Annotated in this window: 50 protein-coding genes; 30 read left to right on the top strand and 20 right to left on the bottom strand. The window is 64.6% G+C overall.

The window, feature by feature from the left end:
* Window positions 1–66: 66 nt before the first annotated feature.
* From DOM54_RS08075 to DOM54_RS08045, 7 genes are all read left to right on the top strand, one after another.
* Window positions 67–759 (top strand): response regulator, encoded by a 693-nt coding sequence (locus tag DOM54_RS08075; RefSeq protein ID WP_110715823.1) that lies wholly within the window; start codon window positions 67–69, stop codon window positions 757–759.
* Window positions 759–2,165 (top strand): sensor histidine kinase, encoded by a 1,407-nt coding sequence (locus DOM54_RS08070; RefSeq protein WP_110715822.1) that lies wholly within the window; start codon window positions 759–761, stop codon window positions 2,163–2,165. Before DOM54_RS08075 ends, DOM54_RS08070 begins: the two co-directional genes overlap by 1 nt.
* A complete protein-coding gene (locus DOM54_RS08065; RefSeq protein WP_110715821.1) occupies window positions 2,162–3,217 on the top strand; it encodes an ABC transporter substrate-binding protein in 1,056 nt (351 codons plus the stop codon). The genes DOM54_RS08070 and DOM54_RS08065 overlap by 4 nt, the downstream gene beginning before the upstream one ends.
* 130 nt (window positions 3,218–3,347) lie before the next feature.
* Entirely contained in the window at window positions 3,348–4,655 is a 1,308-nt protein-coding gene (gene shiA / locus DOM54_RS08060; protein ID WP_110715820.1) for a shikimate transporter, read from the top strand.
* A 212-nt stretch (window positions 4,656–4,867) separates the two neighbouring features.
* Window positions 4,868–5,104, top strand: a complete 237-nt coding sequence (locus DOM54_RS08055) for a hypothetical protein (RefSeq protein ID WP_110597482.1) — start codon at window positions 4,868–4,870, stop codon at window positions 5,102–5,104.
* A 2-nt stretch (window positions 5,105–5,106) separates the two neighbouring features.
* Complete coding sequence (locus tag DOM54_RS08050; RefSeq protein WP_110715819.1) at window positions 5,107–6,606, top strand: sodium:solute symporter family protein; 1,500 nt, start codon at window positions 5,107–5,109, stop codon at window positions 6,604–6,606.
* 117 nt (window positions 6,607–6,723) lie between these two features.
* Window positions 6,724–7,665 carry an AEC family transporter gene (locus tag DOM54_RS08045; RefSeq protein ID WP_110715818.1) on the top strand — a complete coding sequence of 314 codons (942 nt, stop codon included), beginning with the start codon at window positions 6,724–6,726 and terminating at the stop codon, window positions 7,663–7,665.
* Window positions 7,666–7,680: 15 nt separating this feature from the next.
* Here DOM54_RS08045 and DOM54_RS08040 read toward each other — a convergent pair whose 3' ends face one another.
* Complete coding sequence (locus DOM54_RS08040) at window positions 7,681–8,496, bottom strand: sugar phosphate isomerase/epimerase family protein (protein WP_110715817.1); 816 nt, start codon at window positions 8,494–8,496, stop codon at window positions 7,681–7,683.
* 104 nt (window positions 8,497–8,600) lie between these two features.
* Between DOM54_RS08040 and DOM54_RS08035 the strand changes: the two genes are divergently transcribed.
* The 3 genes from DOM54_RS08035 (at window position 8,601) to msrQ (ending at window position 11,809) form a co-directional block, all read left to right on the top strand.
* Window positions 8,601–9,983 carry an SLC13 family permease gene (locus DOM54_RS08035; RefSeq protein WP_110715816.1) on the top strand — a complete coding sequence of 461 codons (1,383 nt, stop codon included), beginning with the start codon at window positions 8,601–8,603 and terminating at the stop codon, window positions 9,981–9,983.
* A 168-nt stretch (window positions 9,984–10,151) separates the two neighbouring features.
* Window positions 10,152–11,171, top strand: a complete 1,020-nt coding sequence (gene msrP, locus DOM54_RS08030; protein ID WP_110715815.1) for a protein-methionine-sulfoxide reductase catalytic subunit MsrP — start codon at window positions 10,152–10,154, stop codon at window positions 11,169–11,171.
* Complete coding sequence (msrQ, locus tag DOM54_RS08025; RefSeq protein ID WP_110715814.1) at window positions 11,171–11,809, top strand: protein-methionine-sulfoxide reductase heme-binding subunit MsrQ; 639 nt, start codon at window positions 11,171–11,173, stop codon at window positions 11,807–11,809. The genes msrP and msrQ overlap by 1 nt, the downstream gene beginning before the upstream one ends.
* Before the next feature lie 28 nt (window positions 11,810–11,837).
* On the opposite strand, the gene DOM54_RS08020 is transcribed toward msrQ, so the two are convergent.
* Complete coding sequence (locus DOM54_RS08020) at window positions 11,838–13,109, bottom strand: NAD(P)/FAD-dependent oxidoreductase (RefSeq protein ID WP_240613812.1); 1,272 nt, start codon at window positions 13,107–13,109, stop codon at window positions 11,838–11,840.
* 240 nt (window positions 13,110–13,349) lie between these two features.
* On the opposite strand from DOM54_RS08020, the gene DOM54_RS08015 reads away from it, so the two are divergent.
* The 9 genes from DOM54_RS08015 (at window position 13,350) to DOM54_RS07975 (ending at window position 21,487) form a co-directional block, all read left to right on the top strand.
* Entirely contained in the window at window positions 13,350–14,336 is a 987-nt protein-coding gene (locus DOM54_RS08015) for a 2-hydroxyacid dehydrogenase (protein WP_110715813.1), read from the top strand.
* A 164-nt stretch (window positions 14,337–14,500) separates the two neighbouring features.
* A complete protein-coding gene (locus tag DOM54_RS08010) occupies window positions 14,501–15,547 on the top strand; it encodes a LacI family DNA-binding transcriptional regulator (RefSeq protein ID WP_110715812.1) in 1,047 nt (348 codons plus the stop codon).
* Window positions 15,544–16,545, top strand: a complete 1,002-nt coding sequence (locus tag DOM54_RS08005) for a TRAP transporter substrate-binding protein (RefSeq protein WP_110715811.1) — start codon at window positions 15,544–15,546, stop codon at window positions 16,543–16,545. The genes DOM54_RS08010 and DOM54_RS08005 overlap by 4 nt, the downstream gene beginning before the upstream one ends.
* Window positions 16,546–16,555: 10 nt before the next feature.
* Window positions 16,556–17,134 carry a TRAP transporter small permease gene (locus DOM54_RS08000; RefSeq protein ID WP_110715810.1) on the top strand — a complete coding sequence of 193 codons (579 nt, stop codon included), beginning with the start codon at window positions 16,556–16,558 and terminating at the stop codon, window positions 17,132–17,134.
* A complete protein-coding gene (locus tag DOM54_RS07995) occupies window positions 17,131–18,438 on the top strand; it encodes a TRAP transporter large permease (RefSeq protein WP_110715809.1) in 1,308 nt (435 codons plus the stop codon). Before DOM54_RS08000 ends, DOM54_RS07995 begins: the two co-directional genes overlap by 4 nt.
* A gap of 225 nt (window positions 18,439–18,663) precedes the next feature.
* Complete coding sequence (locus tag DOM54_RS07990) at window positions 18,664–19,344, top strand: HAD family hydrolase (protein ID WP_110715808.1); 681 nt, start codon at window positions 18,664–18,666, stop codon at window positions 19,342–19,344.
* A 165-nt stretch (window positions 19,345–19,509) separates the two neighbouring features.
* Window positions 19,510–19,884, top strand: a complete 375-nt coding sequence (locus DOM54_RS07985) for a translation initiation factor Sui1 (RefSeq protein ID WP_110715807.1) — start codon at window positions 19,510–19,512, stop codon at window positions 19,882–19,884.
* Window positions 19,885–19,987: 103 nt separating this feature from the next.
* Entirely contained in the window at window positions 19,988–20,407 is a 420-nt protein-coding gene (locus DOM54_RS07980; RefSeq protein WP_162619792.1) for a YbaY family lipoprotein, read from the top strand.
* Window positions 20,408–20,494: 87 nt separating this feature from the next.
* Window positions 20,495–21,487: an aldo/keto reductase gene (locus tag DOM54_RS07975; RefSeq protein ID WP_110715805.1), complete on the top strand. Its 993-nt coding sequence runs from the start codon at window positions 20,495–20,497 to the stop codon at window positions 21,485–21,487.
* 22 nt (window positions 21,488–21,509) lie between these two features.
* On the opposite strand, the gene DOM54_RS07970 is transcribed toward DOM54_RS07975, so the two are convergent.
* Window positions 21,510–22,400, bottom strand: a complete 891-nt coding sequence (locus DOM54_RS07970; protein WP_110715804.1) for an NAD-dependent protein deacetylase — start codon at window positions 22,398–22,400, stop codon at window positions 21,510–21,512.
* Between the two features lie 85 nt (window positions 22,401–22,485).
* Between DOM54_RS07970 and DOM54_RS07965 the strand changes: the two genes are divergently transcribed.
* From DOM54_RS07965 to DOM54_RS07955, 3 genes are all read left to right on the top strand, one after another.
* Entirely contained in the window at window positions 22,486–23,571 is a 1,086-nt protein-coding gene (locus tag DOM54_RS07965) for a diguanylate cyclase (protein ID WP_110715803.1), read from the top strand.
* Window positions 23,572–23,615: 44 nt separating this feature from the next.
* Window positions 23,616–24,530: a nuclease-related domain-containing protein gene (locus DOM54_RS07960; protein ID WP_110715802.1), complete on the top strand. Its 915-nt coding sequence runs from the start codon at window positions 23,616–23,618 to the stop codon at window positions 24,528–24,530.
* A 105-nt stretch (window positions 24,531–24,635) separates the two neighbouring features.
* The gene (locus DOM54_RS07955; protein WP_110715801.1) at window positions 24,636–25,610 is read left to right on the top strand and encodes a sugar kinase; all 975 of its coding nucleotides are present in this window, start codon (window positions 24,636–24,638) and stop codon (window positions 25,608–25,610) included.
* Here the strand turns inward: DOM54_RS07955 and DOM54_RS07950 are convergent.
* Together DOM54_RS07950 and DOM54_RS07945 are read right to left on the bottom strand one after the other, a co-directional pair.
* A complete protein-coding gene (locus tag DOM54_RS07950) occupies window positions 25,607–26,161 on the bottom strand; it encodes a hypothetical protein (RefSeq protein WP_162619791.1) in 555 nt (184 codons plus the stop codon). The genes DOM54_RS07955 and DOM54_RS07950 overlap by 4 nt on opposite strands.
* 22 nt (window positions 26,162–26,183) lie before the next feature.
* On the bottom strand, window positions 26,184–27,809 hold the full coding sequence (locus DOM54_RS07945; protein WP_110715799.1) for a sodium:solute symporter family protein: 1,626 nt from the start codon (window positions 27,807–27,809) through the stop codon (window positions 26,184–26,186).
* Between the two features lie 190 nt (window positions 27,810–27,999).
* Here DOM54_RS07945 and DOM54_RS07940 point away from each other — a divergent pair, with 190 nt between their 5' ends.
* Window positions 28,000–28,854 (top strand): ATP-grasp domain-containing protein, encoded by an 855-nt coding sequence (locus tag DOM54_RS07940; protein ID WP_110715798.1) that lies wholly within the window; start codon window positions 28,000–28,002, stop codon window positions 28,852–28,854.
* 82 nt (window positions 28,855–28,936) lie between these two features.
* Here DOM54_RS07940 and betT read toward each other — a convergent pair whose 3' ends face one another.
* The 3 genes from betT to DOM54_RS07925 all read right to left on the bottom strand — a co-directional run bounded on the left by betT (window position 28,937) and on the right by DOM54_RS07925 (window position 33,930).
* Window positions 28,937–31,000 carry a choline BCCT transporter BetT gene (betT, locus tag DOM54_RS07935; protein ID WP_110715797.1) on the bottom strand — a complete coding sequence of 688 codons (2,064 nt, stop codon included), beginning with the start codon at window positions 30,998–31,000 and terminating at the stop codon, window positions 28,937–28,939.
* Between the two features lie 591 nt (window positions 31,001–31,591).
* Entirely contained in the window at window positions 31,592–32,926 is a 1,335-nt protein-coding gene (locus tag DOM54_RS07930) for a deoxyguanosinetriphosphate triphosphohydrolase (RefSeq protein ID WP_110715868.1), read from the bottom strand.
* Between the two features lie 140 nt (window positions 32,927–33,066).
* On the bottom strand, window positions 33,067–33,930 hold the full coding sequence (locus tag DOM54_RS07925; protein ID WP_110715796.1) for an isocitrate lyase/PEP mutase family protein: 864 nt from the start codon (window positions 33,928–33,930) through the stop codon (window positions 33,067–33,069).
* Window positions 33,931–34,228: 298 nt separating this feature from the next.
* Between DOM54_RS07925 and DOM54_RS07920 the strand changes: the two genes are divergently transcribed.
* Window positions 34,229–35,338, top strand: coding sequence for a cobalamin-independent methionine synthase II family protein (locus DOM54_RS07920; RefSeq protein WP_110715795.1), 1,110 nt, complete (start codon window positions 34,229–34,231; stop codon window positions 35,336–35,338).
* Window positions 35,339–35,364: 26 nt separating this feature from the next.
* On the opposite strand, the gene DOM54_RS07915 is transcribed toward DOM54_RS07920, so the two are convergent.
* From DOM54_RS07915 to glnA, 10 genes are all read right to left on the bottom strand, one after another.
* A complete protein-coding gene (locus tag DOM54_RS07915; RefSeq protein ID WP_110715794.1) occupies window positions 35,365–37,113 on the bottom strand; it encodes an alpha-amylase family glycosyl hydrolase in 1,749 nt (582 codons plus the stop codon).
* 195 nt (window positions 37,114–37,308) lie between these two features.
* Entirely contained in the window at window positions 37,309–38,811 is a 1,503-nt protein-coding gene (locus tag DOM54_RS07910) for a tripartite tricarboxylate transporter permease (protein WP_110715793.1), read from the bottom strand.
* 13 nt (window positions 38,812–38,824) lie between these two features.
* A complete protein-coding gene (locus DOM54_RS07905) occupies window positions 38,825–39,298 on the bottom strand; it encodes a tripartite tricarboxylate transporter TctB family protein (RefSeq protein ID WP_110715792.1) in 474 nt (157 codons plus the stop codon).
* Window positions 39,295–40,290, bottom strand: a complete 996-nt coding sequence (locus DOM54_RS07900) for a Bug family tripartite tricarboxylate transporter substrate binding protein (RefSeq protein WP_110715791.1) — start codon at window positions 40,288–40,290, stop codon at window positions 39,295–39,297. Before DOM54_RS07900 ends, DOM54_RS07905 begins: the two co-directional genes overlap by 4 nt.
* 50 nt (window positions 40,291–40,340) lie before the next feature.
* Window positions 40,341–41,546 carry a CaiB/BaiF CoA transferase family protein gene (locus DOM54_RS07895; RefSeq protein WP_110715790.1) on the bottom strand — a complete coding sequence of 402 codons (1,206 nt, stop codon included), beginning with the start codon at window positions 41,544–41,546 and terminating at the stop codon, window positions 40,341–40,343.
* A 2-nt stretch (window positions 41,547–41,548) separates the two neighbouring features.
* Window positions 41,549–42,499: a hydroxymethylglutaryl-CoA lyase gene (locus DOM54_RS07890; RefSeq protein WP_110715789.1), complete on the bottom strand. Its 951-nt coding sequence runs from the start codon at window positions 42,497–42,499 to the stop codon at window positions 41,549–41,551.
* 172 nt (window positions 42,500–42,671) lie between these two features.
* Complete coding sequence (gene glnG, locus DOM54_RS07885; protein ID WP_110709884.1) at window positions 42,672–44,081, bottom strand: nitrogen regulation protein NR(I); 1,410 nt, start codon at window positions 44,079–44,081, stop codon at window positions 42,672–42,674.
* Between the two features lie 93 nt (window positions 44,082–44,174).
* Window positions 44,175–45,218, bottom strand: coding sequence for a nitrogen regulation protein NR(II) (gene glnL, locus DOM54_RS07880; protein ID WP_110715788.1), 1,044 nt, complete (start codon window positions 45,216–45,218; stop codon window positions 44,175–44,177).
* A gap of 178 nt (window positions 45,219–45,396) precedes the next feature.
* Window positions 45,397–45,984 carry a DUF4124 domain-containing protein gene (locus DOM54_RS07875; protein ID WP_240613811.1) on the bottom strand — a complete coding sequence of 196 codons (588 nt, stop codon included), beginning with the start codon at window positions 45,982–45,984 and terminating at the stop codon, window positions 45,397–45,399.
* Between the two features lie 195 nt (window positions 45,985–46,179).
* Entirely contained in the window at window positions 46,180–47,586 is a 1,407-nt protein-coding gene (gene glnA, locus DOM54_RS07870; protein WP_110715786.1) for a glutamate--ammonia ligase, read from the bottom strand.
* A 425-nt stretch (window positions 47,587–48,011) separates the two neighbouring features.
* Between glnA and DOM54_RS07865 the strand changes: the two genes are divergently transcribed.
* Window positions 48,012–49,001 (top strand): polysaccharide deacetylase family protein, encoded by a 990-nt coding sequence (locus DOM54_RS07865; protein ID WP_110715785.1) that lies wholly within the window; start codon window positions 48,012–48,014, stop codon window positions 48,999–49,001.
* A 6-nt stretch (window positions 49,002–49,007) separates the two neighbouring features.
* Here the strand turns inward: DOM54_RS07865 and DOM54_RS07860 are convergent, their stop codons facing one another.
* Window positions 49,008–49,577 carry a nucleotidyltransferase family protein gene (locus DOM54_RS07860; protein ID WP_110715784.1) on the bottom strand — a complete coding sequence of 190 codons (570 nt, stop codon included), beginning with the start codon at window positions 49,575–49,577 and terminating at the stop codon, window positions 49,008–49,010.
* Window positions 49,578–50,030: 453 nt separating this feature from the next.
* Between DOM54_RS07860 and typA the strand changes: the two genes are divergently transcribed.
* The 5 genes from typA (at window position 50,031) to DOM54_RS07835 (ending at window position 56,074) form a co-directional block, all read left to right on the top strand.
* Window positions 50,031–51,884 (top strand): translational GTPase TypA, encoded by a 1,854-nt coding sequence (typA, locus tag DOM54_RS07855; protein WP_110715783.1) that lies wholly within the window; start codon window positions 50,031–50,033, stop codon window positions 51,882–51,884.
* 284 nt (window positions 51,885–52,168) lie between these two features.
* The gene (locus DOM54_RS07850; RefSeq protein WP_110715782.1) at window positions 52,169–52,939 is read left to right on the top strand and encodes an ABC transporter ATP-binding protein; all 771 of its coding nucleotides are present in this window, start codon (window positions 52,169–52,171) and stop codon (window positions 52,937–52,939) included.
* A gap of 55 nt (window positions 52,940–52,994) precedes the next feature.
* Window positions 52,995–53,699 (top strand): ABC transporter ATP-binding protein, encoded by a 705-nt coding sequence (locus DOM54_RS07845; RefSeq protein WP_110715781.1) that lies wholly within the window; start codon window positions 52,995–52,997, stop codon window positions 53,697–53,699.
* 63 nt (window positions 53,700–53,762) lie between these two features.
* The gene (locus DOM54_RS07840; protein WP_110715780.1) at window positions 53,763–54,761 is read left to right on the top strand and encodes a branched-chain amino acid ABC transporter permease; all 999 of its coding nucleotides are present in this window, start codon (window positions 53,763–53,765) and stop codon (window positions 54,759–54,761) included.
* Window positions 54,761–56,074 carry a branched-chain amino acid ABC transporter permease gene (locus DOM54_RS07835; RefSeq protein ID WP_110715779.1) on the top strand — a complete coding sequence of 438 codons (1,314 nt, stop codon included), beginning with the start codon at window positions 54,761–54,763 and terminating at the stop codon, window positions 56,072–56,074. Before DOM54_RS07840 ends, DOM54_RS07835 begins: the two co-directional genes overlap by 1 nt.
* Window positions 56,075–56,199: 125 nt before the next feature.
* On the opposite strand, the gene DOM54_RS07830 is transcribed toward DOM54_RS07835, so the two are convergent.
* The gene (locus tag DOM54_RS07830) at window positions 56,200–57,402 is read right to left on the bottom strand and encodes an ABC transporter substrate-binding protein (protein ID WP_110715778.1); all 1,203 of its coding nucleotides are present in this window, start codon (window positions 57,400–57,402) and stop codon (window positions 56,200–56,202) included.
* Window positions 57,403–57,535 lie beyond the last annotated feature (133 nt).

The following is a 57,535-nucleotide window of genomic DNA, read 5'->3' as shown; positions in this document are numbered from 1 at the left end:
TAAACCTTTGTCGTATAGGACATTAGTCGCATAAGACATGGGAATCCGATGACCCGAGACCCTGCCATGCACTTGCTCGTGATCGAGGATGACCCGCTGCTGTCGCGCTCGCTGACCCAGGCGATGACGCGCAATGGCTATACCGTCGATGCCCTGGCCCGCATCGACGATGCCATCCAGGCGTTACGCCAGGGTCGTTTCGATCTGGTGTTGCTCGACCTCGGCCTGCCAGACGGCAACGGTCTCGAAGTGCTCGAGTGGATGCGCGCTCATACCGACGCGACGCCGGTGATGATTCTCACGGCGCGGGATGCACTGGCGGATCGGGTACGCGGACTGGACCTCGGCGCCGACGACTATCTCGCCAAACCGTTCTCGATCACCGAACTCGAAGCCCGGGTACGCGCTCTGTTGCGCCGCAGCCAGCAACGGCTCGACAACAACGTTCGCTTCGGAGGCCTGGTTCTGGATACCCGCTCGGCCAGCGCCTGGCTGGACGGGACGGCGCTCGATCTGCCGAGGCGCGAGTTCAGCCTGCTGGAAGCGCTGATGCTCAACGCTGGCCGCATCGTACAGCGCGAAGCCCTGGAGAACCGCCTGTTCGGCTTCGAAGCGGTGGGGGCCAACGCCCTGGATGTCTATGTCAGCCGGCTGCGCAAGCGCCTGGCCGGCTCCGGCCTGTCGATTCGGACGCTCCGTGGCCTGGGTTATCGGCTCGAGGAGCCACGGGAGCCCCTCGCGAAGGAACCGCCCGAGTGATGCCACCTCGCACCTCGCTCAAGCGGCGGCTGACGCTATGGCTCGTGGCGATCGTCGCCGGGCTGGGGACGCTGCTGCTGATCGAGGCCTACACCAGCGCCCGCAAGGCGGCCGACCGGGCCATGGATGGCCAGCTCGAGGCTGCCAGTCTGACCATCGCCGAATCGCTGCAGTGGCCGGAGGGCAATCCCACCCTGGAGATGCCCGCTTCGGCGCTGCAGATCCTGGCCACCCGCTGGCAGGAGAGGGTCTTCTACTGGTTGCAGGCGGATAACGGCACCACGATCACCCAGAACGCCGACCTGCCGATCACCGGTGCGATGCGGGCCGAGGCCCGGCAAGAACCGGTCTACCTCGATGCCCGCTACGACGGCCAGCCAATCCGTCTCAGCGGCCGCGAGGTGGACTCCGCCGGCTGGGATACCCAGGAGCCGGTGCAGCTCTGGGTGGGACATACCCGACATGGGCGCGACCTGCTGGCGCGGGAGCTGTTCCGCAAGAGCGCGACCCGCTTCGCCGCGATGGTGCTGATCACTGCGGCCCTGGTGGGGATCGCGATGCACACCATGCTGGCGCCGCTGCGACGCCTGCGCCAGGCGCTGCGTGAGCGTCGCGCCGAGGAGAACAGTCCGTTGATGCTCGACGTGCCGCGGGAAATGCAGGAACTGGTCGAAACGCTCAACCGGTTGTTCGCCGACCAGCGCCATCATCGCGACGCGCTACTGCGCTTCATCGCCGACGCCTCGCACCAGCTCAAGACCCCGCTGGCGGGACTCCAGAGCACCAGCGAACTGGCGCTGACCAGTAAAGAGCCCGGTGTCTGGCACCAGGCCCTGGTCACCGTCCACGACAGCGCCGGGCGTACCAGTCGCCTGGCCGGACAGATGCTGAGCCTGACCCGACTGCAGCATCTGGGGCCATTGCATGAACGTCAGCCGCTGGCCCTGGATCGACTGATGCGCGAGATCACCGTCGATTGGGCCGATCGCCAGGACAGTCGCGATCACGACCTCGGGCTTGCCATCGAGGCACCGGCCCCGGTCTGGGTCGAAGGGGAAAGCTGGGCCCTGCGCGAACTGCTCAACAACCTGATCGACAACGCCTTTCGCTACACGCCGCCCGGCAGCGAGATCACGCTGGCGCTCCGCGGCGATGAGGCATGGGTGACGCTGGCCATCGAGGACGACGGCCCCGGCGTCGATGCCGAATCCCTCGACCGCCTGACTCGACCGTTCGAGCGCGGTCATCGCCAGGACACCCACGGGTCCGGGCTCGGCCTGGCCATCGCCGACTCCATCGCCGGCCGTCACGGCAGCCGGCTGAATGTGTCCAACCGCACCCCTCGAGGGCTCAGAATCTGCCTGACGCTGCCTCGCTGCCAGCCGCCCGAGGAGAGCGCAGGATGACAAGACAGCTCCACCTTGGCCTGGGGCTCCTGCTGTGGCTATGCCTCGGTGTCGGCGGCAGTGGTACGGCCCGGGGGGCCGAAAAACTGATCATCGAAGCGGCCCTGGACCGGCAGATCGTCGAACCGGTGCTGACCGCCTTCGCTACCGAGAACCCGCAGATCGACCTCGACTACCGTGATCGATCCACGCTGGAGGTCGACCACCGTGCCCGGGATTCCGAATCGCCGCCGGACGTGGTGATCAGCTCGGCCATGCCTTGGCAGCTGGCGCTCAGCAACGATGGGATGGCCCAGCCCCTCGACGCCCCGGAAGCCGACCAGTGGTCGGCGTGGGCCAAATGGCGCAACGAAGTGTTCGGCTTCACCTTCGAACCGGTGGTGATGGCCTACCGGCTCGAGCTCGCCTCGCACATGCCGCCGCCGGAAACCCACCGCGACCTGCTCGACCTGCTGACCCACTATCGTCAGTGGCTCGACGGCCGCGTGGTCAGCTATTCACCACGCGAGAGCGGCGTGGGCTATACCCTGTTTCAGCAGGATGCCCGCTACACGCCCCGCGCCTGGGACCTGATCGCCGCCATGGGCGCCGCCAATGTCGACCTCGAAGCCACCACCCAGCGCATGCTGGAAGGACTCAGCGACGGTCGCTACTGGCTCGGCTACAACCTGCTGGGCTCCTATGCCATGGTCTGGGCCCAGAGCCATCCCGATATCATCGTCCAGGTCCCCAACGACTACTCGCTGGTGATGATGCGGATGGCGTTCGTCCATCGCGACGCGCCACATCCGGCCGCGGCCAGGCGTTTCGTCAGCTTCCTGCTGAGCCAACGGGGCCAGCACATCCTGGCCGGCCAGACGCCGCTGTTCAGCGTGCGCGACGATGTCGTCGGTCCCTACACCGCGCAGCGGCTACGCGATCAGGTGGGCGATCACCTCTACCCGATCCCGATCAACGCCACGTTGCTGGCGTTCGTCGATGCGCTGCGCCGCCAGGCCTTTCTACGCCGCTGGGATCGCGAACTCCAGATCCTGGAGCCGTCGGAACAGTAGCCGTCTCTGTCCAAGGAGCGCGATCCACCGCCGGGGTCTGTGTCCGGCAGCGCAATGCCGTAAGATATGCCGCCCCGTCGCTGCGCCCGCTGGCGCCGCGATCCAAGAAATCGATCATCGAGAGTTCCGGATGAGTACGCCAGCCACGACCACCGCCCCCGCCCACTCGACAAGCCAGGCCCGACGCGCCGCCATCGGCAGTTTCGTCGGCGCCGTGGTCGACTGGTATGACTTCCTGCTCTACGGCATCGTCGCCGCACTGGTCTTCAACTCGCAGTTCTTCCCCAACGTCAGTCCGGCCGCCGGCACCCTGGCGGCACTGGCCACCTTCGGCGTCGGCTTTCTGTTTCGCCCGCTCGGCGGCCTGGTGTTCGGTCATTACGGCGACCGCCTGGGTCGAAAGCGCATGCTGATCCTGACGGTCATTCTGATGGGCGGGGCGACGGCGCTGATCGGTCTGCTGCCGACCTATGCCCAGATCGGCGTGTGGGCACCGATCCTGCTGGTGACGCTGCGCGCGGTGCAGGGCTTCGCCGTCGGCGGGGAGTGGGGCGGCGCCGCCTTGATGGCAGTGGAGAGCGCGCCACGCGGTCGCCGCGCGTTCTACTCCAGTGGCGTCCAGGTCGGTTACGGCGTGGGCCTGATTCTGGCCACCGGCAGTGTGTCGCTGCTCAGCCACTGGCTGAGCGATGCCGACTTCACCGCCTGGGGCTGGCGCCTGCCGTTTCTGTTCAGCGTGGTGCTGGTGCTAGTGGCGCTGAAGATCCGTTCAAGCCTGGAAGAGTCGCCGGAATTCATCGAAGCGGTCGAGCGCAACGACCAGACGCCGGCCAGGCCGCCGATCCTCGAGGCGCTGCGACGCCACCCCGGCGCTTTCGTCACCATCATCGCCATGCGCCTGGCGGAACTGTTCACGATGTACATCGTGACCACCTTCGCGTTGAGCTACTCCACCGGGTATCTCGACCTGTCGCGGGATCTGTTTCTCCACATCGGGCTGCTGGTCGGCGCGGTTAGCTGCGTCACCATCCCGCTGTTCGCATTCCTCGCCGACACGCTGGGGCGACGACGCGTCTACATCACCGGCGCCATCGTCGGCGTGCTGGCCGCCTTCCCGTTCTTCATGGCGCTGCAGGCCGGTTCGATCCTGTGGATCGTGGTGTTCGCCGTGGCCCTGGCCAATCTCGCCCACGATATGGTGGTCAGCGTGCAGCAGCCGATCTTTGCCGAGCTGTTCGGCACCGCCTACCGTTACAGCGGTGCCGGGGTCGGCTACCAGGTCGCCAGCGTGGTCGGTGGCGGCTTCACCCCGTTCATCGCCGCCGCGCTGGTGGATCTCTACGCTGGCAGCTGGACGCCGGTCGCGATCTACCTGGCCGGCGGCTGCCTGCTCTCCGCCGTAGGCGCGGCGTGGATGCTGCGAAAGCGAGGGGCATGACGCGATCGAGCCCTGGCCGCCGACTATCGCCTGCCCTGAAGGCCCTTACGACCAACGTCGCAGTGCTTCGCCATAGACGAAGCCTCTCTTTGCCAACCGGTAATGGCCAGCCGTCGCCACGGATGGCTATAGTCCCCCGTTTGCTGCCACGCCATGTCGGCCGTGCCGCGCCGAATTCGTGTCGCCATCGTGCACGCCATCGAGGTGCCTTGATGAAAAGAAGAATCAGTGAACCGGTCAAGAAGCCGCTGGTCTGGATCGGCTTCGTCATTCTGTTCGCCCTGATCAATCCCTGGTATTTCCCCGCCGGCTCCTGGTCGCCGCTATTCTTTGGCGTCCCCTACTGGGCCCTGATCATCCTGCTCGCCTCGCTGGCGTTGTCGATCTTCATCACCTGGGTGGTGAAGACGCAATGGGAGACTGGCGCCGACGAAGACGAGGAGCCCTGACGATGGAAGTGGAACTGGCCTTCAGCGGATGGTCCGGCATTCTGGTGCTGATGCTCTACGGCGGCCTGATGCTGGCCGTAGGCATCTACGCCTTCCTGCGCAATCGCAAGGTTCGTGAAAGTCTCGACGAGTACTACCTGGGCGGGCGCGGCCTCGGCGTCATGGTGCTGTTCTTCACCTTTTTCGCCACCCAGTACAGCGGCAATACCGTGGTCGGCTATCCGCCCACGGCCTACCGGCTCGGCTACCAATACCTGGTTTCGGTGCCGTTCTTCATCATGATCATCATGGTCTACCTGCTGTTCGCGCCCAGGCTCTATGCGCTGGGCCGGCGCTTCAACCTGCTGACGCCGGTGGACTGGATCGATCTGCGCTTCCGTTCGAAAAAGGTCACGATCCTGGCCGCGATCCTGATGCTCTACGGTCTCGGCAACTATCTGCTGGAGCAGTTCGTCGCCATCGGCCAGGGCGTATCCGGCCTCACCGGTGGCACGATTCCCTATCAGGTCGGCGTGGTGTTCTTCATCGTGATCATGGTCGCCTATAGCTGGCTGGGTGGCATGCGCTCGGTGGCCTACACCGACACGATCCAGGGCATCGCCCTGCTGTTCGGGGTGTTCACGCTGCTGATCGGCTCGTTGATCTACCTCGGCGGGTTGCCGACGGCAGCCGAGACGATGATCGCCGAGGCGCCGGAGAAGCTGGGTGCGCCGAGCGGGGGCAGCCTCACCACCTGGTTCTGTCTGCTGGTGCTGGTGGGTATCGGCGCGGCGATCTACCCGCACGCTTTCCAGCGGATCTTCGCGGCCCGCAGCGAGCGCACGCTCAAGCGCTCCTTCATCCGCATGGCCTACATGCCGTTTCTGACCGCCGGGGTGGTATTCATGGTCGGGATCATCGGCATCGCCGCCTTCCCCGACCTGACCACCGCGGAGTCCGAGCAACTGGTGGGAATGATGGCCAACGCGCTGGCCAATCAGAACGCCTTCTTCTATTGGGCGATGGTGCTGCTGTTCGGCGGCGTGATCGCGGCCATCGTGTCGACGGCGGACTCGGTACTGCTGACGTTCTCGTCGATCGTCTCCAACGACCTCTATGGGCGATACATCGCTCCCGACGCCGATGAGTCGCGCAAGATCCTGGTAGGCAAGCTGGTGGGCGTGGCCGCTGTCGTCGTGCTGGTACTGATCGCCTGGTATCCACCGGGAACGCTCTACCAGATCTTCGTGCTCAAGTTCGAGGTGCTGATCCAGACCGCGCCGGCGCTGATCCTCGGCCTCTACTGGAGCCGGCTCAATACCCGGGCGGTATTCACCGGCATGCTCGCCGGCACCATCCTGGCCGCCGTCTTCACCTTCGCCGGCTACCGCCCGCTGGGCGTCTACAGCGGATTGTGGGGACTGCTGCTCAATTTGATCGTGTGCGTGGGCGGGAGCCTGCTCAGCCAGGCCACCGAGGCAAACCGGCAGCAGGCACTGGAGGTGATCGGCTGGCAGCGCTGACCGGGGACATCCGCTGATCGCGGAGGGCGGGCACCGTTGGAGTGAATCCACTTGCTGGTGGCTCGCCCGGCGCTCATGCTATTAGGCATAAGTCTAATTCGCAGTGATCAGAGCTTCGTGAATACCATCCTCGGCGCCATCATTCCCATCTTCATCCTGCTGGGCATCGGCTATCTGGCCGTGCTAAAGCGTGTCGTCGACAAGGCCCACATCCAAGGCATGGGGCGATACGTGATCAATATCGCCCTACCCGCCCTGGTCATCCAGGCGCTGCTGGAACGCCCGCTGGGCGAGGTCTTCAATGTACCGTACCTGCTCGTCTACGGGCTGGGTTCGGGGCTCGCCTTCGCCATCACCTTCCTGCTGGTGACGCTGCGCGGCAACGCGCCGCTGGAGCGCCGGGCGATGTATGCACTCGGCACCTCGGCTTCCAACAGCGGTTTCATCGGTTATCCGGTGGCGGTGCTGGTCATCGGCCCCGCCGCGGGTATCGCCCTGGCGCTCAACATGCTGATCGAGAACCTGCTGGTGATTCCCACGGCGCTAGTGCTCGCCGAGCTCGGCCGTCAGGCCCGGGGCGGCGTGTGGGAGACGGTGAAACCGGTGGCCGTGCGTATCCTGCGTCACCCCTTGATCATCGCCATCGCCGTGGGCACGCTGCTCGCTGCGCTGGAGCTGCATCCGCCGACCCCGATCGCCCGGGTGCTGGAGATGCTCGCGGCGTCATCGTCCCCGGTGGCGCTATTCGTGATCGGCGGCACCCTGTGTGGCCTGCGCGTGCGCGGCATGGTCAAGCGCGTGACCCGAATCGCGCTCGCCAAACTCACCCTGCACCCGCTCTGCGTGCTGCTGATGGTGCTACTGGTCCCGGGGCTCGATCCGGTCTTCGCCACCGCCGCCATCGTCTTCGCCTGTGCACCGATGCTCTCGATGTACCCGCTGCTCGGCCAGCGCTACGGCTTCGGCGAGCTGGGCACGGCGGCGATGGTGATGGCGACGATACTCTCTGCGCTGACCCTGGCGCTGGGCATCTGGCTGAGCCATCTGTGGTTCGTCTAGCTCGTGCCCGGCCGCCTAGCTCTTCGGGGAGCGTAGCGACTCCAGCGCCCGCTTTCCCTGCAGGGCAGCCATGCCCGTCGGCATGACATCGAGCGTGTCGCTGAAGATTTCCAGTGACAGCGGCCCCGCGTAACCGGTCCGTTCCAGTGCGGTCATGAAGGCGTCGATGGGCAGCTCGCCATCGCCGGGAAACGCTCGTCGATGGCGACTCAGCGCTTGCAGATCCTGCCCGCGCGGCCACGGTGAGTCGGCCAGTTGCACCAGGCCGATCCGGTCGCCCGGGATCGTGGCGAGGGTTTCCAGTTCCAGCTCCCGGGCAAGAATGTGATAGCTGTCGAGCACGATGGAGAGCGCCGGATGATCCGCCTGTCGGACGATCTTCCAGGCATCGCGATAATCGAAGAGATGGCGCCCCCAGGCCAGCGCCTCGAACCCGATCCGCATCTCTCTCGCGGCAGCCAGCTCGGCCAGTTCGTGCAGAGTTTCGGCTGCCCGTCCATGATCGTGAGCGGCCTCCTCCCGCGTGTTGCTGCAGGCAAGCAGAAAGTCCCCACCGAGTTCGGCCAGGGTATCGAAGTGGCGCTTGGCCTCGTCCAGTATCTTTCGATGCAGCTCGGGCGGTAGCGCCTCGACATCGCGAAAGGGCTGCAGCGCCGCGACCGTCAAGCCGAGTTCGCGGCAGCGATCGCCGACGGTCCGCGACGACAACCCGCTCGACTGCAGGTCGTCGACGAAAATCTCCACGCCATCGAACCCGGCCCGCGCTATCGCCTCGAGCTTGTTCATCAACTCGCCACTCAGACAGAGCGTCGCCATCGCTTCCGTCGTCATGTCTCCTCCCGATCGTTGCCAGACGGCACCCCGCTTAGCGTAGTCGATCCGCCACCTTCCCGAGGCGCTGGTATACTGCCGCCTCGCTCGTTTCTGGAACCGCCATGATGTCCTCCTCGGTTACCGCTCCTCCCTGGCGCCAGGGACTGTCGCTACTGGCCCTGCTGGGCGCCCTGGGCTGGCTGTTGCTGGGTAGCGCCGACGGCTCGGTAGTGCAGGCCGGTATTGTCGTGGTGCTTTGCATTGGCCTGTGGGCCACCGGCTGGCTACCGCAATGGCTGACCGCGCTGATCTTCTTCACCCTGTGCACCGTGGCCAAGGTCGCCCCGGCGTCGACGGCCTTCGCCGGTTTCGAATCGGCTGCGACCTGGCTGGTGTTCTCGGGCATGGTGATCGGCGCCGCGATCAACCACACCGGCCTGGGCGAGCGCGTCGCTGCCAGGATCGGCCCGCATCTTGCCTCGGGTTACCCACAGGCGGTCGTGGGGATCGGGCTGCTGGGATTGATCGCGTCGTTCTTCATGCCGTCGGCGATGGGCCGGATCGTGCTGCTGGTGCCGATCCTGCTGACGCTGGTCGACCGCTTCGGCTACGCGCCAGGCGATCCAGGCCGCATCGGCATCCTGCTCAGCGGCATCATGTCGAGCTTTCTGCCCACCTTCACGATCCTGCCGGCCAACGTGCCCAACAATGTGCTGATGGGCGCCAGCGAAGCGGTTCTCGGGTATTCGCCCAGTTACGGCGAATACCTGCTGCTGCACTTTCCCGTGCTGGGGCTGCTCAAGTGGGCACTGATCATGGCGTTGATCCTGTGGCAGTTCCGCGCGGCGCCACCGTCCCCGTTCACGGCCGAGGCGCCTTCCCGGTTGGGGCGCGGCGGCAACCTGATGGGCGTGCTGCTGGGCTTTGCCGTGCTGATGTGGATGACCGATGCCTGGCACGGCATTTCTCCGGCCTGGATCGGCATGCTGGTGGCCCTGGCCTGCCTGTTCCCCGGTAGTGGCCTGTTGCCGGCCCGGCCATTGCAGCAGATGAATCTCGAGCCATTCATCTACGTGGCGGGGATCGTCAGCCTGGGGGCGCTGGCGCATCAGAGCGGGCTGGGCGAGGCGATCGCCGGTCGGCTGCTCGACGTGCTGCCGCTGTCACCGCAGTCGACCGCCGGTAATTTCACCTGGCTCGCCGTGATCGCCACGGTGCTGGGCATGCTGGTCACGCTACCCGGCGTCCCCGCGGTAATGACACCGCTGGCGCCGCAACTGGCCGACGTCACCGGATGGGCGCCGTCGGCCGTGGTGATGTCCCAGGTGATCGGCTTCTCGACCGTGGTATTCCCCTATCAGTCGCCGCCCCTGATCATCGGTCTGCTCACCTCCGGCGTGACCATCCGTCAGGCCATGCGGATCACGTTGCCGCTGGCGCTGATCACCATCGTACTGCTGTGGCCGCTCGATTTCGTCTGGTGGCGCTGGCTGGGGATGATCTGAGCGGGCCGCGATTTTTTTGGCCCAGGCCCGGGAATAGATCACCTAGACTGAACGTCATACGAGACACGAGCTGCAACTCGCGGCGCGCAGCGAGTGAAGCGGTACGCATCCAGCCGCGCGCTGCCAGCGTATCCACGACATGCCACTGTTGGCGGTTGGAGACTCATCATGTTGATCAAGATTGCCAAGCCCGGCGACCTGCGCGAATCGGACGTCACACCGGAATCGGTCTATCTCTCGCGTCGCCGCTTCATGGGCGGCGTGATCGGCCTCGGTGCGGGACTGGCGCTGGCCGGCCGCGCCCAGGCCGCCGCTTCCGACTACCAGGACGTACCAGCCGGCAATCCGCCGGGCTGGTTCGGCCCCAAGCTGGAGAATGCCGAGTGGGACAGCGTGGTCCCCGCCGATCGGGAACTGGACAAGCTGACGCCCTTCGAAGACGCCACCCACTACAACAATTTCTACGAATTCGGCACTGGCAAGAGCGACCCCGCCCGCAACGCCGGCTCGCTCAAGACCCAGCCGTGGAGCGTGGTGATCGACGGCGAGGTCAACAACGGCGGGCGATTCGACCTCGAGGATATCGCCAAGCCCTCTCGACTGCAGGAGCGCATCTACCGGCTGCGCTGCGTCGAGGCGTGGTCGATGGTGATCCCGTGGCTGGGCATTCCGCTGGGTGACGTGATCCAGCGTGCCGAGCCGACCTCGAAAGCCAAGTACGTCAAGTTCGAGACCCTGGTCGCACCGGAGCAGATGCCGGGGCAGGACTCCTCGTTCGCGCTGATCGACTGGCCGTATACCGAAGGCCTGCGCATGGACGAGGCGATGCATCCGCTGGCGATTCTCGGCCTCGGCATGTACGGCCGCGAGCTGCCGAACCAGAATGGCGCGCCCTTCCGGCTGGTAGTGCCATGGAAGTACGGCTTCAAGAGCATCAAGTCGATCGTGCGCATCTCGCTGGTGGAGCAGCAGCCGGTCAACTCCTGGCAGGCGATCGCCCCGAACGAATACGGCTTCTATGCCAACGTCAATCCGCAGGTGGATCATCCGCGCTGGAGCCAGGCCACCGAGCGCCGGCTGCCCAACAGCCTGTTCAATCCCAACATCATCGATACCCGGATGTTCAACGGCTACGCCGATGAGGTCGCGAGCCTTTATCAGGGCATGGATCTGAGGAAGAACTTCTGATGGCGATGCCGCGCTATACGCTGACGCTCTGGCGCATCATGGTGTTCATCGCCGCGCTGGCGCCGCTGGGCTGGTGGAGTTACCAGGTCGCGATCAACGCGGCCGGGCCGGAGCCGGGAAGATACCTGCTGCTCAATATCGGTCAGGGCATTCTATGGATGCTGCTGCTGACCCTTTCCCTGACACCGCTGACCAAGTTGACGCGCTGGAAAGGCTTCACCCTGATCCGGCGCCAGCTCGGCCTGTGGACGCTCGCCTACGCCGTGTTGCACCTGTTCTGCTATGCCGTCTTCATTCTCGGCCTGGATCTGTCACGCCTCGGCAGCGAGATCGTGCGCCGCCCCTACATCATCGTCGGCATGCTCGCCCTCGCCGGGCTGATCGTAATGGGCGTGACCTCCAACAAATGGTCGATGCGCAAGCTCGGCAAGCGCTGGAAGACGCTGCACAAGATCGTCTATCTGGTGCTCGGCCTGGGACTGCTGCACTTCCTGTGGGTGGTTCGTGCCGACTTGGAGCAATGGAGCCTCTATGCCGCCGCCGGCGCGCTGCTGATGATTCTGCGCATTCCGCCCGTCGCCCGGCAGCTGCCGAAATTCCGCCAGCTGATCAAGCGACCCCACCGCGCGCACGCTTGACCTCGGGGGGAGCACTCGCGCCTTGCACTCAGAACCGCGTCGCAGCGTAGGGCGCGGGGTCGATATAGGGTGTCTCGCCGCAGATCATTTCCGCCAGCAGCCGCCCGGACGCCGGCCCCAGGGTGAAACCCTGATGCGCATGCCCGAAGTGCAGCCACAGTCCCGGGTGTCGTGGTGCCGGGCCGATGATCGGTTTCATGTCGCTGGTGCAGGGGCGAGCCCCCAGCCAGGACGCGGCCTCGACAGCCTCGCCGAGCTCGAGAATCTGGCGCGCCGCGACCTCGGCCCTGCCGGACTGCAGCGGGGTGGCGCGGGCATCCAGACGCGCGAATTCGGCGCCCGTGGTGATGCGAAGCCCACGGTTCATCGGCGCCAGCATGATGCCGTTTTCCGCATCCAGCATCGCCATGCTGAGCGGTTTCCGCATCGTATAGTGGCGATGATAACCACGCTTGACGAACAGTGGCAGGCGATACCCCAGCCGCCGGGTCAGCGTATCCGCCCAGGGGCCAAGCGCAATGACGGCCTGTTCGGCATCGATCACGCCGTCCTGGCTGGTAACACGCCAGCCACTGCCCTGTCGCGCCAGCGTCGTCGCGTCACCGTTGACGAAATGGCCGCCACGCTGCCGGAAAAGATCGGCATAACTGGCGACGAGGGCACCGGGATCGCGTACGGACCAGGGTTGGGTCCAGTGCACTGCCCCGGCCATGGGATGTCTCAGCCCCGGTTCCAATCGACCGAGCTCGGCGCCGTCGACGACCGTATGCTCGACGCCATATTCCCGCTGTAGCCGCTCGGCATGCGCGATGCCCTGGGCCATGGCGCTGGGTGTCCGGAACGCCGTGCGCCAGCCGGTCTGGCGCACCAGCGCATCGGCACCCGCCTCTCGAATCAGGCTATCGTGCTCGCTCAGGCAGTGCTCGATCAGCCGGCTGTATTCACGTGCAACCCTGGCGTAGCGCGAGGGTGACGACCACCACCAGTACTGCGCCAGCGGCGACGCCAGCCTGGGTAGCGCCAGCGGATGATAGTTGACGTCGATGCCGCCCTTGCGCATGACCTTGAAGATCATGCGGCTGTCGTGGGGAAACGGATAGGGCTCGACGGCTTCGCGCTGAATCAGCCCGGCGTTGCCGTAGGAAGTCTCCTCCCCCGGCGCCCGCCGATCGATCAGCGCCACCTGCCTGCCACGGCGCTGCAACTGCAGCGCTGTCGACACGCCGATCATGCCAGCCCCCAGCACCAGAACATCCGCTTGCATCACCACGCCTCGCGTCATCATCAACAGAGGTTCCACATTACAACGTTCCGTCGGCGGCGCCACCCGTCAGCCCAACTTTGATGCCTCCAGGCGACGTCGCGCCAGGCTTTCGGCCACACTCCCGATCCCGCGTCCCCTCGCTCACTGGTCTAGACTTTCGTCGAGGCGTCGCCTCGGGGAAGCGGATTTGTCGGTAAGCTCGTCCGTCCCCCACCGTGGCAGACGTCGACATCGTCGCCCGTGGACATCATCCAACCTTCAGCCGGAGAGTCTTTCATGAGCAAGCGCATCCTGGCGTATCGTCGCCTCAACGACCAGCAACTCGAGCAGCTACGCGAACGCTTTCACGTCGACTACTTCGGCAAGCTCGAGTCGCCCGACGATCCGGCGTTTCGCGAAGCCCTGGGCGAGGCCCACGGCCTGATCGGTGCCGGGGTCACCCTGACGCCGGCACTGCTCGACGCCGCCCCCAACCTCGAGGCGATCGCCAGTATCTCGGTAGGCGTGGACAACTACCCTGTCGATGAGCTGACCCGGCGCGGCATTCTGCTCTGCAACACCCCGGACGTGCTCACCGAGACCACCGCCGATACCGGCTTCTCGTTGATCATGTCGACCGCTCGACGGGTGGTGGAGCTGGCCGACTTCGTCAGGCGCGGTGACTGGAAAGCGAGCATCGGGCCCGAGCAGTTCGGCAGTGACGTCCACGGCAAGACGCTGGGCATGGTCGGTTTCGGCCGTATCGGCCAGGCCGTGGCTCGCCGCGGCGCCCTCGGCTTCGGCATGAAGATCCTCTACTCCAACGCTTCGCCCAAGCCGGCGCTGGAAGCGGAACTGGGCGCCCGCCACTGCGAGCTGGACGAACTGCTGCAGCAATCCGATTTCGTCTGCGCGATCGTGCCGCTGACCCCGGAGACCCGCCAGCTCATCGGTGCCCGCGAGTTCGGGCTGATGCGCGAAAGCGCCATTTTCATCAACATCTCCCGCGGTCAGGTGGTCGACGAAGCGGCGCTGATCGATGCCCTGACCAGCGGTCAGATCCGCGGTGCCGGTCTCGACGTGTTCGAACAGGAACCGCTGCAGGCGGACTCCCCGCTGCCCAGGATGCCCAATGTCGTCGCCCTGCCGCATATCGGCTCCGCTACCCACGAGACGCGTACGGCAATGGCGCAGCGTGCCGTGGACAACATCATGCTGGCGCTGGATGGCAAGCGTCCGCTCAGCCCATTCAACGAGGAAGCCTGGGCAGGCCGCTTCGACTGACCTCAAGACCGCGTTCTCGATGGCGCCTCGATTATCCGGCCGGGGCTTTCCATCGGGGATCCCGATTGCCGGTAAGGCGATATACCACCAAAGGGGGATAGGCGACATCGTCGTGGCGCACTAGTCTTTCGACACTTTTTGGATCGATCCAAAACGGAGCGACGATGGTATCCACTTCTCGAACTCGCGTGACGCTCAAGGACATCGCTGCCCATGCTGGCGTGTCTCGCTCGACCGTATCGCTGGTGATGCAAGAGAGTGAACTGGTGGCGGGGGCAACCCGCAAGCGGGTGCAGGAAGCCGCCGCCGCGCTGGGCTACGTCTACAATCGCGGCGCGGCGACCTTGAGAAGCTCGCGCACCGCCACCGTCGGCGTCGTTGTCCACGATATCGCCAACCCGTTCTTCGGTGCCTTGATGGCGGGGATCGACGAAACCCTGCAGGCCGCCGACTACATCCCCTTCCTGGCCAGCAGCGGCGACAGCCTAGATCGTCAGGCGCGTTTTCTCGCTCGCATGCGTGAGCATCGGGTCGACGCCTTGCTGCTATGCCCGGCGGAAGAGACACCGGCGTCCTCGATCGAGGCGATTGCCGACTGGGGCATGCCGTGTATCGAAGTCATGCGCCACGTCGGCCAATCGCCGCTCGGAGACTATGTCGGTGCCGACCTCCGCACCGGTGTCATCAATGCCGTCCGTCATCTCGTCACCCAGGGACATCGCCGCATCACACTGCTCGCGGGTATCGCCGATCACTCCGCCGACCGGGAGCGCCTCGCGGGCTATCGATACGCCATGCACGAAGCCGGTCTCGATGGGCTGTCGAGCGTCGACCGCGGGCCCTTGACCCGTTGCGCGGGACGCGAAAGAACCCTGGCGCTACTGCGCGGCGCCACCGCGCCTACCGCCCTGATCTGCCACAACGACCTGGTCGCGCTCGGCGCCCTGCTGGCGCTGTCGCATCTGGGGCTTCGCGCGGGGCAGGATTGCGCGGTGGTCGGCGTCGACGACATCGAGGAAGCCGCCCTCGCCGAGCCCGCATTGAGCAGCATCGCGACGCATCCTCGCGCGATCGGTCGGAACGCTGCCGAACTGGCCATGAAGCGGATAGGACACCCCGAAGGCGAGCGACAGCGCATCGTGCTCGAGGCCCCCCTGGTGATTCGCGCCAGTTCCCGAATTTCATCCGCTGTCGCGCAGGAGTCGACATGAGCCATCGCCCCCCGGCCTTTCGCGGGTTAGCCACCGCGCTACTGACCACAGTGGCGCTGACGGCGCTCGTCGCCTTCGTCCCCACCGCCCAGGCCCGCGAGCTGATCTTCGGTCATGGCGCCACCGAGGATACCGCCTATCACCTCAGTGCAGAGCGCTTCAAGCAGCTGCTGGAGGAGAAGACCGGCGGTGACCTGACGGTCAGCCTCTACAGCAACTCGGTGCTGGGTCACGAAACCGAGATGTTCGAGCAGCAGACCGCAGGCGCGCTGGACCTCTCGATCGTCAATCCGGGCCTGATCTCGGAGTTCTCGCACACCGCCAGCATCTTCTCGATTCCCTTTCTGTATCGCGATCTCGACCATTGGCGTCACGTGCTGGACGGCGAGCCGGGCCAGGAAATCGCCCGGCGTATCGAAGAGGAGACCGGGGTCAAGGTGCTCGCCTACTACGGCGGAAGCACGCGTCAGGTCGTCAGCACGCGGCCGCTCGAGAGTCTCGATGATCTCCAGGGCATGAAGCTGCGTACCAATCCGACCCGCCCGGTCATCACGGCCTGGGCGGCGCTGGGCACCCAGCCGACGGTGATGGCCTACAAGGAGATCTATACCGGCCTGCAGCTCGGCGCCATCGACGGCCTGCTCAACGAAGCGGAGTGGATCTACCGCATGCGCTTCCACGAGGTCGCGCCCTATATCGGGCTCTCCGAGCACGACATCACCGTACGCCTGCTGACGATCTCCGACGACACCTGGGACTCGCTGACACCGGACCAACGGCAGGCGGTGCAGGCGGCTGCCGACGAGAGCGAGCAGTACGCGCGCAACCTGCAGATCCGGCTCGACAAGGAGTCCCGCGACAAGCTGAAAGCGGAAGGTGCCACTTTCTATCCCATGGACCGCGGGCGCATGCAGCAGATCGTCGCCGAACCGTTGGGGCGGGTCATCGACGACCTGGGGCTACGCGACCTCTACGAACTCATCATCAACACGGATTGAGGAGCACCTCATGGCATTCGCAATGACCCTGGGCCGTGTCAACCGTCAGTTGGAGCGCGTCCTCAATGGCGTGTTACTGCTGTTGCTGGCCAGCTTCATCGTGCTGATCGTCTATCAGATCGCGAGCCGCAATCTGGGCTTCATGCCGCGACTCTACTGGACCGAGGAGATGAGCCGTTTCGCCTTCCAGTGGATGATCATGCTGGGTACCGCGATCGGCGTGCTGCACGCCGACCACTTCGTGCTCGAGGCATTTCCACGCGGCTCCCGTCCGGACCGAATGACGCGAGTGATTCGCGACATCGGCTGTTTGCTGGTGGGCATCATCTTCGTCGTCTTCGGCTTCGGCTTCCTGCTCTCCGGCTTCGATCGCATCGCCAGCGCCTCGCAGTTGCCGATGGTGGTGACCTATTCGACCTTCTTCGTCAGCGGCGTGCTGATCGTGCTGTTCAGCCTGCAGCGCCTGCTGTTGACGATGCGCCACGGCGTCGACGCCATGGAACGCGAGCTCGACACCCCTTCCGAGATAGATGAGCTGGGGGCCGCGCCCCCGACGCAGACACTCGATACGCCGGAGAAGCGATCATGATGCCCGCCGACTGGTTACCCCTGCTGCCGTGGCTCCTGTTCGTGCTGCTTGGCGTGTTCATCATTCTCGGCGTACCCATCGCCATGTCGCTGGTGCTGACGTCATTCTCGATCATCGCGCTCGACCCACGTCTCGTCCCCTGGATCATGTTCCAGCGCATGTACTACGGCATGGATTCGTTCGTGCTACTCGCGGTCCCCCTGTTCCTGCTCGCCGGCAATCTGATGAACGCGGCCAGGATCACCGATCGCCTGATCACGCTGTGTCTCAATCTGGTCGGCCACGTCAAAGGGGCACTGGCCCACGTCAACGTGCTGGTGAGCATGCTGTTCGCCGGGGTTTCGGGATCCTCGACGGCGGACAGTGCCGGCATCGGTACGGTGCTGATCCCGGCGATGAAGAAAGAGGGCTACCCGACCCATTTCAGTGTCGCGGTCACCGCAGCTTCATCGGTGATGGGCATCATCATTCCGCCATCGATCAACATGATCGTCTGGGGCGCGCTGACCAGCACCTCGATCGCCGGCCTGTTTCTGGGCGGCATCGTTCCCGGGGTCCTGATCGCGGTGGCACAACTGTTGCTCAACCTCGGCTACGTACGCCGCTACGACGTGCCGACGCGCAAGCGGGCCACGCTCAAGCAACTCGCCAGCTCAGGCAAGGACGGCCTGCTCGCCGCCGGCATACCGGTGTTGATCATCGGTGGCATTACCCTCGGTATCGTCACGCCGACCGAGGCGGCGGTGATGGCGGTGCTCTATGCCCTGCTACTGGGTTCCATCGTCTACCGCGAGCTGACCTTCAGGAGCGTGCTGGACACGTCGACCGACACCGTTCGGCTCTGCTCTCTATCGCTGTTCAGTCTGGTGGGCGCCGCGATCTTCGGCTACCTGATCAGCTTCTACCGCATCCCACCGCAACTGATGGCTGGCGTCGAGATCACCGATCCGACCACCCTGCTGATCATCGCCACCATCGTCATGCTGCTGGTCGGCACCTTCATGGATTCGTTGCCGGCGATGGCGATTCTGGCCCCGATCTTCCAACCGCTGGCGGCCCAGGCGGGTGTCGATCCGCTGCAGTTCGGCGTGATCAGCGTCATGGCGCTCGGCCTTGGCCTGATCACCCCGCCCTACGGCCTGTGCCTGATGATCTCGGCCAAGATCGGCGGCATTCCCCTGCTCAAGGCACTGGGTACGACGATGGTCTATCTGTTGGTGATGCTGCTGGTGATCGGCCTGCTGATCGCCTTCCCCGATCTGATCCTCTACCTACCCCAGACTTTCGGCCCGGACGCGAGCTGAGACAGGCCGATCAAAAAGTGTGCAATTTTTGGGGACCCATTCGCTCCGGCTTGTGATTTCCAGCCGGGGCGACTAAAGTTGCAAGGTAGATTGAAAACAGTGTTCCGTAATCCTACAGTCTTCGATCACGGGGCCGATAATCAGAGAACTGGAGTCAACCGCAGCGGCCAGCTTCATCAATGGCCGGCGTCATATCCACTGACAGCGCCCTCGAGGCGACTCACCATGCCCGATCCCCTCTGCCTGCTTTTCGATTGCGACGGCACTCTGGTCGATAGCGAACCCCTCCTCGCCGAGATCATGGCGAAGTATCTCAACCAGGCGGGCCTGCCCTTCCAGCCCAACGACTACCTGACGGACTTCCGTGGCGCGCGTTTCGCCAGCATCGTTTCCCATCTGGAACGACTGCACGGACGCCTCGAGGATTCCGTTCGTCAGCGGATCGAGACGGCGATGCGCCAGGAGATGCATGAGCGCATGGTCGACGAACTCGAGCCCATCGCTGGCGTACCGGAAGCGCTCGACGCGCTCGGTGCCCTGCCGCGCTGCGTCGCTTCCAACGGGCCCGAGGCCAAGATTCGGAGAGCGTTGGACAGTACGGGACTGCGCGGTTTCTTCGGCGACCATATCTACAGCGCCTACACCGTGGGGAGTTGGAAGCCGGCGCCGGGACTGTTCCTGCACGCCGGCCGCGACATGGGCTTCGAACCCTCCGATTGCATCGTGATCGACGATGCCCAGGTGGGCGTCCGCGCCGCGCTGGCCGCGGGCATGCGGGTCGTCCATATCAATCGCTTCCCCGACCTCGAGCCCTCCCCGTCAGAGGCCATCGAAATTCGCGACATGCGCGAATTGCCGGCAGTGATCGACAAACTGATCCCGGCCCTCGCCGTCGGCAACCTCTAGCAGCTCGACCGAGCGCGTTCGGTGGCAGCCACCGACCGAGGACCCATCGCTGACGGCGATGATCGTGGCCCGAGCCCCTGGCTCGGGCCGCGATCGTTCTGGATCACTCGTTAGCGGCCGGATGGCCGCGTTATCATGTGTCCTTCACGTCTTATCGGAGTTCCCATGCCTTCGTTACAGGATCAACTGCGCGGCCTGGTCTATTCGACCGAACATGGCGAGACCTGCCCCGACTGCCGTCGGCCTGTGGCCGAGTGTGAATGTCGGGCCCGAGAGGAAGCCGAACGGATCGCCGCACTCGACGGCATCGTTCGTATCCGGCGCGAGACCAGCGGTCGCAAGGGCAAGGGGGTGACGACGATTCAGGGCGTACCGCTGGATAGCGAAGCGCTGAAAGCGCTGGCCAAGACGCTCAAGAAACGCTGTGGAACGGGCGGTGCGATCAAGGATGGCGTGATCGAGATCCAGGGCGACCATCGCGATGTGCTCAGGCGCGAGCTGGAATCGCGAGGCTACAAGGTCAAGCTCGCCGGGGGGTGAGCCCGAGGGAGTCCCGCATCCGGTCCGGGGCGTGGAATTTAGGCCGTGTTCCCTTGTCCCACTCTTATCGCGCGTTTCAACGCTCCACCTTCAAGGGGATTCGATGTTCTCGTTCAACGCTTCACGGTCGCTCCGACTCGTCACTGCCGCACTGGCATTCGGGATGCTGGCAGGCTGTGCCAGCGGCCCCCAGTTCGACACGCTAGCGGCTCGCGTGGTTGCCGACAAGCCGGTCACGTTGCCCGAATCCGCGGTTCTCGAGGTCCAGTTGAAGGACATTTCCACCGGCGACGTGCTGGCCAGCAGCCGCTACGAACAGTTGGGGCGACTGCCGATTCCGGTCACGCTGCAGTACGCCGCCGAAGCGATCGATCACGACGATCTCTACCGTCTCAGTGCACAGATTCGCGATGACGCCCGTATCCTCTACCTGAATCCCGAACCGGTCTCGGTGTTCGGCGACGGCGACGCCGCCGAACCCGACATCCCGGTCACCACCACCGGTGCGGCGCCGACTCGCTGACGTGGCCACCCGCCGAAGGTACGGCTTGTGGCGGTCGGGCTGGCACCTCACCCTGTAAGGCTTCGCTTCGTCACCAAGGAGGGCAGGATGGAAACACTGACATTACCGGGCACGGACATCGTCACCTCGCGCATCGGCCTCGGCACCTGGGCCATGGGCGGACGCATGTGGGGCGGCACCGACGACCCCAACGCGATCCGCACCATCCACGCCGCCATCGACCGGGGCGTCAACCTGATCGATACTGCTCCGGCTTACGGCTTCGGCCATTCGGAGGAGGTCGTCGGCAAGGCGGTTGCCCAGTCGGACCAGCGTGACAAGCTGGTGCTGGCGACCAAGGCCGGTCTCGAGTGGTACGACGACGACACTCTGGCACGCAACGCCACCGCCAAACGCCTGGAGAAGGAGCTCGACGACTCGCTGCGGCGGCTGCGGACCGATCATATCGATCTCTACCAGATTCATTGGCCGGATCCACTGGTCGACCTCGAGGAGACCGCCACGGCGATGGCGCGCTTCCACCGCGCGGGCAAGATCCGGGCGATCGGCGTGAGCAACTTCTCCCCCGAGCAGTGCGACATCTTTCGCCGCTCGGCGCCACTGCACACGCTGCAACCGCCCTACAACCTGTTCGAGCGTGATATCGACGGCGAGATCCTGCCTTACGCCGAGAACAACGACCTGACGCTGCTGACCTACGGCGCGCTCTGTCGAGGGCTGCTCACCGGCAAGATGCACCCGGACTACAGCTTCAGCGGCGACGATCTGCGCAACAAGGATCCCAAGTTCCAGCCACCGCGCTTCTCCCAGTATCTGGCTGCCGTCGACGCGCTGTCGGAGCTGGCTCGCACCCGCCACGACAAGAGCGTGCTGGCGCTGGCGGTGCGCTGGATTCTGGATCGTTCGCCCAACATCGTCGCGCTGTGGGGCGCACGCAAGCCGGACCAGGTCGATCCGCTGGGCGACATTACCGGCTGGCAGCTGAGCGAGGAGGACATGGCGGATATCGACACGATTCTGTCGAAACAGGTGAAGGATCCGGTGGGCCCGGAGTTCATGGCACCACCGACACGCCGGTGAACGTCCGGCGCCACCCGCGACATCAGAACCCGGCCGAGGCCGGGTTCTCTCGTTCCGGGGCCAAGCCACGCCGCCGCTCCAGCGCATCGACCAGTGCCATCAGCGTCGGCCCGATCGGCGCCGCGACCTTGAGCGCGAACAGCTCGTCGGCCCGGGTGATGCCGAGATTGACGCAGGCAATCGGCTTGCCATCCCTGGCCGCCCGACGGGCGAAGCGAAAACCGGAATAGACCATCAACGACGATCCGATCACCAGCATCCCCGTAGCCTCCTCGAGGGCAGCCAAGGCCCGTTCGACGCGAGGCTTGGGGACGTTATCGCCGAAGAACACCACGTCCGGCTTGAGGATGCCGATATGACAACGATGGCAACTGGGTACCTGGAAGGTCGAAAAATCGTGGCCGTCGAGATCGGCATCGCCGTCCGGCCCGACCTCCGCGGTCAGCGATAACCACTGCGGATTGAGACGGGCCAGCTCATCATGGAGCGCGTGGCGCATCATCGTCGCGTCGCAGCGCATGCACTTCACCACATCAGCCTGGCCGTGCAGGTCGATGACGCGACGGGCACCGGCGCGCTGATGCAGACCATCGACGTTCTGCGTCACCAGCGAGGTGATCCGCGACTGCCGCTCCAGCACTGCCAACGCACGGTGTGCCTGGCCCGGGTGAGCCCCGGCGAGGGCGCGGAAGCCGACCAGACTGCGTGCCCAGTAGCGCTGGCGAACGCCGTGACTCGCCATGAACGCCTGATGGCTGACCGGCGGCGGCCGTTTCCAGTCGCCCCGCGCATCGCGATAGTCGGGAATACCGGAGTCGGTGCTGACACCGGCTCCTGTCAGCACGAACAGCCGCGGCTGGCGCTCGACGAAATCGACCAGCGTCGCGACGTCCGGAATTGAGTCGTTGGACATACAGTTTTCCACCGATCGATGTTAGATATGAAAGCTACCATTCATGAACACAACGTAGGCGTCCTGAACGCCGGTGGCTTCCGATATGCCCGATACGCCTCTGGATCCCGAGGTCGAAAAGCGTTTGAGAGGCATCCGTCTCGCTAGACGGATCTACGCACCACGGACCTTGGGTCTCCTGATTGGCGGGCTGTGTATTGGCAGCGCGCTCCACGAATTGCCCACCCCGCCCTGGGTCTGGACGCTGTGGGGCCTGCAGATCCTGTTGTGGTCCCATCTCGCCTACTGGCGGGCGAGGTATCACGCCTCACCCTATCATGCCGAACGCTGGAATCTGGGCGCCGACAGTCTGCTGGGCGGTTTCTGGACGGCAGCCATGCATTTCGATGTCCTCCCCTCCGTGGTGGTGTTGACCATGATCAGCCTCGATAATATCGCGGTTGGCGGGATACGCATGCTGCTGCGGGGTTTCGGTCTGCTCGCCGCCGGTGCGGTGATCGGCATGTGGGTGATCGTGCCGGGCTTTCCCAATGTCGTCCCGTCGTCGACCGTGCTGCTCTGCAGCCTGCCAATGATCGTCATCTACCCTCTCGCGATCGGCTACATCACCTACCTCCAGGCCCACAAGCTCAGCCGCCAGAAGTCGACACTGATGGAGCTGAGCCGCGCCGATGGATTGACCGGGCTGTTCAATCGGCGCTTCTGGGAGGGTCAGGTGGCGACCTACCTATCAACCGATTCGCCCGCCACGATCGCGCTGCTCGACCTCGACCACTTCAAGCGCATCAATGACGAGCATGGGCACGGCATTGGCGACCAGACACTGCGCACGCTGGCGACCCTGCTGCGCCAGTCGTTCGGCGATGACGTGCTGCTCGGCCGGTACGGTGGCGAGGAGTTCGGCTTGCTGATGCCGTCGACCACGCTGGAGCAGGCCATGCCCAAGCTTCAGTATTTCCAGAAACGGCTGGGCCGCTACCCGCCACCGCCCCCGCTTCTCAGGATGCCCACCTGTAGTATCGGCGTGGCCGCCAAGAGCCCGCTGATGATGAATCACGAGCAGTGGCTGCTGCAGGCAGATCAGGCGCTCTACGCAGCCAAGCATGCCGGACGCAACCGGATCTGCGTCGACGACGTTCCAACATCGCAGACCACGCTCGACCTCGGCTAGAATGGAGCCTCTTCCCGCCCACGCCACTGCAAGGACAACCGCTCATGGCCTGGTTGGAGTACGTGCTGCCGCTGATCTTTCTCGCCCCGCTGGGCGCCGCCGCGCTGGTGGCGATCACCCTGCGCGACGTGCAGACCGTCGGCCTTCGCTCTCCGCACGACGGCAAGCCGATTCGTGAAATTGCCCAGGCCCACCGGGACCGGCTGGAAAAGGCACGCATGGTGTTCTTCCTCGATGCCACGCTGGCGCCGACGCTCACCCTGATGCCCCTGGTCTACGGCATGGGCCGCATGCTGTTCGCCAAGGAGCAGAGCTGGCTGGAGTGGTCACTTTACGGGGTCGTCAGCACCCTGCTGGCAATGCTGTTCTGCTTTCTGATTCTGCGCGACGTGCAGCGCGTACGTCGGTTGACGCGCAGTCTCGCCTGTGAACTGGCAGTGGGCCAGGCGCTGGATCACCTGATTCGTCCGCTGGCCAAGCCCTACTTCGTGTTCCACGATTTCCCCGCCGACTCCTATACCATCGACAACGTGCTGGTGACGCCACAGGGTGTGTTCGTGATCCAGACGGTGGCCCGCGAATTCCCGCTCGATCTCGAAGGCCGCCCCATCAATACCGTCTCGGTGGAGAGCGAACGCCTGCGCTTTCGCGGCTGGAACGAGCGCCAGGTCCTGCGCAAGGTCAGGCTTTCGACGGTCTGGCTGCGCCAGTGGCTGGCGCGTCACGCCAAGTTGAGCGTGCCGGTGAGTGGCATACTGGTGCTGCCCGGCTGGGAGATCGATGACGAGACCGAACATCTCGGCGACAGTCGCGACGTCCGGGTGGTCGACGGCGTCGACCTTGCCACCCAATTGGGCACGGCACAGGGCGAAGCGATCGACGACGCCCAGCGCCAGCATCTGGTGGAGATCCTGAACCGGCGACACCAGCGCAGCGTGAACAAGCCCCCGGCCCAGTGACCTCGCCGGAGCGACGTGTCGCGTCGGCTTTCCGGACGCAACCTTCCCACCCTCTTTCCACATCACGTTCCCGATGAAGCGTGCTTGCACCCAACAGGAGACGCCATGCCCCGTTCCGATTCCCGCACCGCCTACGATGTCCTGACCTTTGGCGAGGCGATGGCGATGTTCATCGCCGACGATCAAGGCCCGCTCGCCCAGGTGACGAGATTTCATCGCCGCACCGCCGGCGCCGATACCAATGTCGCCATCGGACTGTCTAGGCTGGGCTTCGACGTGCGCTGGCTCAGTCGGGTCGGCGCGGATCACAACGGCATCTTCCTGCAGCGAGCCCTGGAGGCCGAAGGACTCGACTGCCGGCATGTCCGGCAGGATGCAGCGAACGCCACTGGACTGATCTTCAAGGAACGCGCCGTCGACGGCGCCGACCCCCATGTCGAGTACGTCCGCCGGGGTAGCGCCGCCAGCCACCTGAGCATCGCCGACGCCAGCGACGTCGAGCTGGAAGCGGCCCGCCACCTCCACGCCACTGGCATCCCGCCCGCCATTTCCGATTCAGCGCGCGAACTCTCCTTTCATCTGCTGCGACAGGCTCGCCGCGCCGGGCTATCGGTCTCTTTCGACCCCAATCTGCGCCCCAGCCTATGGCCCAGCGAAGCGGTCATGATCGAGACCCTCAATGCGCTGGCCGCGGAGGCCGACATCGTGATGCCGGGACTCGGCGAGGGCCGGCTGCTGACCGGCCGCGAGACGGCCCACGACATCGCCGGCGACTACCTCGACCGGGGCGCCAGGGCGGTGGTGATCAAGCTCGGGCCGGAAGGTAGTTACTTCCGCACCGCCGACAGCGAAGGCACCGTCGACGGCTCGCCCGTCGAACAGGTCATCGATACCGTCGGTGCCGGCGACGGCTTCGCGGTGGGCATCGTCAGCGCCTACCTTGACGGGTTGGACTGGCACGCGGCGCTGCATCGCGGCAACCTGATCGGCGCCCGCCAGGTCCAGGTGATCGGCGACATGGAGGGCCTGCCCAACCGGGAGCAACTGGTCGCCATGGAGCGCAGCGGCGACGCCCGCTAGCCGGGAACGCGATCGTCGTCCCGCGTCGACGGACCGCTGGCGGTCTCGGCGCGCGCTCGGTCACGAAGCCCGGCCAGCACCGCCGGCTTGAGTGCCCCCAGCGCCTCGCCGGAGAGGCCGCTGAGGACGATCAGCCGGGCATGGCGGCGCCCTGGCGAATAACCCAGCCACAGCGGGAATTCGACCGCCCGCAACGTCGCGGGCTGCACCCGCAGCGACCAGCGGCGTGGCCGGGCCAGTCGCTCCCACAGCCACCAGCGCTCGAACTGCGGGAGTGTCGGCGGCCGACCACCCTCGAGGACCAGCGCGCCGTCATGTTCCGCCGGATGGGGGGTTAGCGCCCCTGCCATCAGCATGGCCCTCGGCAGATTGTCGGCCGCCAGCAGCCACGCCAGCGGTGCGCCCGTCTCGCGGCCGACCGCCACCGCCCACAGCGACAACCACGCCGGTTCGAACCGTTCGGCACCGTAGCGCCGCAGCCGGGGCTCAGCGGCGGTGGCGCCCAGTTGCCGAGCCAGTCTCGACGCCGGCGCCGTCGTGTCCATAGCCATCGTCCCTCGCTCGCCCTCGCGATCAACCATTGGCCCACCCCTGCAGCAGCGCCAGCGCGGCCAGCGACACGAAGAACCATACGACCAGGCCGATGCAGCGACGCCGTGTCAGGCGAGCATCGCGACCGATTTCGGCGGCTCCGTCGCTGCGTCCCTTGAGGATCGCCTGCATGTCGGGCGCGGTCTCGTCGATCACCACGTCCGAGAGCTGCGCGGCCGATGGCGCCGGCGCGGTCAAACTCACCGCATAGCCGACGACCACCGAGACGATCAGCCCGACGAAGTTCTGGTAGAGCCAGGAGACATCGGTCTGCGAGACGGCCCATACCGCCGCCATGCCGATGATGATGCCGCTGACCGCCCCTCTGCCGTTGCTGCGATGGCTGAGCACGGCCAGCAGGAAGGTCCCCAGCAACGCGCCGTAGAACCAGGAACCGATGCGGTTGACCGCTTCGATCACCGGGCCGAGATTACCGGCGAAGAACGCGAACGCGGTGGCGTAGAGCCCCCAGAAGATGGTCGCCCAGCGCGACGCCTTGAGGTAATGCTTTTCGTCGGCGTCGGGCCTGACGTAGCGGGCGTAGAAATCGCGCACCGTCACCGCGGACAACGAGTTGAGCGCGGAATCCAGGCTCGACATGGCGGCCGCGAAGACCCCGGCGATCACCAGCCCGGTCACCCCGACGGGAAAGGCGTTGACCACGTAGCGCGGGAACAGCTCGTTCAGGTTCTCCGGTGCGGTGAGGCCATGCTGCTGGTAATAGGCGGCGAGCATCACGCCGATGAACAGGAACAGCAGCATCTGCGGTACCAGCAGGTAACCGCCGATCAGCAGCGAGCGCTGGCCCTCGGCGATCGAGGGACTGGTCAGTACCCGCTGGATCTGGCTCTGGTCGGTGCCGAAATAGGCGACGTGCATGACCACGCCACCGATCAGCCCCGCCCACAGCGAGTAGGTCACGGTGGGATCGAGCGACAGGTCGATGGTGTCGAACATGCCGTTGGCGGCGCCGTAGGCGAACACGTCGCCCCAGCCGCCGGGCAGGCTCGAGACCATCAGCACCATGCTCAGGATCGCCCCCAGCCACAGCACGAACATCTGGATCACGTCGGTCCAGATCACCGCGCTGATACCGCCGAGCACGGTGTAGCTCACCGCGATCACCGCCATCAGCACGATGGTCAGGTCGACGTCCCAGCCGGTGACGACCGAGAGCACCAGCGCCGGCGCATAGAGCACCACGCCCGTGGCAAGGCCGCGCGCGACCAGGAACAGCAGCGCCGCCAGCGATCGGGTCAGCGCCCCGAAACGACGTTCGAGCAACTCGTAGATGCTGTAGATGCCAGCTCGATGGAAGATCGGCACCAGCACCACGATCAGCACCGCCATCGCCAGCGGCACATTGATGAACGTGGCCAGGCGTTCCAGACCGCCCTCGAACCCCCAGCCGGGCGCGCCGATGAAGGTGATCGCGCTGGCCTGGGTCGCCATCACCGACAGGCCGATGGCCCAGCCGGGAATCTTGCGACCCCCGAGAAAATAGTCCTGCGTGCTCTCCTGATCCTTTCCGAAGCGGGCGCCCACCCAGGCAATTCCCACCACATAGACAATCAGAACCGCGGTATCCCACCCAGTGAAAGCGCCCACGTCCTGTCCTCGCTTTTTGTTGTCGACAAATTGAGCGTAGCACGTCGTTGACATGGCACCCCGGCGCCAGCGGCCGGAAATTGTTTTCATCGCCCGGTCTCGGAGGACTTGCCAAGCCCCCCAAACGGCCTGATGATAGCGCGCTTTTTTCTCCTTCCCACCAGCGGGCTGGTATTTCAAGAGGCATCCGATGCGTCTGATCTCCTTCGACGTTTCTCGCACCCTGCACATTCCCGGCGTTCGCTACATCAAGCCCGAGCGCATGTTCGAACATCTCGACGAGATCCAGGCCGCCGACTGGCTGCTGTTTCCCAGCTACTGGCAAGTCAGCACGCTGCTGCATGCGATGCACAAGCGCATCTTCCCGTCGCCGGCCACCTACTACCTGGGCCACGACAAGGTGGAGCAGACCCGTGCCTTCCAGGCCATCTGCCCGGAAAACATCCCGAAGACGACGATTCAGGCCAGCACCTGCCACGGTATCGATATCGCCGAGGCGGAAGTCGGCTACCCGATGATCGTCAAGGAGATCCGCAGTGCCCGTGGCCAGGGCGTGCACCTGATCGAGAGGCGACGCGAACTCGAAACGCTGGCCGCGTCCCAGGAAGTGCTGTACGCCCAGACCCGCCTTCCCATCGACCGGGACCTGCGCATCGTCCTGATCGGCGACCGGATCCTCGCCAGTTACTGGCGGGTGACGCCGCCAGGGGGATATCGCGCCAACGTCGCCCAGGGGGGCATGATCGATCACGACGACATCCCCCCCGCCGCGCTGGCCCTGGTCCAGCGCGTCGCCACGCGGCTGGGTGTCGATCACGCCGGGTTCGACGTCGCCATGGTGGGGGATCACCCCTTCCTGTTCGAGTTCAACCGCCTGTTCGGCACCCAGGGCATTGCCGACCCCGGCAGGACGACCGCCACGGCCATCCTGGAATGGCTCTCCCGCAGCCAGGGAACGCCCGCCGCGAACGACGCCAGTGTCGCGGCGGAGCCGATCAAAAAATGTCCGGGAGAGATGTTTGACGTCGCGCCAGCGACGGTTTGAATGGCGACCGCCAGGGATGGCGGGCACAAAAAAGACCCCGGCCAGATGGCCGGGGTCGTGATCAGCGAGAAGCCAGGCGATCTCAGCTCGGTGGCTGTTCCGGACTGTCAGGCATGTTGATGCTGCCCGGCTCTTCACGATTGAGGTGCAGGAACTGCAGGTGACGCTCGTACTGGTCGAGAATGTCATCGATGACCTGCTCGCGGGTGTAGCCCATCAGGTCATAGCCCTGGCTACCTTCCAGCAGATACACCTCCAGACGATAGTATCGACTGCTGCTGCGCGGTGTTCGCATGGCGAAGGACGGTGTCGAGAACGGATGCGTCCAGATCTGGTAGGCGAAGTTCTGCTCGCTGCCAAGATCGACGTAGAGCGACAGGTAGTCGTCGTCGTTCTGCGTACCGGTGCTGATATCGACCTCGACGCCCTGCTTCATCAGTTCCTCGCGCACCGCTTCCATTGCCGGCCGCCCGGTCTCTTCCAGGAACTGCTGGGCCTGATGGCGATCGGGGAACGACATGGCACGCTTGAGTCGCGTCTTCCAGTCGTGAGCGCGATCGCGCCCGCCGGCGGACATGCGTCCCGACAGCGAGCCGGACAGGCTCAGGCGGTGACTGTCCTCCTTGAACGCCTCGACCTTCAGCGCCTTGTAGAGCCCCGCGATCATGAAGAACAGCACGATCGAGAAGGGCAGCCCGGTGATGACCACCGCGCTCTGCAGCGTCGACAGGCCACCGGCCAGCAGCAGCGACAGGGTCAGCACCCCGATCACCGCCGACCACAGGATGCGCATCCAGATCGGTGCGTCGCTGTTGACGTCCTTCAGCTTGGAGGTGAAGTTCGACAGTACCAGGGCACCCGAGTCACCGGAGGTGACGAAGAACACGATCGCCAGAATGCTGACCGCGATGGTCGAAAAGACCGGGAACGGATACTCCTGCAGGAACAGATAGATCCCCGCCGGCGGCGTATTCATGACCTGCTCGCCGAAGTCCGTCGCGCCATTCATCGCCATGTCGAGGGCACTGTTACCCAGGATCGACATCCAGATCATCATGAAAGCGATCGGCAACGTCAGGGTGCCGGCCACGAAGGTCCTGATGGTGCGGCCGCGCGAAATCCGTGCCAGGAACAGACCGACGAACGGGCCCCAGGCGATCCACCATGCCCAGAAGAACAGCGTCCAGGCGTTGAGCCAGTCCGTCGGCTGATCGAAGGCATAGGTGTCGAACGACATCGAGATGAAGCCGGAGAGGTAGTCGCCGATGTTCATCACCAGCGCATTGAGCAGGAACACCGTCTTGCCGGCAAACAGCACGAACAGCAGCAGCGCGATCGCCAGCAGGATGTTGAACTCGGAAAGGCGACGAATCCCCTTCTCGACACCGGTCACCGCGGAGATCGTCGCGAACAGCACGATCAGCAGCACCAGGATGGTCTGGGTCCAGGCACTTTCCGCGATGCCGAACATGAAGTTCAGCCCGTAGTTGAGCTGGATGACGCCGATGCCGAGACTGGCAGCGATACCGAACACCGTGCCCAGTACGGCGGCGATGTCCACCACGTGACCGATGGGGCCGTAGATCTTCTTGCCGAAGATGGGATAGAGCGCGCTACTGATGGTCAGCGGCAGGTTGTGTCGATAGCTGAAGAACGCCAGCGACATGCCCACCAGGGTGTAGATCCCCCAGCCTGAAAGCCCCCAATGGAGGAAAGTCAGTTGCATCGCGTGACGGGCAGCCGCCACCTGGTCGCTCGGCGCGTTGGGCGCGTTGTAGAACTGGGTCAGCGGTTCTGCCAGGGCGAAGAAGATGACCCCGATGCCGATACCGGCGGAGAACAGCATCGCCGACCAGGAGAAGATATTGAAATCTGGCCTCGAATGCTCCGGCCCGAGACGAATCTTGCCGAAGCGGGAAAAGCCCACGAACACCACGAAGGCCAGGTAGATGACGACTGTCAGAAAGTAGTACCAGCCGAAAGTGTTGGAGATCCAGCCCAGCAGCGCGTTGATGATGCCGTTCGCTTGCTCGGTAGCGATCATCGCCCACAACGAAAAGGCGACGATGCCAATGACCGACCCATAGAAGACGACTGGATTCAGCCTGTCTTGGGTCGTGGAATTATTATCGGAACTTGTGCTCATGCGGCTCCCATCATGGTCAGATAGTTTGCGTTGACGAGCATCGGCGCCCCTGACGGCTGAAATGACCTGCAGGGACGCAGGGCGTTGAGACCCTTGGCTCGTTTCCGTGTTCCCGCCGCGAGGCCATCAGGCCTCGATTTGAGTTAAGTCGACTTCGGTCGTTGAATCCAGCCATCCCTTCAACGGAAGAATCGATCTACTCAGTTGCCCTGACGCTTGGCAGTCACCTGCCGAGCCCGAGGTCAGGTCGTGGAACCGCCGGCCCGCCCATCGCGCGTTCTGCCAGCTTGGCGATGCCGATGCTGGCGTCTGAAATATGGCTCATCGCCGGGTAAAGCGAGGATGGTTCTCCCCAGCGGGCAGTGGCGACGTTAGCCGGCGGCCCGAATCGGCGATCGCGTTGATCGCTCTCGATCCCGGCACGCGATCAAAATCGATTTTTATTAATTAACCGTTCAATTAAAATACGGAGTTATGAATCCACTTTCAACAGCTACGCCCAACACTCGCACGAGGCGATGATCCAGGAGGTGCCAGAAACGACGACGCCGGGCGCGAGCCCGACGACGAGGGGAAAAAGTGGGAGAGTGCTCAGTCTCCCTTGAGGCGTCCGCCCATTTCCTGGGCCAGTTCGACCGCGTAGTGATCGGTCATGCCGCCGATGAAATCGAGCATCCGACGATAGCTGTCGTAGAGCGGCCAGTTCGGCTTCGGCGTATTCTCGCCGATCAGCGCCAACACGCGCTGGTGCTTGAAGGAAGAGTGCCCGGTGTGATGCAGCTCATGCGCCGCGCCGATGAAGGCCTCCAGCAGGATGCCGAGCGTGGTATAGGCGCCGATCTCGAGCTTGGCCTTGCGCTCGTTCTGGAAGATGCGCTCGCGAGCCAGTTGCTTGGCCGAGGAGACACCCCAGGTGAGGTCCGGATGGCAGAGCTCGAGCAGATCGTCGTTGAGAGTGCCGTTGAGCAGCGCTTTCTCGTGTTGAACGAAGACATCGCCGACTTCGTTGACCGCCCGCTCCATCGCCGCACCGCGCAGCGCCGCGATCCGCCGACGCTGCGACACGCCGTCGGCGGCCATCTGCTCATAACCCTTCGGCGGCTCGCCGGCGATCTGCAGCAGTACCTGGGCGACCTCTTCGTAACGCAGGATGCCCATTTCCAGGCCGTCCTCGAGATCGAGCAGCGCATAGCAGATGTCGTCCGCCGCCTCGACCAGGTAGGCCAGGGGATGGCGACACCACTTGGAACCATCGACCGACTTGAGGCCGAGCCGCTCGACGACCTCGACCAGCAGATGCTTCTCGGACTGGTAGCAGCCGAACTTGCCCATCTGGCCGCCATGCTCGACCGTCCACGGATACTTCAGCAGCGTACCCAGCGTCGCGGCGGAGAGCCGCATGCCGCCGCGAAACTGGTTGTACTCGATCTGGGTCACGATCCGGAAACCCTGGGCGTTCCCCTCGTAGGTCAACAGATCCCGGCGCTGCGCCTCGTCGAGCCCCTCCAGCAGACCGCTCCCCTGCGCCTCGGCCCACTTGAACCAGTCGCGAATCGCGTACTCGCCGGCATGCCCGAACGGCGGATTGCCAATGTCGTGCCCCAGACAGGCCGCCTGGACGATGACGCCAAGATCGGCGGGCGTGACCCAATCCGGCAGGCTGTCGCGCAGCTGCTCGCCGACGATCATGCCCAGGCTGCGACCGACACAGCCGACCTCGATCGAGTGGGTCAACCGGGTGTGGATATGATCGTTGTCGGTCAGCGGATGGACTTGGGTCTTGCGCCCCAGGCGCCGAAACGAGCCGGAGAAGACGATGCGGTCGTAGTCCTTGTGGAACGGACTCCGGCCGATTTCACCGCGCGATGTCCGGGCATCGTGCAGCCGGACAGGATCGAGCAGGCGCTCCCACTGCATCACAGTCATCGTGGTCTCCGATTGTTCGCGATCGTCAGTCTCGAGGTTCGTGTCGCAAGCATCAAGCAAAGCCGGGCGGGTCAGGCTTTTTCTTCCCGCTTCCAGGCGCGAAGCGCCGCCCATGCAGCTTACCGCTCCCCGAAGGGATCTTACTCTTTCACATCCATGTATTCGCGGGCCCAGATCCGATACTCCTCGAGCGTCGAATAGCGCGTCGACAGCGTCGAGGCGTCCAGGTCGTTGGTCGCGATATCGCGCTGCTCGCGCAGGCAGTCATAGGTCGCCTTGATCGCGGCGAAATAGGCAGCGTGACCGTTGACGACGATACGGACACCCAGCGCGGCGAGACGCGCGCGATCCCGTAGGGCCGGATTGTCGTAGGTGACCAGCATCAGCGGCACCGTCAATGGCGCCGCCAGCTTCTCGAGATGCTCGAAGTCCCGGACCCCAACCAGGCAGATGGCGTCGACGCCGGCCGCCTGGTAGGCGCGAATGCGGGCGATGGCAGCATCGTCGTCGAGCTGGCCGGCGTTGGTACGGGCGATGATCGACAGCGCCGGATCGATCCGAGCCTCGAGTGCCGCGCGCATCTTGCCGACGCCCTCCTCCACGGGAATCAGGTCGGTCGACTTGTGGCCGTACTGCGCCGGCAGCAAGGTGTCCTCGATGGTCAGCGCGGCGACACCGGCCCGCTCCAGTTCGGTGATCGTGCGCATCACGTTGAGCGCGTTGCCGTAGCCATGGTCGGCGTCGGCGATCACCGGCAACCGTGCCACGCGGCCGATCCGAGTCGCCTGTTCGACGAATTCGCTCAGGGTGATCAAGGCGAAATCGGGCGCCGCCAGCACCTGCAGCGAGGCGACAGATCCTCCCAGAATGCCGACTTCGAAGTCGAGGTCGGCGGCGATACGAGCCGACATCGGATCGAACACCGAGGCCGTGTAGTAGCACTCGCCACTGGCGAGCAGTTCGCGGAAGGCGTTGCGTAGATCGTGCTGAGAGGGGGTCGTCACGGGACACTCCTGTTCTTTACCCCGGCGTTCGACGTTGGGGCGCGATGGAAAAAGACTCCCGGCCGATGCCGATGGCACGTCGGTGAATGCGTCGGCGGGGGCCGACAATCCTACCACTAAAGTTTGAGAGCGCGACGCCGGTCACCTCGGCCACCCACCTCACGATGAACGATACACATGCTCAGCTTGAACTCGCTTCACTGGCCGAATGGCCGCCCAGCCCGCATCATTGGCGACCTCGCCATCGCCACCCGCCGATGACACCGCATGGCGAGGTCCCAGCAAAGGAGGCAAGTTCATGTCGCAAGCGCATCCCCCATTCCGAGCCGATATCGTCGGCAGCTTTCTTCGCCCGTCGGCGCTGAAGGAGGCCCGGGCCCTCTTCCACCAGGGCGATATCGACGCCGCCGCGCTCAAGGCCGTCGAGGATCGGGAGATTCGTCAGGTGGTCGAGCAGCAGGAAGCCGCCGGCCTCGAGGTGGTGACCGACGGCGAGTTCCGCCGCGCCTGGTGGCACTTCGATTTCCTCGAGCAGCTCGCTGGCGTCACCGGCTTCACCGGTGATCAGGGCATTCAGTTTCAGGGCGTGCAGACGGGGGCGAAGCAGATCCGGGTCGACGGTAAGGTCGGATTCAACGATACCCATCCGATGCTGGATCACTTCCGCTATCTGGCCAGCGTCGCCAGCGTCACGCCCAAGATGACGATCCCGAGCCCCAGCGTGCTGCACTTCCGCGGCGGTCGCAAGAAGATCGACAGTGGCGTCTACCCCAGCCTGGACGCCTTTTTCGCCGACACCGCCGACGCCTACCGCGATGCCGTTCGCGGTTTCTATGATGCCGGCTGCCGCTATTTGCAACTGGACGACACCGTGTGGGCCTATCTCTGCTCGGAAAAAGAGCTGCAGGCGGCCCGGGACCGCGGCGACGACCCCGACCGACTGCAGGCGATCTACGCCGAGATGCTCAACCACGCCCTCGCCGACAAGCCGGGCGACCTCCACGTCTCGCTCCACGTCTGTCGCGGCAACTTCCGCTCCACCTGGATCAGCGAAGGCGGTTACGAGCCGGTGGCCGAGACCCTGTTCGGCCGCGTCAACGTCGATGCCTGGTTCCTGGAATACGACAGCGATCGCGCTGGCAGCTTCGATCCGCTGCGCTTCGTCCCGGAGGGCCACCAACAGGCGGTGCTGGGGCTGATCACCACCAAGGTGGGCGAACTCGAGGATCCGCAGGCCGTCAGGGCGCGTCTCGACGAGGCCACGCGGTTCGTTGACCGGCAGCAGCTCTGTCTGAGCCCGCAGTGCGGTTTCGCCTCCACCGAGGAGGGCAACGAACTCGCCGAACGGGCACAGTGGGACAAGGTACGGCTAGTGGTCGACCTGGCCCGCGACTACTGGGGCGGGTGAGCCACCGGTCGGACCCGGGCGTGGGCTCAGCCCTGCCGCGCTCCGCCCTCGTCCTGCCCAATCAGCGACCCCAGCAGTCGGCTGAGGAAGCCCTTGCGCTCGGGGTCGGGCTCCTGGTCGATCAGGGCCCGGGGGTCGATGCTAGCCCGGTCGACATGCACGAATGCGGCCTGGAAGGCGGGCAGAGTCAGCTCGCCATTCTCGAGGTGCGCCGTGAATCCCGCCTGATAGACGATCTCGCCAGCGCCGTCCGGAAGGCTGGTGTGGCGCGTTTCGTGGGTGAGGTTGAAGACCGCCAGAATCGCCTGGTCCCGCGAGACCCGCAACCAGCCCAGCAAGTCGTCGTCGAAGTCGCCCAGGATCAAGGTGCCGTCGACCATCGCCGACTGCGACTTGCGCCAGTGCAGGAACTCGCGCGTCACGCGCAGGGTACTGTCCGCGTCGGCGAGCTGGCGTTCCACCGACAGCTGACGATGATGGCCATCCACCGGCAGCCAAGGCTCCATCGAGGTGAAGCCGCCGTATTCGCCGCTCGTCCAGGGCATCGGCGTACGGCAGCCGTCGCGCCCCTTGTAATCCGGCCATAGCGCCAGCCCGTAGGGGTCGACCAGGCGCTCGTAGGGGACGTCCGCTTCCGGCAACCCCAGCTCCTCGCCCTGGTAGAGGCAAAGGCTACCGTAGAGCGAGCAGAGCATGACCGTCGCGACCTTGGCCACCAGCGGCCCTTGCTGCTCCAGGTTCTCGTGCTGGGTCCAGCGCGAGACGACACGCATCACGTCGTGATTGGAGAGCGCCCAGCAGGGCCAGGCGTCGCCCGCGTAATACTGGAAATGCTCGATGATGTCCCGCAGCCGCTGGGCGCTGAACTCGGCATCGAACAGGTCGAAGGTGTAGGCCATGTGGAGCCGGTCTTCGCCGATGGTGTACTCGACCATGCGCTCCAGCGGGCGATCGTCGGATATCTCGCCCACCGTCATGGTGCCGGGGTACTCGTCCATCAAGGCGCGCAGTTCGCTCAGGAAGCCGAGATTCTCCGGCTGGCTGATATCGAACTGGTGGCGCTGCATCGAATAGGGGTTCGATGCCGGGACACTGGGCGTCTTGAGTTCGCCGCTGCCGAGCGCCGGGTTATCCTGCAGCGCCAGACTGTGGAAGTAGAAATTCGAGGTATCCAGGCGAAAGCCGTCGACACCCAGATCGAGCCAGAAGCGGGCGTTGTCGAGCTGCTCCTTGCGCACCGCCGGATTGTGAAAGTTGAGGTCCGGCTGGCAGGAGAGGAAGTTGTGCAGGTAGTACTGGCGACGCCGGCTGTCGAACGTCCAGGCGCTGCCGCTGAAGAAGGAGAGCCAGTTGTTGGGCGGTGTGCCATCGGGCTTGGGATCGGCCCACACGTACCAGTCGGATTTCTGGTTTTCCCGCGAGCTGCGACTCTGGATGAACCAGTGGTGCTGATCCGAGGTATGACTGAGCACCAGGTCGATGATCACTTTCAGTCCCAGCCCGTGAGCCCGCTCGAGCAGCATCTGGAAGTCGTGAAAGGAGCCGAACATCGGGTCGACACCACGATAGTCGGTGACATCGTAGCCAAAGTCCTTCATCGGCGAGGGAAAGAACGGCGAAATCCAGATCGCATCGACACCCAGTTCGGCGACATAGTCCAGCTTCGAGGTAATCCCGGGCAGATCGCCGATGCCATCGCCACGCGCGTCCATGAAGCTTCTGGGATATATCTGATAGATGACGCTGCCACGCCACCATTGGGTCGAATCGGACATGCGAGTTCCCGTGTTGGTGTCATCTATTTCACGCCGGTAACGATCAGCCAGCGACGACGACGCCCGGCTTGGCATGGTAGCCAGCGCCGGGCGTCGTGTCAGACTAGCGGTTTTTGTGATCGAGGTTAAATTCGGGAACCTGCCTGGGTCGCCGTCTGGCCCGTCGACCTCCCCTGCGGGCGGTGCCGGGAAGGGTCAGCGTCCGGCCTCCTCCCGCTTCAGCCACCAGGCGAAAAGCAGCCCGGCCGCCATCAGGGCAGCGGCGAACGCGTAGATGCCGATCGAGATACCGCTGGAGACCAGAATGCTCCAGTCGCCTCCCGAGATGGACATGGCCCGGCGCAGGTTGAACTCCATCTGCCCGCCCAGCAACAGCCCCAGCACCACCGGCACGGAGGGAATGTCCAGCTTGCGCAGCACGTAGCCCAGCACCCCGAAGGCCAGCATGACGTAGAGGTCGAAAGCGCTGTTGTTGAGCGAGTAGACGCCCACGAACGCCACCAGGATCACCACCGGCATCAATAGCCAGGAGGGGGCCCGCAACACACGGGCAAACAGGCCCACCAGCGGCACGTTCAGCACCAGCAGCATGATGTTGCCGATGAACAGCGCCGCCACCAGTCCCCACACCATGTCGGGCTGCTGTTCGAACAGTAGCGGCCCAGGAGTGATGTTCATCGACAGCAGCAGCGCCAGCAGGATGGCGGTCGTGCCGCTGCCCGGAATGCCCAGCGACAGCATGGGAATCAGGGCACCGCCGGCGGCAGCGTTGTTACCCGCCTCGGGCGCGGCCACGCCACGCGGGTCTCCGTTGCCGAAATCGCCCTTGCGTCCCAGCCAGCGCTTCTCCAGCGTGTAGGAGAGAAAGCTGCCCAACGAGGCCCCGGCCCCCGGCAGCACGCCGGCGACGAAGCCGATCAGCGAGCCACGCGCGATGGTCGGCGCGCACTTGCGGGCGCTCTTCATCCCGGGAATGGCTGATCCCAGTTCCTGGTTGGTGGCGGTCTCCCGGCGGCGATCCTCGAGCAGGAGCAGGCATTCCGAGATGGCGAACAGCCCGACCAGCGCGGCGATGAAGTCGATGCCGTCGTAGAGTTCGTAGAGGCCGAAGGTGTAACGCGACACGCCAGTCGCCGGGTCGAGGCCTACCGTGCCCAGCAACAGTCCAAGGCCTGCGGCGATGAAGCTCTTGGTGAAGCTGCCGCTGGTCACCCCGCCGATGGTAGCGAACGCCAGCATGAACAGCGCGAAGTACTCGGCAGGCCCGAAACGGATGGCGAACCCCACCAGTAACGGCGCAAAGAGCGTCAAGCCGATGGTCGCCACGGTCGCGCCGACGAACGACGCCACCGCGGACAGTCCCAGCGCTTCCCCGCCCCGCCCTTTCAGCGCCATCGGATAACCGTCGAGCGTGGTCATCATCGCCGGCTCGTCGCCGGGGATGTTGAGCACGATCGAGCTGATGCGCCCACCGTACATGGTGCCGTAATAGACACTGACCAGCAGGATCAGCGCGGCAGTGGGCGACAGTCCGAAGTTGAACGCCAAGGGAATCAGCAGTGCCACCCCGTTGACCGGCCCCAGCCCCGGCAAGGCACCGATCAGCGTACCCACGGCGCAGCCGATCAGGGCCAGGAAGAGATTCTGGGGTTCGAGGGCGATCGCGAAACCGTGCAGCAGAAAGACGAGAATATCCATGGCATGCCGGCCCTCAAACGCCGAGTCCGGGGACGGCGGGCAGCGGGATGCCCAGCGCGTACTCGAACAGCAGATAGAGGATCACCGTCAACGACACCCCGCTGACCAGCGCCTGTCGCCACGCGGCATCGAACAGTCGAATCAACAGCACGCTGCCGACCAGCGTTGCCGGCAGAAACCCCCAGGATTCAAGGAAACCGGCATAGCCGCCGAGCACGACCAGCAGTCCCGCCTGCCGCAGCAGCGCCACGCCGCGCGGCCAGCGCTGATTGAGCCCGGGCCGGCACATCAGGTAGAGCGCCAGCACACCCAGCGGCACGCAGACCAGACGCGGAAACAGATCCGGCCCCACCGGTTGGCGAAAACCGGAGACGAAGGTCTGGGCGTGCCACCAGGCAGCCACCGCCAGCAGGGCCAGCACGGCCCCGGCGATACGATCGCCGAGTGCCGCCGTGGAGGGCGCAGCGCCCGATGCTTCCGCCGTCACTGGATGACTCCGATCTCCTGGGAGATGCTTTCGACCTTGTCGGCCGTGTCACGGACGAAGGCATCGAACTCGTCACCGCCGCGCCATAAGGGGACCAGGCCGTTGCGCTCGGCGACCTGCTTCCATTCCGGCGAATCGTAGAGCGTCTTCAGGGTATCGACCATCGCCTGGTAATCGGCATCCGAGACCTCGCCGCCGGTATAGAACCCCCGCCAGTTGTAGCCGGCCACCTCATAGCCCTGGGAGACCGCCGTCGGCAGGTCGTCGAAGGGCGGGGCCAGCGGCTCGTCGGCGAGCACCGCCAGCACCCTGACGTCACCCGACTTGATGAAACCGGCAATCTCGCCCAGGTCCGTGGACACCGCGTCCACGTGCCCGCCCATCATCTGGGTCACGGCGGGGCCGCCGCCATCGAACTGCACCCAGCGCACGCTGCCGGTCTGGTCGCTCGACAGGCCTGCGGCCTTGGCCAGCATCAGGGCCCGGACGTGGTCCCAGCCACCGATACCGCTGGATCCGGCCATGACGACCGAAGTGGGATCGTCGACCATCGCCTCGAGCAGCTCGTCGAGGCTCTGGTAGGGGCTGTCGTCATCGACCAGGATCACCCCGACGTCAGTGCCCAGCATGGCCAGCCAGCGCATGGTATCGACATCCCCCGGATAGCGCCCCTGGGCAATCTGGGTCACTCCCACGGTGCTGGTGGCCACGATCAAGTTGCTGTCGCCTGCACGCTTCCCGGCCACGTTGGAGAAGGCCACGGCGCCGACGCCGCCAGGCATGTTGATCACTCGCACGGGGCTGTCGACCAGGCCGAGTTCATGGAGCAGCTTGCCCACCGACCGGCAGGTGAAGTCCCAGCCGCCGCCCGGGTCGGCCGGTGCCAGGCAATCGCTGATCGGCAACGCCTGACTCGGGGCGCTGACCGTCAGGCCCCCTGCCAACAGGAGCGAGACCGCCAGGGTGTGCAAGGGTCGCAGAGAGATAGCCATGTTGTTGTTCCTTGTGTCGGTGTCATGCCTTCGCCAGCGTGTCGAGGAGGTCAGACGACCCCCTCGTCTTGAAGTCGTTGCAGCTCCGTCTCGTCGATGCCCAGTTGGGTCAGAATCTCTCGGGTATGCTCGCCCAGGGCCGGCACGTGGCGATAGACCGCCGCCGGCGCTTCGCTCATCTTCACCGGAAAGCCCGTGGTCGGCACCCGGCCGTGTTTACCCTGATCGAGCTCCAGGCGCATCTGCTGGGCCTGGACCTGGGGGTCGGCGAAGGTGTCGCGCAGGCTGTGGACACGGCCGCAGGGGACCCCGGCCTCGTTGAGATGCGCGATCCACTCCGCCACGCTGCGAGTGCCGATCACGGCATTAAGGCGATCGCGCAGGGCCTCGCGATGGATCATGCGGCGGCGATTGTCGGCAAAGCGCTCGTCCTCGAGCAGTTCCAACTGGTCCAGCGCGCCCAGCAGTCGCGCGACCATGGCGTCGTTGCTTGGCGCGATCGCCACGTCGCCGTCGCTGGCCTGGAACAGGCCGTAGGGATAGACCATGGGATGGTCGTTGCCGGTCCGGGCTGGCACCTGATCGGTGGCGAAATACTCCGCCGCGAGGTAGCCCATCATCCCGATCAGGCCATTGGTCAGGGCGGTCTCGACGATCTCTCCCCGGCCGGTCCGCTCACGCCGCACCAGCGCGGCGCAGAGCCCGAAAGCCAGGTTCTGGCTGGCGACCATGTCGCTGAGCGGCGGGGCCGCCCGCATGGGCTCGCCATCACTCGTGCCATTGACGCTCATGAAGCCGCTCATCGCCTGGGCGATGAAATCGTAGGCCGGCCGATCACGATAGGGCCCCTCGGAGCCGAAGCCGTTGATTCGCCCGACCACCAGGCGCGGAAAACGCTCGCGGAGCGTGGTGTCGTCCAGGCCCATCCTGGCCAGCACGCCGGGACGGAAATTCTCCACCAGCACGTCGGCTTCCTCGAGCAGTCGCCAGAGCAGCGCCTTGCCGCTCTCGCTGCGAAGATCCAGGGTCAGCGAGCGCTTGTTGCGATTGAACTGGGCGAAGTACCAGCTCAAGCCTTCGACGATGTTGCCCTGGGCGCGCACCACGTCGCCGCGCCGGGGCGGCTCGACCTTGATCACGTCGGCTCCGTGATCGCCGAGCATCTGGGTACAGAAGGGGCCGGAGATGACCCGCGTAAGATCGATGACGCGAATGCCATCGAGTGAGCCGGCGGTCGGGAAGGACAACGATGGCATGCTCATCCCCGTGCCGTGGCGACGGCGTCGCTGCCGTTGAGCGCCAGTCGCCGTCCGGCCTTGGTGACCTGCGCTGGCAGCGGCCGCCCTATCAATTGGGTGGCCAGTTGACCCGCCTCGATCAGCGCTGCCAGCTCGATACCGGTGCCGATGCCCATCTCGGTGAGCAGATAGACCAGGTCCTCGCTGGCAATATTGCCGGTGGCGCCGGGGGCGAAGGGGCATCCGCCCAGCCCGCCGATGGCGCTCTCGTAGCGGTCGACTCCGAGCGACAGGCCCTGCATCACGTTGGCCAGCCCGATGCCACGGGTATTGTGGAAATGCAGCGTCGGAGAGAGGGAGGGCGCCACCTCGCGCAGGTGAAGAATTCGCTCGCTGACCAGGGGTGGCGTCGCCATGCCGGTCGTGTCGCCCAGCGCTAAGCGGCGAACGCCAAGGTCGGCGAAGGCGCGGGCGATGTCGCCCACCGCGGTGACGTCGATGTCGCCCTCGAACGGGCAACCGAAGGCCGTGGCGATGGCGCCGCGCAGTTCGACGCCGCTACCGTCGAGCAGACGCGCGATCTCGGCGAAACCGGCAAGCGAGGTGGCAACGTCGCGGTTGACGTTCTTGGCGTTGTGGGTCTCCGAGGCCGACACGAACAGCACCACCGAGTCGATACCCGCCTCGAGCGCGCGCTCGGCGCCGCGGACGTTGGGAACCAGCGCCGACCAGTGCACGTCGGGGATGTCGGCCAGCGCCCTCACCAGTTCCGTGGCATCAGCCAGCGCCGGTACCGCTCGCGGGCTGACGAACGAGGTCAGCTCGAACTCGCGAACCCCGGCCGCGACCAGCGACCGTGCCAGGGTCACCTTTTCATCGGTGCTCAGTCGTCTGGCTTCGTTCTGCAGCCCATCGCGGAGTCCCACCTCGGTGACCTGCACCCGGGCGGGTATCGACTGATACGGATCCATGGCAGGAGCGGCCTCGTCAAACCAGTTTTCAGTTGGTTACGCGAGCCTACTCTGGCCAAGCCATGTCGAAAAAGCGCGACTTTGGTCGCTCTTGGCCCCAGCAGCACCTGAAGACAACGTCGACGAACGTGACCCACAGGCGGTCAGTCAAGCGCGTTGGCCAGCACTGGGCCTATTCATCCGCGAGCGCTGGCAGGAGCACTTTCACCTTTCGAGTCAAGGTATTGCGGCCCCAGCCCAGCAGCTCGGCGGCCTCCCCCTTGCGCCCGCCGGTATGCTTCAAGGCGGTTTCGATCAGGATTCGCTCGAAATCCGGCATCGCCTCCTCGAGCAGATGCGTGTGGCCAGACGCCAGCGCCCGATCCGCCCATTCGCGGAACGCGTTGCGCCAGTCTCCGCTGGGCGCTTCGGTCCCCTCGAGCTCGCGCAGTTCCGGCGGCAGATCATCGACCAGCACTTCCCGACCAGAGGCCATGACGGTCAGCCAGCGACAGGTGTTTTCCAATTGCCGCACATTGCCCGGCCAAGGGAGATGCGTGAGATGCGTCTCGGCGTCGCGGGTCAGGACCTTGGGTTCCGTGGAGAGCTCCTTGGCGGCCTCGGCGAGAAAATGCTGGGCCAGCCGGGGAATGTCCTCGCGACGCTCCGACAACCGCGGCAGGTGAACGCGAATCACATTCAGCCGGTGGAACAGATCCTCGCGAAAACGGCCTTCCGTCACCAGTTTTTCCAGGTTTTGGTGGGTCGCGGCGATGATCCGCACATCCACCTTGACCGGCACGTGGCCACCGACCCGATAGAACTCGCCATCCGCCAGCACGCGCAGCAGCCGCGTCTGCGTATCGGCGGGCATGTCGCCGATCTCATCGAGGAACAGCGTACCGCCGTCGGCCTGCTCGAAGCGCCCGCGGCGCTGGGCGGCGGCGCCGGTGAAGGCCCCCTTTTCATGGCCGAACAGCTCCGACTCCATCAGGTCCTTGGGAATCGCCGCCATGTTGAGCGCGATGAACGGGTGACCGCTGCGCGGACTATGCTGGTGCAGGGCCTGGGCGACACGCTCCTTGCCGGTCCCCGACTCGCCGTTGATCAACACCGTGATATGCGACTGCGACAGCCGACCGATGGCGCGAAATACCTCCTGCATCGCCGGCGCCTCGCCGATGATCTCGGCCGAGAGCCCTTCCGGCATCGCCGCCGGCGAGCGCCGCTCCCGGGCATGGGCAACGCCACGCCGCACCAGCGCCAGCGCGTCGTCCACATCGAACGGCTTGGGCAGATACTCGAAGGCGCCTCCCTGGTAGGAAGCGACCGCGCTATCCAGATCCGAGTGCGCCGTCATCACGATCACCGGCAGGTCGGGATGCATCTCGCGGACCTTGGCCATCAGGTCGAGACCGTCGAGCCCCGGCATGCGGATATCGGTCAGGAGCACGTCCGGCGGCTGTCGCTCGATCGCTTCGAGTGCCGCGTCGGCACGCTCGAAGGACTGCACCTCGAGATCCGGTTGTGCCAGCGCCCTTTCCAGGACCCAGCGGATAGCGCGATCGTCATCGACAATCGCGATACGGGCGACTTCAGTCATGGCAGTTCTCCAGCAGAACGGTGAATCGCGTGCTTGGCGACGTCGATGTGGGCCACTCGCCTGACTCGGCAACGATATAGCGAGCCGACATACTCACTGTGGCGCCTCGAAGGGGATCAATAACCGGAATTCGGTGGCCCCCGGATGGGAGTCGCACTCGATCAGGCCTTGATGCTGATGCAGGATCGACTGCGCGATGGACAATCCCAGGCCGCTGCCCTCGGCACGCCCGGAGACCATGGGGAAGAACAGCGTTTCGCGGATATGCTCGGGAATACCGGGGCCGTTGTCGCTCACCGCGACCTCGCAGACCAGCCGGTGGCGCTCTACGCCGAGGGTGAACTGACGGCGGACGCGAGTCCGCAGCAGCAGGCGAGGCTTGGGCGTACCGAACTCCTCCATCGCCTGAACGGCGTTGCGCGCGATGTTGAGAACCGCCTGGATCAGCTGCGCCTCGTCGCCGACCAGATCCGGCACGCTCGGATCGTAGTCGCGCTCGAAGCGCAACTGGTGATGTTCCACCTCGAGCAGTGCCCGAACGCGCTCCAGCACCTTGTGCACGTTGAGCGGCTCATGACGCACCAGCGTGTTGGGGCCGAGCATGCGGTCGACCAGGTCCCGCAGGCGATCCGCCTCCTCGACGATGATCCGGGTGAACTCGGTGAGCTGCGGGTCGGGAAGATCACGTTCCAGCAATTGGGCCGCGCCACGAATGCCGCCCAGTGGATTCTTGACCTCGTGGGCGAGCCCCCGCATCAGCACCTTGACCGTCTCCTGTCGCGCGATCAGGGCCTCCTCCCGCGAGATGCGCAGCAATCGATCCCGCGGCTCGATCTCCAGCAGCAGTTCGCGACTGGTGATCGGCGTAGCGGTGAAATCCACCGTGATCACGTCCCCCGCGGCCAGCACCAGTGCCGCTTCGCGTTGCGTATAGGGATGGAATTCCTGCATTGCCTTGTGCAGAACCTGGCGGACACTGCCATCCTCGCCATTGAGGCACTCCAGCCACTGACCGACCACCCGGGGCCGGCTCGCCGCCAACAGTGCTTCGGCCGCAGGGTTGAGCCAGCGCACGTGAAGCCGCTCGTCGAGTAACAGGACGGCGGTCGTCAGATGCTCCAGCAAACGTTGATACATGCGTTGTTCCATCGTGGTGATCCGGTACGTGCTTATACAGTGCAAAAACCGCGCCACTCCCCGATTTCGCCCATCGACGGGGAGGTCCGGATAAAAATCGGGATTTCATTCACCAAAATAGTGCAAACGCTGCAGACTGTGGCAACCGATTGGAGGCATGGCGTCGATGTAGACGACACTACTTTCCACGATTGGGACTGTTTCCACGATCGGGATTGTTGGGATTGGCCGGCAGGTTGATGCTGGCACGCTGTACGTAGAGCGTCACTGGTGGCGTCGAAAGCCTCACCTGCCCCTGGGCATCGACCAGATCGGCCTGAAGCTGATGCTCGCCTCGCGGCAACTGAGTCAGCACGAAGACGCTGGTGTGCATCGGCGACTGGCTCACCTTGCCGTCCACCCTCAGTTGGACACGGTCGCCCCGCTGCAACGCGGGCTCGATCGCCAACCTGACCTGGACGTCTCCCGCTTGTCCGGTCGGCAGCGTCTGTTGGTTCTGCGGACGGGTGATCACGAAGCGCTCGTACTCCACCGCCGGAGCCTCGGGCGTGACCGATTGGCGAGAGTCCGCACTTGGCTCGACCTCGGTGGGATCGACCACCGTGATCGGCTTGAGATCGACGCGCGTGCCCGCCCCCGGTTCGTCGCTGTAGACCACGTTACCCGCAGCGTCGACATGCCGGTAGACCGATGCCGCCATCGCGGACGAAGCGGCCCCGGCCACCAGGCAAATCGATATCACCGATACCAGCATCCTCGTGCGCATCAGTTGGCGCTCCCCTGTCGATCACCCTGTTATCGGCCGGCGGCTTCGATCCTTCACTTGTCCGGGATCTCCTGCCACGCGCCCCGCTTTACCCAGGCCTGCCATGGGCAGCATTCCGGAAGACGGCCCCACGAAAAAGCCCCACCGAAGTGGGGCTCTCTTTCTGCAAGGCACCGGGCCTGCTGGGCTCGAGCTTCAGACGCTGTAGTAGAGATCGAACTCGACCGGGTGCGTCGCCAGGCGCAGGCGCTCGACGTCTTCACCCTTCAGCTCGATGTAGGCATCGATCATCTCGTCGGTGAACACGCCACCTTCGGTCAGGAAGGCACGATCGGAATTCAGCGCTTCCAGTGCCTGATCGAGACTGGTCGCGACGGTCGGGATCTTCTTGCCCTCTTCCGGCGGCAGGTCGTACAAGTTCTTGTCCATGGCATCGCCAGGATGGATCTTGTTCTTGATGCCGTCGATACCGGCCATCAGCATGGCGGCGAAAGCGAGATACGGGTTGGCGGTCGGGTCGGGGAACCGGCACTCGACGCGCTTGCCTTTCGGGCTGGCAGTGTACGGAATCCGAATCGACGCGGAGCGGTTGCGCGCACTGTAGGCCAGCATGACCGGCGCTTCGAAGCCCGGCACCAGGCGCTTGTAGGAGTTGGTCGACGCGTTGGTGAAGGCGTTCAGGGCACGTGCGTGCTTGATGATGCCGCCAATGTAATACAGCGCCATTTCGGACAGGCCGGCGTATTCGTCACCCGCGAACTGGTTGGAGCCATCCTTCCAGAACGACTGGTGGACGTGCATGCCGGAACCGTTGTCGCCCACCAGCGGCTTGGGCATGAAAGTGGCCGTCTTGCCGTAGGCATGAGCCACGTTGTGCACCACATACTTGAGCTGCTGCACTTCGTCGGCTTTCTTCACCAGCGTGTTGAACTTGACCCCGATCTCGTTCTGACCGGCATTCGCCACTTCGTGGTGATGCACCTCGACTGCCTGGCCAACGGCCTGCAGCGTGTTACACATCGCGCTGCGGATGTCGTGGAAGCTGTCGACCGGCGGCACCGGGAAGTAGCCGCCCTTGACCCGCGGACGGTGCGCCAGGTTACCACCCTCGACCTGACGGTCGGTGGACCAGGCACCCTCTTCGGAGGAGATCTTGTACATGGAGCCTTCGATATCGGACTTCCAGTGCACCTCGTCGAAGATGAAGAATTCGGGCTCCGGGCCGAAGAAGGCGGTGTCGCCAAGGCCGGTGCTGGCCAGATAGGCCTCGGCACGCTTGGCGATGGAGCGCGGATCGCGCTCGTAGCCCTGCATCGTTGCCGGCTCGATGATGTCGCAGCGCAGGATCAGCGTGGAGTCTTCGGTGAACGGATCGAGGAAGGCGGTGCCATCTTCCGGGCGCAGAATCATGTCGGACTCATTGATGCCCTTCCAGCCTTCGATGGAAGAGCCGTCGAACATCTGACCGTCCTCGAAGAATTCCGCATCGACGGCGCTGGCAGGAATCGTGACGTGCTGCTCCTTGCCCTTGGTGTCGGTAAAGCGCAGATCCACCCACTTGACGTCGTGTTCTTCGATAAGGGCGAGGGTTTTCTCAGACATGTTGTCCTCCACTGTGAGCCATGGCTCGATTCGTTGGCGAATATCCAACACCGTTTTGTGGCGTGCGTGTTTTGTAGCACGAAGTCGGCGCTCTTGCCCACGCGCACACCGTTTTTACATAACTATGCAGAGAATGTGCCAAAATGAGGCAAGGGCCGGACGCTCAATAATAAGTAATTGATTAAAATTGCTTTATCGAAAATCTTCCCGATGCCCACGGGCGTCATCTCCGCCGGTTCCTTTCCAAGTGAGTGACTCAAACTCCTTAGAAGCACCAATTTGGAGCACAGCAACGCCTCGTTGCACCAAAAAAGAAAGCTCACGAATCCGCTTCGCAACCTTTGCCGAAAATCGATAGGCAACGGATACTGTAGAGAGAAGCCATCCGTTGATGGCGATCGACGACTCGAGTAATGGAATGGCCCATGTCTAGGCTGGATCGCACACAGGATGTGGTACAGCGTCTACGCGGTCACTGGCGTCTCAGCCTGAGTGAGCCGTTGTGGGGGCGGAGCGCCATTCTCGCGCTGAATCGCGTGCTGGACGATGAAGCCGAGGCACGCTTGCCTCACAGAGCCGACTGGTGCCTGGGGCCGGATAGCTTTCGTCATCTGCTGGAGAGCCTCAGCGAGAGTGCGCAGATCGTCAGCCTGGAGAGCGTGCTGCAGTTGCATCACGACCAGCTGCCGCGCATCGCCCTTACCTTCGACGGTGGCTGGCGCGATACGCTGAAACAGGTGTCGCCGACCCTGGAGCGCCTGACGTTGCCGGCCAATGTGTTTCTTCCCGGTCCGGTCACCAAAAGGGCCTGGAGCTCATGGCAAGAAGCCATCGGCGAAGCCCTCTGGGGCCAGGAAACGGCCGAAAACGCAAAGCGCCTGCTCGCCGAGGCAGGCCTGCCGGCGCCGCCCGCCGCCGGTACGCAGCGGGACGAGCGCTACAGCCAGGCGATCAGGAACTATGTCGCCGAGCTCGATCACTCCCAGGACGCCACCACCTTGCATGCCGTCGCCTCGGCGCTGGATAGCGATCCAGCGTTCGCCGACGAAACCCTGGACGCCTTCAGTATCCGCCGTCTGGAACAGGGCGGCCTGTTCCGCTTCGGCAGCCTGATCCCCGCTCACGCCACGACCCGAGACGCTGCCGCCCTCGTGCAGCTCCGCGAGAGCCAGCACCAGTTGGCGGTTCTGTGCCGCCATCCGCTTCGCATCGCCACCAGCACCTCGGCAGAGACAGGCGAGGGGCTGGCGCGGTTGGCGGCCAGCGCCGGCATCGAACGAGTGCTGACGCACCGCACGGGCTGGCTCGAGCCACCGATCGACACGGTGCTATTGCCGCGCTTCGTCATTACGCAGCCGGTCGCCAACAGCCAGGGGAGACTGTTCGACTGGCTGCTGGGCAATCTGCCCTCGTAGCACCTCTCACAACCCCTGAATATCGAGTCCCGGCCAGCGGCGCTGCCACCCCTTGGCAACGACACGGCGTCGAAACACTTCGCGATCGCCATGCCGCGGGTTGTGCGTCACCTGACCCGACAGCAGCGAGGCCGTGCCAAGGGGAGCCGCCAGGCGAATGCCGTCATCCTCATCGAGGGTCACCGCCACCGCCGTTTCACACTCGACCCACACGCTCAACGCTTCCTCTATAGAGGTGTAGGGGCGATGCCCATGGCGCTCGTGCATCCGCGCCTGGTTCTTGACCGACCAGGGTCGCGAGGCAACCCGCCGGAGTTCGGCCTCGAGGGCCCGGTCGACAGACGTGTCGACGTGGGCGGCATCGAAGTAGACGAGATCGATATCGTTCAGCGGCGTCGATGGCGAATAGCCATGCAGGCGATCCCAGACCAGGTTGCGCACGAAGCCGGCGGCCAGCCACCAGTCGGGGAGACGCAACGCGCGCGCCTGGCGCAGCACATCCAGGCGCCAGGCGTCGGCACGGACCCATCCGATGATTCGTGCCGCGCGCTCCCGCTCTCCTTCCTCCGACGACATGAAACCCTCGCTTTTCAATGGATTGGCACGCCGCTTTCGAAGTCGTCGAGGCGCACGGGCGGCGACGGGATCGTCGTCGAAAAAGCCCGCGAATGGCACCGATAGACTAAAGTAGCCAGTGTCGCGCGCTTGCCTGTACAATGCGCGCCCGACCCTCCTACTCAGTGCCCAGGGGACTCGTCGATCCAGCGCTAGAGCGCGGATCATCGACTTAGGGGCTGTCGGCGTTTCATGCACGGCCGCGCCGGAGCCAGTGATTGTGCGGGGCAAAGCGTAAAGAGCGTAGTTTGGTCATTCCAAATGAATGACGAATAACGCAGCACCACGCAAACACTGGCCCGGCCCTTCGGGTTACGCGGCAAATGGCGCCATGCGGCGCAGCACCGCGGTTCGCGCTGAAACGTCAACAGCCCCTAGACATGGGCGCACACATTTTACGATGGAAACCGCCCCATGAGTGACAACGCCTCTAACGCTCGTATCGAGAGCATTAGGAACATTGCCATTATCGCCCACGTCGACCATGGCAAGACGACACTGGTCGACAAGCTCCTGAGCCAATCCGGCACCCTGGACCGCAAGGCCGAAGGCCAGGAGCGGATCATGGACTCCAACGACCAGGAGAAGGAACGCGGCATCACCATCTTGGCCAAGAACACCGCGATCCGCTGGAACGACGGCAACGGCCGCGACTACCACATCAATATCGTCGACACCCCGGGACACGCCGACTTCGGTGGTGAAGTCGAACGCGTCATGTCCATGGTCGACTCCGTACTGCTGCTGGTCGACGCCGTCGACGGCCCGATGCCGCAGACCCGCTTCGTGACCCAGAAGGCATTCGCCCAGGGTCTCAAGCCGATCGTCGTGGTCAACAAGATCGACCGCCCCGGCGCGCGCCCGGACTGGGTCATCGACCAGATCTTCGATCTGTTCGACAACCTCGGCGCCACCGACGAGCAGCTCGACTTCCCGATCATCTACTGCTCCGCGCTCAACGGCATCGCCGGCATGGAGCCGGACGCCATGGCCGAAGACATGACGCCGATGTTCAAGAGCATCGTCGACATCGTCGAGCCGCCCAAGGTCGAGCTCGACGGCCCGTTCCAGATGCAGATTTCGGCGCTGGACTACAACAGCTACGTCGGCGTCATCGGCCTGGGCCGCATCAAGCGCGGCAGCGTCAAGCCGAGCCAGCAGATCAGCGTCATCACCAAGGAAGGCGCCGTTCGCAAGGGCAAGATCGGCCAGGTCATGACCCACATGGGCCTGGAGCGCGTCCAGACCAACGAAGCCACCGCCGGCGACATCGTCTGCATCACCGGTATCGACAACCTGGCGATCTCCGACACGCTGTGCGACGTCAACAATGTCGAAGCGCTGCCGCCGCTCTCCGTCGACGAGCCGACCGTCTCGATGACCTTCCAGGTCAACGATTCGCCGTTCGCCGGCAAGGATGGCAAGTACGTCACCAGCCGCAACATCAAGGATCGCCTCGAGCAGGAACTGATCCACAACGTCGCGCTGCGCGTCGAGCAGGGCGAGTCCTCCGAGAAGTTCAAGGTCTCCGGACGTGGCGAACTGCACCTGTCGGTGCTGATCGAGACCATGCGTCGCGAAGGCTTCGAACTGGCCGTCGGCCGCCCCGAGGTCATCATCCGCGAGATCGACGGCGTCAAGCAGGAGCCCTACGAAGAAGTCATCATCGACTGCGAAGAGCAGCACCAGGGCGCGGTGATGGAAGAGCTCGGCTACCGCAAGGGCGAGCTCTCCAACATGAACCCGGACGGCAAGGGCCGGGTGCGCCTGGACTTCATCATCCCGGCACGTGGCCTGATCGGCTTCCGTGGCCAGTTCCTGACGCTGACTTCCGGTACCGGCATCCTGACCAGCCGCTTCGATCACTACGGCCCGCTCAAGCCGGACGCCGCGATCGAACGTCGTAACGGCGTGCTAGTGTCGATGGTGCCGGGCAAGGCGCTGGCCTATGCGCTCTACACCCTGCAGGAGCGCGGCAAGCTGATCGTCGACCACGGCACCGAGGTCTACGAAGGCATGCTGATCGGCATCAACAACCGCGCCAACGACATGGTGGTCAACCCGACCAAGGGCAAGAAGCTCGACAACATGCGCGCCTCCGGCAACGACGAGAACATCGTGCTGACGCCGCCGATTCGCTTCACCCTGGAGCAGGCGATCGAGTTCCTCGACGACGACGAACTGGTCGAGATCACCCCGAGCTTCATTCGTCTGCGCAAGAAGCACCTGACCGAAAACGAGCGCAAGCGGGCCGGCAAGAAAGGCTGATCGCCCCGCGAGCCTCCACTGCCGTCAGATCGCAGTGGCAATAACGACGACACCCGCCCTTCGGCGGGTGTCGTCGTTTGGCCAGCGTAGCGTTGATTAAGAAAGACTACTCATGGCGACCGACGGCTGTACAATCGGCAACATCAAGGCTACAAGACACCGGCATTCCGCCTCTTCACGCACGCCGCGAGCGGGCGCAACGAGGTCGAGATCGCGGTAGACAGAGACAGGCGCCCCCCAACGGCGCGCCAGGACAATATCAATAAATGCTCGGGGGAGACGCGATGACGCCGATCATCGATGTCCGCAACATCCGCAAGTCGTTCGGCGGCCTCACGGTCATCGACGGCTGCTCCATCCAGGTCGCCAAGGGCTCCATCACCGGCATGATCGGTCCCAACGGCGCCGGTAAATCGACGCTGTTCAACATCATCGCCGGCAGCCTCGCGCCCGACAGCGGCGAGGTCCTGCTCAACGGCCAGGCGATCACCCACCTCTCCGCCAACCAGCGCTTCCACCGCGGGCTGCTGCGCACCTTCCAGATCGCCCACGAGTTCAGCCACCTGACCTCGCTGGAGAACCTGATGATGGTTCCGCCTCGGCAGGAAGGCGAGAACCTGTTCAGCACCTGGCTGAAACCCGGGGAGGTTCGGCGTCAGGAGGCCGAGGTCCGCCGTCGCGCCCTCGAGGTGCTCGATTTCGTCGGCCTGTCGCATGTCCGCAACGAGCTGGCCGGCAACCTCTCCGGCGGCCAGAAGAAGCTGCTCGAACTCGGCCGGACCATGATGACCGACGCCGAGGTGGTACTGCTCGACGAGATCGCCGCCGGGGTCAATCGCACCCTGCTCGGTGACCTGATGGGCAATATCGAACGGCTCAATCGTGAGCTGGGTTATACCTTCCTGGTCATCGAACACGACATGGACATGATCGGCCGCCTGTGCGATCCAGTGATCGTGCTGGCCCAGGGCCAGGTGATGATGGAAGGCTCGATCGGCGAGATCCAGAACAACCCGGAAGTGATCGAAGCCTATTTTGGTTCCGAGACCGCCTAGGCCAGGATCGGGACACGACGGCAACCCATTGCCAAGCCATAACAAAGAGCACCCAATGCCACTACTCGAAGCAGTTGACGTTCATGGCGGCTACGGCGGCATGAACATTCTCAACGGGGTCAACATGACGATTGAGGCCGACGAAATCGGCGTCATCGTCGGCCCCAACGGCGCCGGCAAATCGACCATGCTCAAGGCGGTCTTCGGCCTGCTGACGATCACCCAGGGCGAGATCCGACTGCGCGGCAAGCCGATCACCAATCTTTCACCGCACAAACTGGTGGAGATGGGCATGGGATTCGTGCCGCAGGAGAAGAACATCTTCGCGACTCTCTCCGTCGAGGAGAACCTGGAAATGGGCGCGTTTCTCAAGCCCGCCACGGTCTCGCGGCTCAAGGCGCAGATCTACGAATTCTTCCCCCCGCTACGGGAGAAGCGTCGCCAGCCCGCCGGCGAACTCTCCGGCGGCCAGCGCCAGATGGTAGCCATGGGGCGGGCGCTGATGAACGAACCCAGCGTGCTGCTGCTCGACGAGCCCACCGCCGGGCTCTCGCCACGCTACATGAACGAGATATTCGACCGGGTGAAAACCATCAGTGCCGCCGGCGTCGGCGTGCTGATGGTGGAGCAGAACGCCAAGCAGGCGCTGCGCATCGCCCACAAGGGCTTCGTGCTCGCGGCCGGCCAGAACCGGTTCAGCGATACCGGCGAAGCGCTGCTCAACGATCCTCAAGTGGCCAAGAGCTTCCTCGGTGGTTGAGCGCCGTCGTCCCGCTGGCGAGCCAAGGCTTGCGAAAGCCCGTCTTCAACGAGAGATTTCGTCGTGAATGAGCTGATCTATTTCTTCAACTACGTGGTGGTGGCCGGCAGCGTCACCGGCTGCATCTACGCCATCGGCGCCGTCGGCGTGACGCTGATCTACAGCATCCTGCGCTTCGCCCACTTCGCCCATGCCGACATGATGACGCTCGGCACCCTCGCCGTGCTGCTGCTGACACTCGCGTTCCCCCACGCCGGTGCCCCCCTCGGGCTGCCCACCGCGATCGTCATGCTGCCGGTGGCGATGGCGTTCACCTCGCTGGTGGCCGTGGGCATCGATCGCGCCTTCTACCAGCCGCTGCGAAGCCATGGCGTCAAGCCGATCGTGATGGTGATCGCCTCGCTCGGCGTCACGCTGATGCTGCAGGGGCTGATCCGGCTGTTCGCCGGCACCGGCTCGCAGAACCTCTACGTCGATGCGCGCAAGGAGATCTTTCGTATCGACGTGCCAGGCGTGACCCGGCCGATCATCCTCACCGAGCCGCAGATCATCCTGTTCGTGATCACCATCGTCGCCGTGGTCGGGCTGCACCTGTTCCTGACCCGGGCCCGCCTGGGCAAGGCGATGCGGGCGATGTCGGACAACCCCGACCTGGCACGCGCCTCCGGCATCAATACCAAGCTGATCATTACCCTGACCTGGGTCATTGCCGGGTCGCTGGCCACCATCGCCGGCACGCTGCTGTCGCTGGATGTCGCCTTCAAGCCGGACCTCAGCTTCTTCCTGCTGCTGCCGATCTTCGCCGCCGCCATCGTCGGCGGCGTCGGCCATCCCTACGGCGCCATCGCCGGCGGCTTCCTGGTCGGCTTCGCCGAGACACTGGCGGTCTTCAACTGGTCGGTACTGCTCAGGCCGCTGCGGGACAGCCTGCCGACCTGGCTGGAACTGCCCAATAACCTGGCGCTGGTGGGCACCGAGTACAAGATCGTGGTGCCCTTCTTCATTCTGGTGGCGGTGCTGATCTGGCGCCCGACCGGCATCTTCAAAGGGAAGGTGATCTGATGACTGCCCCCTCATCGCAACGCCCTGCTTCTTCCGCGACCTCCGATCGTCGCACGCTGCCGATCCGCGAACTGGTGTTGTTCGGCGGCCTCGCCCTCGTGGTCCTCGCCGTCTTCGCGACCATGGGCCCGGCCTACTCCACCCGCATGCTGGTGGAAGCCTCCTGCTACGCGATCCTGGCTCTCGGCTTGACCATCCAGTGGGGCTACGCCGGTCAGTTCAACGCCGGCATCATGGGCTTCGTCGCCCTGGGCGGTTTCTCGGCGACGTTCTTCAGCATCCCGGTCAATCACGCGTTCTGGGCCAGCGACCTTCCCGGTCGGCTGGGCTGGGTGCTGCTGGCGATGGTCGTGGTCACCGCGATCGTGTTCGCCATCAGCCGGCTCGACCGCATCGGCGTGCCCAAGCTACTGCGTACGACCCTCGCGATTGTCGCCGGGCTCATCGGCTACCTGGTCGTGATCAGCTGGTTGCGCAGCGTCACCGGTGATATCGAATCCCAGGTGGAGTTCATCGGCGGGCTGGGGCTGCCGGTGTGGCTGGGCTGGATCGTCGGTGGCGCCCTGGCCGGCGGCGTCGGCTATTTCATCGGCCATATCTGCCTGGGCCTGCGCAGCGACTACCTGGTCATCGCGACACTGGGGATCGCCGAGATCATCAAGGCGTTCCTCAAGAATTCGGACTGGCTCACGCGCGGCACTGCAACCATCTCGCCCCTGCCCTGGCCGGTACCGGACCCCGGCCAGGTCGGCTTCCTGACCGCCCGTTCGCTCTACCTGTCGGTGACCGTGGTCATGATCGCGGTGATCTTCTTTCTGCTCCATCGCGCCTATCACGCCCCCTGGGGCCGCATGATCCGCGCCATCCGCGACAACGAGGTTTCCGCCGCGGCCATGGGCAAATCGATCAATCGTCGCCGTCAGGAGATCTTCGTCTTCGGCTGTATCCTGATGGGGATCGGTGGCGCGGTACTCACCAGCTTCAACGGCCTGTTCGATCCGCAGGGCTACCTGCCTCTCAACCACACCTTCCTGGTGCTGGTGATGGTGATCCTCGGCGGTCCGGGCAACAACCTGGGCACGCTGTTTGGCGCGGTGCTGGTCTACGTGATCTGGATCATGTCGGGGCCGATGGCGCTGGCCGTGATGCACGCCATCGTCGCACTGGGCGCGCACTGGTTCGACTGGCAACCGGGGAATCTCGACAGCCGCGCCCTGCAGGCGAGAGTGTTCGTGATCGGGCTGCTGATCCTGCTGGTGCTGCGCTTCGCCCCGCGCGGGCTGATCCCGGAGAAGGTCGCGCACCACGATTGAAGCCGACCGCACCGAGACCTGCCGATTCGGCAGGCCCGAACGCAAAATCCCGAGCCAAGGCTCGGGATTTTGCTGAGTGGACGCCGATAATGGTCAGTCGGCGATCAACCCTTGGGTCACACTAGTTATTCACCAATCGGACCCTTGGTCACGAACTTGCCATCCTCGACCGCCATTTCGACCACGATGCCCGGCACGTCGCCGTTGTCGTCGAACTCAGCGCTGCCGGAGGCGCCTTCGTAGTTGATCTCCTTGCCTTCATCGATCAGCTTCTTGGCCTTCTCCCACTCTCCCGGCAGGATCGTCTCGCCCGGCGCCGTGGCAACGTCACGCAGCGCCTCGGAAAGGCCCTCACGGTCGGCACTGCCGTTCTTCTCGATGGCAAGCGCCAGCAGGAATGCGGCATCGTAGGCCTGCGCCGCGAACACCGCGCTGGGGTCGATGCCGGCTTTCTCGGCCAGATCGTTGAAGACATCCGAGCCAGGCACGTCCGGCGAGCCCGGACGCGTCGCGATCATGCCCTCCAGCACGTCGGCGCCCACGGCATCGACCAGCGCGTTCCCGACCATGCCGTCGCCGCCGGCATATTGGGTGAAGGCGCCGCTCTCGTAGGCCTGGCGCAGGATCGTCTGACCGGACGTATCGGCGTAGGCCAGTACCACCAGCGTCTGCGAGCCGCCGGAGGAGAGCTTGCCGATCTCCGACCGATAGTCCGCCCGGTTGTCCTCATGGGCCAGGTTGGCGGAGATCGAGCCGCCTTCGGCCTCGAACGTCTTGGTGAACGCGTCGTCCAGGCCCTGGCCGTAGTCGTTGTTGACGTAGGTCACGGCGACGTCCTCGATCCCCTTGGAGAGCAGCAGCTTGGCCAACTGCTCGCCCTGGAAGGCGTCGGAGGGCACGGTGCGGAAGACCAGATCGTTGTCATCGAGATCCGTCACCGCCGGTGCCGTGGAAGCCGGCGACACCATCACCACGCCGCCGGGAATCGCGGCATTGTTGGCCGCGGCAATGGTGGCACCGGTGCACAGCGCGCCGACGATCGCGGTCACCTTTTCGCTGTTGACCAGCCGGTCGGCGGCGTTGGACGCGGCTGAGGCATCCGAACAGGTGGTATCACCCGAGGGCATGACCATCTTTTCACCATCCAGCAGGCCGCCCTGATCGTTGATCTCCTGCACCGCGAGTTTGGCGCCATCGAAGATCGGCGGCGTCAGGCTTTCGATACCGCCGGTGAAGCCCCCCAGAAATCCCACTTTGACATCCGCCTGCGCGACACCGGCACATGCCGTGGTTGCCGCAATGGCGAGTGCAAGTACTGTCTTCTTCATCGCTGTTGTCGCTCTTTGTTGGGTTGCGAAAGACCACGTTCACTCTGCTGGCAAGCCGTCCAAAAGACAAGCCTCCGTAACCGTTCGTGTCTTCACCTTTCGGCGTGCTCGAGCGGCCCGATCATGGCACCGT

The sequence above is a fragment of the Salinicola acroporae genome (genome assembly GCF_003206615.1).
Classification (GTDB): domain Bacteria; phylum Pseudomonadota; class Gammaproteobacteria; order Pseudomonadales; family Halomonadaceae; genus Salinicola; species Salinicola acroporae.
Note: the sequence above shows the minus strand (reverse complement) of the source record. Positions and strands in the feature narration are given on the sequence as shown.

Excerpts from the sequence above, each read along its gene's own strand:
- DOM54_RS07990 (WP_110715808.1), top strand. The coding sequence starts at position 18,664 with ATGCCCGATCCCCTCTGCCTGCTTTTCGATTGCGACGGCACTCTGGTC.
- DOM54_RS07920 (WP_110715795.1), top strand. The coding sequence starts at position 34,229 with ATGTCGCAAGCGCATCCCCCATTCCGAGCCGATATCGTCGGCAGCTTT.
- DOM54_RS07965 (WP_110715803.1), top strand. The coding sequence starts at position 22,486 with ATGCCCGATACGCCTCTGGATCCCGAGGTCGAAAAGCGTTTGAGAGGC.
- DOM54_RS07865 (WP_110715785.1), top strand. The coding sequence starts at position 48,012 with ATGTCTAGGCTGGATCGCACACAGGATGTGGTACAGCGTCTACGCGGT.
- DOM54_RS07860 (WP_110715784.1), bottom strand. The coding sequence starts at position 49,577 with ATGTCGTCGGAGGAAGGAGAGCGGGAGCGCGCGGCACGAATCATCGGA.
- DOM54_RS07955 (WP_110715801.1), top strand. The coding sequence starts at position 24,636 with ATGCCCCGTTCCGATTCCCGCACCGCCTACGATGTCCTGACCTTTGGC.
- typA (WP_110715783.1), top strand. The coding sequence starts at position 50,031 with ATGAGTGACAACGCCTCTAACGCTCGTATCGAGAGCATTAGGAACATT.
- DOM54_RS07900 (WP_110715791.1), bottom strand. The coding sequence starts at position 40,290 with ATGGCTATCTCTCTGCGACCCTTGCACACCCTGGCGGTCTCGCTCCTG.
- DOM54_RS08015 (WP_110715813.1), top strand. The coding sequence starts at position 13,350 with ATGAGCAAGCGCATCCTGGCGTATCGTCGCCTCAACGACCAGCAACTC.
- DOM54_RS07875 (WP_240613811.1), bottom strand. The coding sequence starts at position 45,984 with ATGCGCACGAGGATGCTGGTATCGGTGATATCGATTTGCCTGGTGGCC.
- DOM54_RS07980 (WP_162619792.1), top strand. The coding sequence starts at position 19,988 with ATGTTCTCGTTCAACGCTTCACGGTCGCTCCGACTCGTCACTGCCGCA.
- DOM54_RS07890 (WP_110715789.1), bottom strand. The coding sequence starts at position 42,499 with ATGGATCCGTATCAGTCGATACCCGCCCGGGTGCAGGTCACCGAGGTG.
- DOM54_RS07910 (WP_110715793.1), bottom strand. The coding sequence starts at position 38,811 with ATGGATATTCTCGTCTTTCTGCTGCACGGTTTCGCGATCGCCCTCGAA.
- DOM54_RS07845 (WP_110715781.1), top strand. The coding sequence starts at position 52,995 with ATGCCACTACTCGAAGCAGTTGACGTTCATGGCGGCTACGGCGGCATG.
- DOM54_RS07850 (WP_110715782.1), top strand. The coding sequence starts at position 52,169 with ATGACGCCGATCATCGATGTCCGCAACATCCGCAAGTCGTTCGGCGGC.
- DOM54_RS07830 (WP_110715778.1), bottom strand. The coding sequence starts at position 57,402 with ATGAAGAAGACAGTACTTGCACTCGCCATTGCGGCAACCACGGCATGT.
- glnG (WP_110709884.1), bottom strand. The coding sequence starts at position 44,081 with ATGACTGAAGTCGCCCGTATCGCGATTGTCGATGACGATCGCGCTATC.
- DOM54_RS07985 (WP_110715807.1), top strand. The coding sequence starts at position 19,510 with ATGCCTTCGTTACAGGATCAACTGCGCGGCCTGGTCTATTCGACCGAA.
- DOM54_RS08010 (WP_110715812.1), top strand. The coding sequence starts at position 14,501 with ATGGTATCCACTTCTCGAACTCGCGTGACGCTCAAGGACATCGCTGCC.
- DOM54_RS07835 (WP_110715779.1), top strand. The coding sequence starts at position 54,761 with ATGACTGCCCCCTCATCGCAACGCCCTGCTTCTTCCGCGACCTCCGAT.
- DOM54_RS07970 (WP_110715804.1), bottom strand. The coding sequence starts at position 22,400 with ATGTCCAACGACTCAATTCCGGACGTCGCGACGCTGGTCGATTTCGTC.
- DOM54_RS08065 (WP_110715821.1), top strand. The coding sequence starts at position 2,162 with ATGACAAGACAGCTCCACCTTGGCCTGGGGCTCCTGCTGTGGCTATGC.
- DOM54_RS07995 (WP_110715809.1), top strand. The coding sequence starts at position 17,131 with ATGATGCCCGCCGACTGGTTACCCCTGCTGCCGTGGCTCCTGTTCGTG.
- DOM54_RS08075 (WP_110715823.1), top strand. The coding sequence starts at position 67 with ATGCACTTGCTCGTGATCGAGGATGACCCGCTGCTGTCGCGCTCGCTG.
- DOM54_RS08055 (WP_110597482.1), top strand. The coding sequence starts at position 4,868 with ATGAAAAGAAGAATCAGTGAACCGGTCAAGAAGCCGCTGGTCTGGATC.
- DOM54_RS07915 (WP_110715794.1), bottom strand. The coding sequence starts at position 37,113 with ATGTCCGATTCGACCCAATGGTGGCGTGGCAGCGTCATCTATCAGATA.
- msrQ (WP_110715814.1), top strand. The coding sequence starts at position 11,171 with ATGGCGATGCCGCGCTATACGCTGACGCTCTGGCGCATCATGGTGTTC.
- DOM54_RS07940 (WP_110715798.1), top strand. The coding sequence starts at position 28,000 with ATGCGTCTGATCTCCTTCGACGTTTCTCGCACCCTGCACATTCCCGGC.
- DOM54_RS07930 (WP_110715868.1), bottom strand. The coding sequence starts at position 32,926 with ATGACTGTGATGCAGTGGGAGCGCCTGCTCGATCCTGTCCGGCTGCAC.
- DOM54_RS08000 (WP_110715810.1), top strand. The coding sequence starts at position 16,556 with ATGGCATTCGCAATGACCCTGGGCCGTGTCAACCGTCAGTTGGAGCGC.
- DOM54_RS07960 (WP_110715802.1), top strand. The coding sequence starts at position 23,616 with ATGGCCTGGTTGGAGTACGTGCTGCCGCTGATCTTTCTCGCCCCGCTG.
- betT (WP_110715797.1), bottom strand. The coding sequence starts at position 31,000 with ATGAGCACAAGTTCCGATAATAATTCCACGACCCAAGACAGGCTGAAT.
- DOM54_RS07950 (WP_162619791.1), bottom strand. The coding sequence starts at position 26,161 with ATGGCTATGGACACGACGGCGCCGGCGTCGAGACTGGCTCGGCAACTG.
- DOM54_RS08040 (WP_110715817.1), bottom strand. The coding sequence starts at position 8,496 with ATGACGACGGAAGCGATGGCGACGCTCTGTCTGAGTGGCGAGTTGATG.
- DOM54_RS08035 (WP_110715816.1), top strand. The coding sequence starts at position 8,601 with ATGATGTCCTCCTCGGTTACCGCTCCTCCCTGGCGCCAGGGACTGTCG.
- DOM54_RS08005 (WP_110715811.1), top strand. The coding sequence starts at position 15,544 with ATGAGCCATCGCCCCCCGGCCTTTCGCGGGTTAGCCACCGCGCTACTG.
- DOM54_RS08070 (WP_110715822.1), top strand. The coding sequence starts at position 759 with ATGCCACCTCGCACCTCGCTCAAGCGGCGGCTGACGCTATGGCTCGTG.
- glnL (WP_110715788.1), bottom strand. The coding sequence starts at position 45,218 with ATGTATCAACGTTTGCTGGAGCATCTGACGACCGCCGTCCTGTTACTC.
- DOM54_RS08050 (WP_110715819.1), top strand. The coding sequence starts at position 5,107 with ATGGAAGTGGAACTGGCCTTCAGCGGATGGTCCGGCATTCTGGTGCTG.
- shiA (WP_110715820.1), top strand. The coding sequence starts at position 3,348 with ATGAGTACGCCAGCCACGACCACCGCCCCCGCCCACTCGACAAGCCAG.
- glnA (WP_110715786.1), bottom strand. The coding sequence starts at position 47,586 with ATGTCTGAGAAAACCCTCGCCCTTATCGAAGAACACGACGTCAAGTGG.
- DOM54_RS07895 (WP_110715790.1), bottom strand. The coding sequence starts at position 41,546 with ATGCCATCGTTGTCCTTCCCGACCGCCGGCTCACTCGATGGCATTCGC.
- DOM54_RS07975 (WP_110715805.1), top strand. The coding sequence starts at position 20,495 with ATGGAAACACTGACATTACCGGGCACGGACATCGTCACCTCGCGCATC.
- msrP (WP_110715815.1), top strand. The coding sequence starts at position 10,152 with ATGTTGATCAAGATTGCCAAGCCCGGCGACCTGCGCGAATCGGACGTC.